This window comes from Staphylococcus sp. HMSC077D08 (genome assembly GCF_001837945.1).
Lineage (GTDB): Bacteria > Bacillota > Bacilli > Staphylococcales > Staphylococcaceae > Staphylococcus > Staphylococcus epidermidis.
The window spans coordinates 2,244-59,914 of the sequence record NZ_KV834828.1; the positions used below are offsets into that span (position 1 = coordinate 2,244).

Annotated in this window: 49 protein-coding genes and 1 pseudogene (1 of these 50 only partly in view); 36 read left to right on the plus strand and 14 right to left on the minus strand. The window is 33.3% G+C overall.

Annotated features, from left to right (window positions below; all coding sequences use genetic code 11):
* The first annotated feature begins 787 nt into the window (after positions 1–787).
* The 4 genes from bioD to HMPREF2663_RS11215 are packed head-to-tail and all read left to right on the plus strand — an operon-like array spanning position 788 to position 4,630.
* The gene (bioD, locus tag HMPREF2663_RS11200) at positions 788–1,459 is read left to right on the plus strand and encodes a dethiobiotin synthase (protein WP_002496554.1); all 672 of its coding nucleotides are present in this window, start codon (positions 788–790) and stop codon (positions 1,457–1,459) included.
* Positions 1,452–2,807, plus strand: coding sequence for an adenosylmethionine--8-amino-7-oxononanoate transaminase (gene bioA / locus HMPREF2663_RS11205; RefSeq protein ID WP_002496555.1), 1,356 nt, complete (start codon positions 1,452–1,454; stop codon positions 2,805–2,807). The genes bioD and bioA overlap by 8 nt, the downstream gene beginning before the upstream one ends.
* A 10-nt stretch (positions 2,808–2,817) precedes the next feature.
* Positions 2,818–3,951 (plus strand): aminotransferase class I/II-fold pyridoxal phosphate-dependent enzyme, encoded by a 1,134-nt coding sequence (locus HMPREF2663_RS11210; protein WP_070846447.1) that lies wholly within the window; start codon positions 2,818–2,820, stop codon positions 3,949–3,951.
* A complete protein-coding gene (locus HMPREF2663_RS11215) occupies positions 3,944–4,630 on the plus strand; it encodes a 6-carboxyhexanoate--CoA ligase (RefSeq protein WP_070846449.1) in 687 nt (228 codons plus the stop codon). Before HMPREF2663_RS11210 ends, HMPREF2663_RS11215 begins: the two co-directional genes overlap by 8 nt.
* Positions 4,631–4,739: 109 nt before the next feature.
* Here HMPREF2663_RS11215 and HMPREF2663_RS11220 read toward each other — a convergent pair whose 3' ends face one another.
* Together HMPREF2663_RS11220 and HMPREF2663_RS11225 are read right to left on the minus strand one after the other, a co-directional pair.
* A complete protein-coding gene (locus HMPREF2663_RS11220; protein ID WP_002475884.1) occupies positions 4,740–5,057 on the minus strand; it encodes a staphostatin A in 318 nt (105 codons plus the stop codon).
* Between the two features lie 17 nt (positions 5,058–5,074).
* Entirely contained in the window at positions 5,075–6,262 is a 1,188-nt protein-coding gene (locus tag HMPREF2663_RS11225) for a cysteine protease staphopain (RefSeq protein ID WP_070846451.1), read from the minus strand.
* Between the two features lie 490 nt (positions 6,263–6,752).
* Between HMPREF2663_RS11225 and gehD the strand changes: the two genes are divergently transcribed.
* Together gehD and HMPREF2663_RS11235 are read left to right on the plus strand one after the other, a co-directional pair.
* Complete coding sequence (gene gehD, locus HMPREF2663_RS11230) at positions 6,753–8,684, plus strand: YSIRK domain-containing triacylglycerol lipase GehD (RefSeq protein ID WP_070846555.1); 1,932 nt, start codon at positions 6,753–6,755, stop codon at positions 8,682–8,684.
* Positions 8,685–8,900: 216 nt separating this feature from the next.
* Positions 8,901–9,692, plus strand: a pseudogene (locus tag HMPREF2663_RS11235) (tandem-type lipoprotein).
* 146 nt (positions 9,693–9,838) lie between these two features.
* On the opposite strand, the gene HMPREF2663_RS11240 reads toward HMPREF2663_RS11235, so the two are convergent.
* From HMPREF2663_RS11240 to HMPREF2663_RS11250, 3 genes are read right to left on the minus strand one after another with little or no spacing between them, the layout of a single operon-like run.
* On the minus strand, positions 9,839–10,720 hold the full coding sequence (locus HMPREF2663_RS11240; RefSeq protein ID WP_002491294.1) for a CobW family GTP-binding protein: 882 nt from the start codon (positions 10,718–10,720) through the stop codon (positions 9,839–9,841).
* Entirely contained in the window at positions 10,690–12,072 is a 1,383-nt protein-coding gene (locus HMPREF2663_RS12930; RefSeq protein WP_070846455.1) for a nucleoside recognition domain-containing protein, read from the minus strand. Before HMPREF2663_RS12930 ends, HMPREF2663_RS11240 begins: the two co-directional genes overlap by 31 nt.
* Complete coding sequence (locus tag HMPREF2663_RS11250; RefSeq protein WP_070846457.1) at positions 12,066–13,172, minus strand: NAD(P)/FAD-dependent oxidoreductase; 1,107 nt, start codon at positions 13,170–13,172, stop codon at positions 12,066–12,068. The genes HMPREF2663_RS12930 and HMPREF2663_RS11250 overlap by 7 nt, the downstream gene beginning before the upstream one ends.
* 258 nt (positions 13,173–13,430) lie before the next feature.
* Here HMPREF2663_RS11250 and HMPREF2663_RS11255 point away from each other — a divergent pair, with 258 nt between their 5' ends.
* The 5 genes from HMPREF2663_RS11255 to HMPREF2663_RS11275 all read left to right on the plus strand — a co-directional run bounded on the left by HMPREF2663_RS11255 (position 13,431) and on the right by HMPREF2663_RS11275 (position 21,192).
* On the plus strand, positions 13,431–14,426 hold the full coding sequence (locus HMPREF2663_RS11255) for a metal ABC transporter solute-binding protein, Zn/Mn family (RefSeq protein ID WP_002446838.1): 996 nt from the start codon (positions 13,431–13,433) through the stop codon (positions 14,424–14,426).
* A 413-nt stretch (positions 14,427–14,839) separates the two neighbouring features.
* Positions 14,840–15,745: an FAD:protein FMN transferase gene (locus HMPREF2663_RS11260; RefSeq protein WP_070846557.1), complete on the plus strand. Its 906-nt coding sequence runs from the start codon at positions 14,840–14,842 to the stop codon at positions 15,743–15,745.
* An 82-nt stretch (positions 15,746–15,827) separates the two neighbouring features.
* Entirely contained in the window at positions 15,828–18,845 is a 3,018-nt protein-coding gene (locus tag HMPREF2663_RS11265; protein ID WP_070846460.1) for an NADH-dependent flavin oxidoreductase, read from the plus strand.
* A 28-nt stretch (positions 18,846–18,873) separates the two neighbouring features.
* Entirely contained in the window at positions 18,874–20,250 is a 1,377-nt protein-coding gene (locus HMPREF2663_RS11270) for an MFS transporter (protein ID WP_002446841.1), read from the plus strand.
* A gap of 168 nt (positions 20,251–20,418) precedes the next feature.
* Positions 20,419–21,192, plus strand: coding sequence for an acetoin reductase (locus tag HMPREF2663_RS11275; protein ID WP_002446842.1), 774 nt, complete (start codon positions 20,419–20,421; stop codon positions 21,190–21,192).
* Positions 21,193–21,319: 127 nt separating this feature from the next.
* Here HMPREF2663_RS11275 and HMPREF2663_RS11280 read toward each other — a convergent pair whose 3' ends face one another.
* The 5 genes from HMPREF2663_RS11280 to HMPREF2663_RS11300 all read right to left on the minus strand — a co-directional run bounded on the left by HMPREF2663_RS11280 (position 21,320) and on the right by HMPREF2663_RS11300 (position 26,367).
* Complete coding sequence (locus HMPREF2663_RS11280; RefSeq protein WP_002487502.1) at positions 21,320–22,009, minus strand: ABC transporter ATP-binding protein; 690 nt, start codon at positions 22,007–22,009, stop codon at positions 21,320–21,322.
* A gap of 14 nt (positions 22,010–22,023) precedes the next feature.
* On the minus strand, positions 22,024–22,944 hold the full coding sequence (locus tag HMPREF2663_RS12825) for an ABC transporter permease (RefSeq protein WP_070846462.1): 921 nt from the start codon (positions 22,942–22,944) through the stop codon (positions 22,024–22,026).
* Positions 22,941–24,107 (minus strand): ABC transporter permease, encoded by a 1,167-nt coding sequence (locus HMPREF2663_RS11290; RefSeq protein WP_002446845.1) that lies wholly within the window; start codon positions 24,105–24,107, stop codon positions 22,941–22,943. The genes HMPREF2663_RS12825 and HMPREF2663_RS11290 overlap by 4 nt, the downstream gene beginning before the upstream one ends.
* 158 nt (positions 24,108–24,265) lie before the next feature.
* On the minus strand, positions 24,266–25,750 hold the full coding sequence (locus tag HMPREF2663_RS11295; protein WP_002496568.1) for a DUF6583 family protein: 1,485 nt from the start codon (positions 25,748–25,750) through the stop codon (positions 24,266–24,268).
* Positions 25,751–25,794: 44 nt separating this feature from the next.
* Complete coding sequence (locus HMPREF2663_RS11300) at positions 25,795–26,367, minus strand: DUF5067 domain-containing protein (protein WP_002475437.1); 573 nt, start codon at positions 26,365–26,367, stop codon at positions 25,795–25,797.
* 577 nt (positions 26,368–26,944) lie between these two features.
* Here HMPREF2663_RS11300 and cntK point away from each other — a divergent pair.
* From cntK to pflA, 11 genes are all read left to right on the plus strand, one after another.
* The gene (cntK, locus tag HMPREF2663_RS11305; RefSeq protein ID WP_070846463.1) at positions 26,945–27,784 is read left to right on the plus strand and encodes a histidine racemase CntK; all 840 of its coding nucleotides are present in this window, start codon (positions 26,945–26,947) and stop codon (positions 27,782–27,784) included.
* Positions 27,781–28,596 carry a staphylopine biosynthesis enzyme CntL gene (gene cntL, locus HMPREF2663_RS11310; protein ID WP_070846465.1) on the plus strand — a complete coding sequence of 272 codons (816 nt, stop codon included), beginning with the start codon at positions 27,781–27,783 and terminating at the stop codon, positions 28,594–28,596. The genes cntK and cntL overlap by 4 nt, the downstream gene beginning before the upstream one ends.
* A complete protein-coding gene (gene cntM, locus HMPREF2663_RS11315; RefSeq protein ID WP_070846467.1) occupies positions 28,589–29,881 on the plus strand; it encodes a staphylopine biosynthesis dehydrogenase in 1,293 nt (430 codons plus the stop codon). The genes cntL and cntM overlap by 8 nt, the downstream gene beginning before the upstream one ends.
* Positions 29,882–29,931: 50 nt before the next feature.
* Positions 29,932–31,530: a staphylopine-dependent metal ABC transporter substrate-binding lipoprotein CntA gene (cntA, locus tag HMPREF2663_RS11320; RefSeq protein WP_070846469.1), complete on the plus strand. Its 1,599-nt coding sequence runs from the start codon at positions 29,932–29,934 to the stop codon at positions 31,528–31,530.
* 12 nt (positions 31,531–31,542) lie between these two features.
* Positions 31,543–32,478 carry a nickel/cobalt ABC transporter permease gene (opp1B, locus tag HMPREF2663_RS11325; protein WP_070846471.1) on the plus strand — a complete coding sequence of 312 codons (936 nt, stop codon included), beginning with the start codon at positions 31,543–31,545 and terminating at the stop codon, positions 32,476–32,478.
* Positions 32,475–33,353, plus strand: coding sequence for a staphylopine uptake ABC transporter permease subunit CntC (gene opp1C / locus HMPREF2663_RS11330; protein WP_002446855.1), 879 nt, complete (start codon positions 32,475–32,477; stop codon positions 33,351–33,353). The genes opp1B and opp1C overlap by 4 nt, the downstream gene beginning before the upstream one ends.
* Positions 33,340–34,155, plus strand: a complete 816-nt coding sequence (locus HMPREF2663_RS11335) for a staphylopine uptake ABC transporter ATP-binding protein CntD (RefSeq protein WP_070846473.1) — start codon at positions 33,340–33,342, stop codon at positions 34,153–34,155. Before opp1C ends, HMPREF2663_RS11335 begins: the two co-directional genes overlap by 14 nt.
* A complete protein-coding gene (locus HMPREF2663_RS11340) occupies positions 34,148–34,897 on the plus strand; it encodes an ABC transporter ATP-binding protein (protein WP_070846475.1) in 750 nt (249 codons plus the stop codon). Before HMPREF2663_RS11335 ends, HMPREF2663_RS11340 begins: the two co-directional genes overlap by 8 nt.
* A gap of 11 nt (positions 34,898–34,908) precedes the next feature.
* Positions 34,909–36,099 carry a staphylopine family metallophore export MFS transporter CntE gene (locus HMPREF2663_RS11345; RefSeq protein ID WP_070846477.1) on the plus strand — a complete coding sequence of 397 codons (1,191 nt, stop codon included), beginning with the start codon at positions 34,909–34,911 and terminating at the stop codon, positions 36,097–36,099.
* A 744-nt stretch (positions 36,100–36,843) separates the two neighbouring features.
* Entirely contained in the window at positions 36,844–39,090 is a 2,247-nt protein-coding gene (pflB, locus tag HMPREF2663_RS11350; RefSeq protein ID WP_001830559.1) for a formate C-acetyltransferase, read from the plus strand.
* A gap of 21 nt (positions 39,091–39,111) precedes the next feature.
* A complete protein-coding gene (gene pflA / locus HMPREF2663_RS11355) occupies positions 39,112–39,867 on the plus strand; it encodes a pyruvate formate-lyase-activating protein (RefSeq protein ID WP_070846479.1) in 756 nt (251 codons plus the stop codon).
* Between the two features lie 141 nt (positions 39,868–40,008).
* Here pflA and HMPREF2663_RS11360 read toward each other — a convergent pair whose 3' ends face one another.
* The gene (locus tag HMPREF2663_RS11360; RefSeq protein ID WP_002491273.1) at positions 40,009–41,226 is read right to left on the minus strand and encodes an ArgE/DapE family deacylase; all 1,218 of its coding nucleotides are present in this window, start codon (positions 41,224–41,226) and stop codon (positions 40,009–40,011) included.
* A 347-nt stretch (positions 41,227–41,573) separates the two neighbouring features.
* Between HMPREF2663_RS11360 and brnQ the strand changes: the two genes are divergently transcribed.
* The 10 genes from brnQ (at position 41,574) to HMPREF2663_RS11410 (ending at position 50,812) form a co-directional block, all read left to right on the plus strand.
* On the plus strand, positions 41,574–42,935 hold the full coding sequence (gene brnQ, locus HMPREF2663_RS11365) for a branched-chain amino acid transport system II carrier protein (RefSeq protein ID WP_070846481.1): 1,362 nt from the start codon (positions 41,574–41,576) through the stop codon (positions 42,933–42,935).
* Positions 42,936–43,401: 466 nt separating this feature from the next.
* Positions 43,402–43,941, plus strand: coding sequence for a TetR/AcrR family transcriptional regulator (locus HMPREF2663_RS11370; protein ID WP_002446863.1), 540 nt, complete (start codon positions 43,402–43,404; stop codon positions 43,939–43,941).
* Between the two features lie 137 nt (positions 43,942–44,078).
* Positions 44,079–44,972: a beta-keto acid cleavage family enzyme gene (locus tag HMPREF2663_RS11375; RefSeq protein WP_032602688.1), complete on the plus strand. Its 894-nt coding sequence runs from the start codon at positions 44,079–44,081 to the stop codon at positions 44,970–44,972.
* On the plus strand, positions 44,972–45,934 hold the full coding sequence (locus HMPREF2663_RS11380) for a 3-hydroxyacyl-CoA dehydrogenase NAD-binding domain-containing protein (RefSeq protein WP_002446865.1): 963 nt from the start codon (positions 44,972–44,974) through the stop codon (positions 45,932–45,934). The genes HMPREF2663_RS11375 and HMPREF2663_RS11380 overlap by 1 nt, the downstream gene beginning before the upstream one ends.
* Positions 45,934–46,422 (plus strand): thioesterase family protein, encoded by a 489-nt coding sequence (locus tag HMPREF2663_RS11385; protein WP_002487520.1) that lies wholly within the window; start codon positions 45,934–45,936, stop codon positions 46,420–46,422. Before HMPREF2663_RS11380 ends, HMPREF2663_RS11385 begins: the two co-directional genes overlap by 1 nt.
* 134 nt (positions 46,423–46,556) lie before the next feature.
* Entirely contained in the window at positions 46,557–47,744 is a 1,188-nt protein-coding gene (locus tag HMPREF2663_RS11390) for a betaine/proline/choline family ABC transporter ATP-binding protein (RefSeq protein ID WP_002446867.1), read from the plus strand.
* Positions 47,741–48,376: an ABC transporter permease gene (locus HMPREF2663_RS11395; protein ID WP_002456313.1), complete on the plus strand. Its 636-nt coding sequence runs from the start codon at positions 47,741–47,743 to the stop codon at positions 48,374–48,376. Before HMPREF2663_RS11390 ends, HMPREF2663_RS11395 begins: the two co-directional genes overlap by 4 nt.
* 18 nt (positions 48,377–48,394) lie before the next feature.
* On the plus strand, positions 48,395–49,354 hold the full coding sequence (locus HMPREF2663_RS11400) for an osmoprotectant ABC transporter substrate-binding protein (RefSeq protein WP_001830497.1): 960 nt from the start codon (positions 48,395–48,397) through the stop codon (positions 49,352–49,354).
* Between the two features lie 2 nt (positions 49,355–49,356).
* On the plus strand, positions 49,357–50,004 hold the full coding sequence (locus tag HMPREF2663_RS11405) for an ABC transporter permease (protein ID WP_001830555.1): 648 nt from the start codon (positions 49,357–49,359) through the stop codon (positions 50,002–50,004).
* A 40-nt stretch (positions 50,005–50,044) separates the two neighbouring features.
* Positions 50,045–50,812: an alpha/beta hydrolase gene (locus HMPREF2663_RS11410; protein WP_002484664.1), complete on the plus strand. Its 768-nt coding sequence runs from the start codon at positions 50,045–50,047 to the stop codon at positions 50,810–50,812.
* A gap of 270 nt (positions 50,813–51,082) precedes the next feature.
* Here HMPREF2663_RS11410 and HMPREF2663_RS11415 read toward each other — a convergent pair whose 3' ends face one another.
* The 3 genes from HMPREF2663_RS11415 to argF all read right to left on the minus strand — a co-directional run bounded on the left by HMPREF2663_RS11415 (position 51,083) and on the right by argF (position 54,769).
* On the minus strand, positions 51,083–52,648 hold the full coding sequence (locus HMPREF2663_RS11415; RefSeq protein WP_080033780.1) for a YfcC family protein: 1,566 nt from the start codon (positions 52,646–52,648) through the stop codon (positions 51,083–51,085).
* A 164-nt stretch (positions 52,649–52,812) separates the two neighbouring features.
* Entirely contained in the window at positions 52,813–53,745 is a 933-nt protein-coding gene (arcC, locus tag HMPREF2663_RS11420) for a carbamate kinase (RefSeq protein WP_002491274.1), read from the minus strand.
* A gap of 22 nt (positions 53,746–53,767) precedes the next feature.
* A complete protein-coding gene (gene argF, locus HMPREF2663_RS11425; protein ID WP_070846484.1) occupies positions 53,768–54,769 on the minus strand; it encodes an ornithine carbamoyltransferase in 1,002 nt (333 codons plus the stop codon).
* Between the two features lie 483 nt (positions 54,770–55,252).
* Here argF and HMPREF2663_RS11430 point away from each other — a divergent pair, with 483 nt between their 5' ends.
* The 4 genes from HMPREF2663_RS11430 to bioB all read left to right on the plus strand — a co-directional run.
* Positions 55,253–55,477, plus strand: a complete 225-nt coding sequence (locus tag HMPREF2663_RS11430; RefSeq protein WP_002446874.1) for a hypothetical protein — start codon at positions 55,253–55,255, stop codon at positions 55,475–55,477.
* A gap of 102 nt (positions 55,478–55,579) precedes the next feature.
* Entirely contained in the window at positions 55,580–56,008 is a 429-nt protein-coding gene (locus HMPREF2663_RS11435) for a FosB family fosfomycin resistance bacillithiol transferase (RefSeq protein WP_049382857.1), read from the plus strand.
* A 109-nt stretch (positions 56,009–56,117) separates the two neighbouring features.
* The gene (locus tag HMPREF2663_RS11440; protein WP_070846486.1) at positions 56,118–56,993 is read left to right on the plus strand and encodes a 5'-nucleotidase, lipoprotein e(P4) family; all 876 of its coding nucleotides are present in this window, start codon (positions 56,118–56,120) and stop codon (positions 56,991–56,993) included.
* A 287-nt stretch (positions 56,994–57,280) separates the two neighbouring features.
* On the plus strand, positions 57,281–57,671 hold the 5' end (the start) of the coding sequence (bioB, locus tag HMPREF2663_RS11445; RefSeq protein ID WP_070846488.1) for a biotin synthase BioB. It continues 575 nt past the right edge of the window; the window shows 391 of its 966 coding nt (coding positions 1–391); it begins with the start codon at positions 57,281–57,283; its stop codon lies beyond the right edge, outside the window.

A 57,671-nucleotide genomic window follows, 5' to 3' on the forward strand; every position in this document is an offset into this window, starting at 1 on the left:
TATAAGTATATTTCAAGTTTATTATAGTAATTTAACACATCACTATAAGTAAATAAATTTACTAGTTTACTAATGACTATTGCAATTTTAATAGAATTATTGATTTTATACTTACTTTTCAATAATACTTTTTAACACCTTTTAAAGTCTAATATGCTTTTCCTTGATCCTATATACTCTTAAATTTGCGTCGTTTCATTTAACAGCTTTCCTAATAATTTTCGCTTTGAACATTAGAAAATTGATTATGATTTATGTTTTCTTTAACTTTAATTTATAGGAGAAAAATCATGATTCTGTTAATTTATGAAATCTTATTATTTTTAATAATTTCATTCTCGTATTTTTTATTCAAACTATTTTTATGGAGATTCATTTTGGAATCTTAGCTTTAATATTCGGAATGTTTACAGCAACTTTGTTTATATATTACATGCTTCTATATAAAAGTCCAGAATACAATGACAAGAAAATAGACTGACCCCAATTAGTGGAAATGATATAAAAACACTTTCGTTGAATTCATATTAAAATGAATCATACGGAGGTGTTTTTTCTATGAAAAGAGTTTCTTATTCAGTAGAAACAAAGTATAAACCAGTTGAAATGAAATCAGCAGGATTTTCCATCTAAAATTTACAGCACATACCATTTCTCGAAATTCTTTTTCTTTCCTCATTTAATCATGCACTTCACCCATTTATTGTTATCACTTGCAACCTGCATACTCTAAATGTAAACTTTAAAATGTAATTAGTTTACATTAAAGATAGGTGACATGATAAACATGAACATATTTATAACTGGAACGAATACAGACATTGGTAAAACGTATGTCACTAAATATCTCTACAAGGCGTTAAGAACGCGGGGATATAGTGTATGTATTTTCAAACCTTTTCAAACTGAAGAAATCGGTGGAGGTAGATACCCGGATTTAGAGATTTATAAAAACGAATGCGGTTTAGACTATGACATCACGTCACTTTACACATTCAAAGACCCAGTTTCACCACATTTAGCATTCAAAATTGAAAGGCATCAGCAATTGAACCATCAAACAATGATGGACAAACTCGAATCACTAGAAGCACAATTCGATATAATTCTCATTGAAGGTGCGGGTGGTATTGCAGTGCCTATCTATGAATACAGTGACCATTTTTATATGACAACAGATTTAATTAAAGACACATCGGATTTCATTGTGAGTGTCTTACCTTCAAAATTAGGTGCGATTAATGATGCCATCGTTCATCAGAAATATATTGATCATCATGAACTCCCCCCGAATGTGTTAATCATGAATAACTATACTGATAGCGCTATTGAACAGGATAATTTACATACCATTGAAAAATTAACACATAAGCCTGTTTATACGTTAGGTCATCAAGCGACTCAAGAAAGCTTTTCCGAAGCATTTATACAACGAATGATAGGAGGATCCAATGGCTAATACACGAGAGTTAAATCATAAAGATGCACAGTATGTATGGCACCCATTCACACAGATGGGAGTCTATGCTAAAAATGACAATATTATTATTGAAAAAGGTCGCGGAAGTTATTTATACGATACTGAAGGCAATAAATATTTAGATGGTTATGCGTCATTGTGGGTCAATGTGCACGGGCATCAACATAAAAAGTTAAATCAAGCCATTCATAAACAACTTGATAAGATTGCCCATTCTACGCTATTAGGTTCGTCTAATATTCCATCGATTGAACTTGCCGAACAGTTAGTCAAATTAACACCAGATAGATTACAAAAAGTGTTTTATTCCGATACGGGGAGTGCGTCGGTAGAGATTGCTATTAAGATGGCTTATCAATATTGGAAGAATATCGATGCTAAACGATATGCGAAGAAGAATAAATTTCTTACATTACATCATGGATATCATGGAGATACTATAGGTTCTGTTAGCGTTGGTGGTATCGATAGTTTCCACAACATTTTTAAAGATCTTATTTTTGAAAATATACAGATAGAAACACCGTGTTTATATAAAAGTAAGTACCGCAATGAAGCGGAAATGCTTAATTCAATACTGAATCAAATTGAAGATATATTATCTGAGAAAAATGATGAAATAGTAGGATTAATTTTAGAGCCACTTATACAAGGTGCAACAGGTTTATTTGTTCATCCACATGGATTTTTGAAAGCTGTAGAACAGTTATGTAGAAAATACGATGTGTTACTGATTTGTGATGAAGTAGCTGTTGGTTTCGGGCGTACGGGAGAAATGTTTGCCTGTAACCATGAAGATGTACAACCAGATATTATGTGTCTGGGTAAGGCAATTACAGGCGGTTATTTACCGTTAGCGGCAACTTTAACATCTCAAAAGATATATGATGCTTTTTTAAGTCAGAGTCACGGTAAGAATACGTTTTTCCACGGTCATACATATACAGGTAATCAGTTAGTTTGTTCCGTAGCACTTGAGAATATTAATCTTTTTAAAAAGAAGCATCTGATTGGGCACATTCAAAAGACATCTCAAACATTAAAGCAACGCCTAGAGGCACTTCAACCTCATAAAAATATTGGAGATATTAGAGGGCGGGGATTAATGTATGGTGTGGAATTAGTTGAAAACAAATCAACGCAGACACCACTCGATATTCCTACTGTAGAACTGATTATACGTCGATGTAAAGAGAATGGATTGATGATTCGGAATTTGGAAAATGTCATCACTTTTGTACCTATTTTAAGTATGTCTAATAAAGAAATTAAAAAAATGGTTAAAATTTTCGACAAAGCCTTACATCAAACATTAAGTAAGAAGTAAGAGGGTATTTATGGACATTAAAGCACAGTTAAAACAGATACAAGATAAAGGTTTATATAGAGCGCTTCAACCGATTCAGTCCGTAGAAAAACAATATATTTATATCAATGACCAATCTTATATTAATTTTACTTCGAACGATTATCTCGGTATAGGACAACTTGAATATCAACCTCAAAATTTCTTAGATTTTATAAAGACATATAGTATCCATCTATCAAGTTCTAGATTAGTGAGTGGCAATTCAGTTGTTTATCAGCAATTAGAACAGGCAATCAGCGAGTATTTTAATTTTGAAGACGCCTTAATTTTTAATAGTGGTTACGATGCGAATTTAGCGGTATTTAATATTTTTAAAAATAATAATGTTGTTATCTTTTCGGATCAACAGAATCACGCCAGTATAATAGACGGTATTAAACTAAGTGGTCTATCAAAAGTGATTTATCAACATTTAAACTATGATGACTTGGAAAGTCATTTAGCGCGGGACTCGCATCCAGAAGTTCAAAAAGTGATTGTCTCTGATAGTGTGTTTTCTACTAACGGCGCTAAAGCAGATATTAATAGGCTAGTTAATCTCAAGCAACGTTACAATGCGATTTTAATTATTGACGCATCTCATAGTTTAGGATTAAATCTCTTTGAGTGTCATGCAGACATTGACATAGTTACCTCAAGTTTATCTAAAGCGTGGGGAGCCCATGGTGGCTTAATACTAAGTTCAAAAGATGTAAAAGATTTAATTATTAATAAAGGTCGTTCGCTTATCTACTCGAGTAGTTTACCTAGCTATCATTTGTATTTTATTCAAGTGAGCTTACAACATGTGATTGAAGATACATACAGACGAGAGAAGTTGAATGCACTTAGTGAATATTTTAATCACCAATTTATGGAATTATTTCCCAATCAACCATTATCTAATACACCCATCAAAAATATCGTTTGTGATAGTTTGGTTTCAGCACAAGCACAATACGACATGTTATTTGAACATGGTATATTTGTCAGTTATTTAAGGTATCCAACAGTGTCACAGCCAACATTAAGAATTTCATTATCCTATTTTCATGACACAGATGATATTGATCGACTTTTCAATGTAATGAAACAATACGATGAAGGTGATAGCTATGTATAGTATAAAAATGCGTGCAAGCCACGAAGATATTCATATTAGCGGTGCTGAAACAATGTGTGAATTTAAAGATTTAGAAAATTATTTGAAAAAATATTTTAATAAAGCCTTTAATCATGAAAATGGAAATATAGATTTCTTAAATTTGAAAATTGAAAAGGTTAAGGCACCCATTCAAACAATACCAGCATTACCAGTGGTTGAAAATTTAAACGATACATTAACACAATTAGCGAAACAAACAAATGTTTCTGAATATGCGCTAAACAAAGGGTTAGAATATATAAAGAATGATATTACTTATACTGGAGCCATTATTCTATCTGCACAAACCGGACAACGACTTGATAGCACTGAACAACGAGGTATCAGGGTAACTCATTTAGCATTTAAAACATGCAAACGTAATGGAGAAATATCAGAAAGAGTAAAAGATGCACGTGCACTTGCAACTTGTATCAATGCATTTGAAGGTGTAAAGGCAGAACTATGTGTATCAGACGATTTGCATTACACGACTGGATATTATGCGTCGCCTAAGTTAGGATATCGTAGAATCTTTAATATTAAAGAAAAAGGTACGCGTCACGGAGGAAGAATTATCTTCGTAGACGAAGGGATAAATTTAAATGCATATGTTTCCTTTTTAGAAACAGTACCTAAAGAAATCATAGAAAAATAAGGAATAATATAAACACTCCCAGTAAAGAAAGCATTTAAAATGTGACCTTTACTGGGAGCTTTTTGGTTATATCATATTGTTTTTTAATGAAAGAGTTACAGGGTATAAATTATTTTGTAAACGTGATTTTAGGCGAAGTACCTAAGCCTTCTTTACTTATAGCATTAAAAACCAATTTTTTTGAATTAATAAGAATCATTTCAATAATGATATTCGGATTGTCTACATTACTTAAAATTATTTTTCTGGAATCTTCATTTATTAACGTACAAACGTAATTAGGTGTTATCTCTTTATTAAATGTAATATTTAATGGTGAAGTTTCTACTTCTACAGGGTGCCAAATACCTTCTAATGTATGGAACCAACAAATTTCTTGATATTTTAAATCATCACTTACGATGTTAATGTTGTTGTAATTATGCATAAGCACACCTTTCTATATTAATAACCATAAATTGATGCATACCATTCATAGTGATCGCCATTTGATACTGGAATGATATTACTATGTGCATCTTGAGTCATGAAACCATTGTCCCATGGGTTCCAAATTAAAATGACTTCTTGTCCGTTGTTAACTTTAGCATTACCAGCCACAGCCATGGCATGTCCAGCGTGAATACCATCGCTTGATTCAACACGCTTACCTAATACAGCTATACCTTGATTATTAGTTGTTAATTGGTCTACTTCATTATATGAAGTCATTCTATTAAGATATTGAGTATTTCTTCCTTGTGATCTACCAAAACGAAGCATCTCGTTAGATGTTAGTCCTGTAAATTGGAAGTCGTGACCTCTTAAATTAGGATGTAAATATCTCATTACTGATTCTGCATTATATCGATTTGTGTTATATGTGGCATTGAGTAGTGCTGACATAGTATAGCCGGCACACCAACTATTATACCCTTGTGTTTCGCGTATTCTGAAATTCTTTAATTGATTTACATATTCTGCGTGAATTTCATTTCGTGTACTTTGATATTCTAAAGTTGGTTTTGTTACTGATGCAGTTTGTTTAAAATCATTTAAATCTTTAGGTTTAGTGGATTTAGTGGCATTTTCATATGTTTTTTCATTATTACGTGGCGTTTTAAGCACAAGTGTCACTTTACCATCTTCAGTAAGTGCAAAATATCCTTTTGTATTAGTCAAAATTGTTATCTTTTGATTTTTATATTGATTTAATATTTTAGAAAGAAATGGAGAAACATTAATGGAATAATTGTTTTGCTGTTTTGAAGCTTTAAAATTTGAAGGATTAGGAGAAATTGTTACTACATAAACGACATCTCCTTTTTTATTGAGCACTGGATAATAATAATTGCCGTCACTTTCCTTATTAAATTTATAAATTTTAAAAGGTTCACCAAGTGTATACGATGTTGCTTTGTGGTTGGAAGCTTTATCTAATAAAGCTACACGAGATAAATATTGTTCTTCAGCAAGTTTGCGAACTGCATTTGGAACGTCTTTATTACTGACAGTGACTTTAGTTGTTTTTTGGTTTGCACCATCCTTTTGTGGTAACGAGTCGGCGTGAGCACTATTGAAAAATAGGCCAAGTGCTAAACTTAGCGTAAAAGCAAGCATAATGGTAATCATATAACTTAATTTTTTCTTCATAAAAAAGTACTCCTTTACTAAAGTTTTTTGCAACTCTTTCAAACTGAATATAACATTTATTTTAAAATATAATTCATTTATTTCCTAAACGTTAAGTTATAATACTTATACGTTAAATATATAAATTGAACAAAATTAAATTGATATAAATTATAATAAAATAATGGATGGATTTAGTGACATGATGTCTATACTTTTAACACGACTATGAAGCAAATGTTTATAATTATCACTTCTAATTATTATCAAGTGTTCATGTTTCTTCATCATGTGTAATGAAAGACATTTTCAATATATGTTATTAATCAATTTTAATGTTGTGTATACACATAATAATTATATGTAAGTATTGATTATTTTTAATAATTTAAAATGTAAAGTTTTCAAAGTTTTAATAAATAATTGGAAGTAATTTATATTTTTATGTTAATCTATACATAACAGTTATATTTTCATATTTTATAGGGGGGGACTTATAGAGGTGAATTTTTTGAAAAATAATAATGAAACAAGAAGATTTAGGATTAGGAAGTACACGGTGGGAGTCGTGTCAATCATTACTGGGATTACAATATTTGTCAGTGGTCAGCATGCTCAAGCTGCTGAAATGACACAATTATCATCAGATTCTAACGAACAGTCACAGCAAACAGAACAAGTTGAACAAAAAGAAGATACAACTCATTTATCTTACGAATTGAATCAAGAGGGTGAGACAGCGAACCAATCAAAGACTAATCAAGAGAATCAATCTGATGGCAATGTACAAAAAAAGGATAATCAAATACAACAAGATTCAACACAAACGTCACCATTAAATGACCAAAAACAAGCTTCAATGGAACAACAATCAAAAGACAATCATGTTTCCCCAAATTCACGTCAGGATACATATCCAAAAGGCCAAAATCAAGATGATAAAGGCAAACAACAGTTTAAAGATAATCAACACTCACAAACAGAACATCAACCTAATACTCAAAACCAAAATAATGATCAAGATTCATCAGATAAAAAGCAACACCCATCTGATCAAACTCAAGTCTCATCTTCAAAAGGAACACAACCTAAACAATCACAGTCTATAGAAGATAGAGATAAAACAGTAAAACAACCATCTTCTAAAGTACACAAAATAGGTAATACAAAAACTGATAAAACAGTTAAAACAAATCAAAAAAAGCAAACATCATTAACTTCACCACGCGTTGTGAAATCAAAACAAACTAAACATATCAATCAACTTACTGCGCAAGCTCAATATAAAAATCAATATCCAGTCGTGTTTGTACATGGATTTGTAGGTTTAGTCGGTGAAGATGCATTCAGCATGTACCCAAATTATTGGGGTGGTACTAAATATAACGTGAAACAAGAACTTACAAAATTAGGTTACCGCGTTCACGAAGCCAATGTAGGGGCATTTAGCAGCAATTATGATCGTGCTGTTGAACTGTATTATTATATTAAAGGTGGACGAGTAGATTATGGTGCAGCACATGCTGCAAAATATGGTCACAAACGCTATGGCAGAACATATGAAGGCATCATGCCTGATTGGGAACCAGGTAAAAAGATACATCTTGTTGGACATAGTATGGGAGGCCAAACGATACGTTTGATGGAACATTTTTTAAGAAATGGAAATCAAGAAGAAATAGACTACCAACGTCAATATGGTGGTACGGTATCTGATTTGTTTAAGGGTGGACAAGATAACATGGTGTCTACGATTACTACATTAGGAACACCTCATAATGGCACACCTGCTGCAGATAAACTAGGGTCGACTAAATTTATTAAAGATACAATTAATAGAATTGGAAAAATTGGTGGAACTAAAGCGCTCGATTTAGAACTAGGTTTTTCTCAATGGGGCTTCAAACAGCAACCTAATGAATCATATGCTGAATATGCAAAACGTATAGCGAATAGTAAAGTTTGGGAAACTGAAGATCAGGCTGTAAATGATTTAACAACTGCTGGAGCAGAAAAGTTAAACCAAATGACGACATTGAATCCTAATATCGTCTATACATCATATACAGGTGCTGCAACACATACTGGACCATTAGGCAATGAAGTGCCGAATATTAGACAATTCCCACTATTCGATTTAACAAGTCGTGTGATAGGTGGAGATGATAATAAAAATGTCAGAGTAAATGATGGCATAGTACCTGTGTCTTCTTCACTACATCCAAGTGATGAAGCATTTAAGAAGGTAGGTATGATGAACCTAGCAACTGACAAGGGTATTTGGCAAGTGAGACCCGTACAATATGATTGGGATCATCTAGATTTAGTCGGCTTAGATACTACTGATTATAAGCGAACTGGTGAAGAATTAGGTCAATTCTATATGAGTATGATAAATAATATGTTGAAAGTCGAAGAGTTAGATGGTATCACACGTAAGTAGCGATTAAAAGAACGATAATATCCTCATTAGATGTATGATTGCGGTACATTTAATGAGGTTTTTTGATTGTTTCGCCGAAAAAAATATATAAATAAATTAAATTGAATGTGTATGAATGATTTGATAATATAAAAGTGAAATTTTTTATAAAAATATATTTATATGAATACACCATATTTTTAATGAATGAATAAAATAATAGAGAGATGTGAAAAGATGAAATATTATGGGAAGTTCCTTTGTGGCATTAGCTTTTTAATATTAACGTGTTTTATTGGCGGATGTGGATTTATGAATAAAGAAAATAATAAAGAAGCGGAAATTAAAGAAAGTTTCCACAAAACATTAAGTATGTATCCAATTAAAAATTTAGAAGACTTATACGATAAAGAAGGATATCGTGATGAAGAATTTGAAAAGAGAGACAAAGGGACATGAATTATTAATTCAGAAATGAATATTCAGAAAAAAGGTCAAGCGATGAAATCTAGAGGTATGGTTTTGTATATGAATAGAAATACTAGAAAGACGACTGGTCATTTTTATACTAGTATTACCACAGAAGATAAAAAAGGGAGAGTACACAGTAAAGATAAAGAATATCCGGTTCGCCTTAAAAACAATAAAATTGAACCGACTAAACCTATCGCCGATGAAACATTAAAAAATGAAATTAAAAACTTTCAGTTTTTCTCTCAATATGGGAATTTTAAAAATTTAAAAGACTACAAGAATGGAAATGTGTCTTATAACCCAAACGTACCAAGTTATTCGACAGAGTACCAATTAAATAATGAAGATGACAATGTGAAACAGTTAAGAAAGAAATATGATATCCCTACAAAAAAGGCACCAAAATTAATATTAAAAGGTGACGGAGATCTTAAAGGTTCATCTATAGGACATAAACATGTTGAGTTATCTTTTGTCAGAAACAAAGAAGAAAGCATCTACTTTGCGGATAGTTTGGAATTGAATCCAAGTGATTTAAATAATGAGTGGAAGTAAGTATAGAATCAGATCAAAAACGCAAACGTTAATAAAAAACGAACAATAAAAATATTGAAATAAGTACAACAAACCTCTAAATGAACAAAAGTCATTTAGAGGTTTGTTTATGTATAAAGTTTAACTGATGATTGAGAGATGTGCTTTTATAAATCAAGTTGTATTTGTTTTAAATGTTTGCCTATAACAATAAGATACAAGGGGACATCAGCTTTAAGTTGAATGGGAGATAATTCTATATTTCCTTGTGCATACTGTACTAAATAAACGTGTTGCTGATCTGAAAAACGAACAAACCCTTTGACACGGTAAACATCTTGAGGCAAGTTATCTAACGCACTAATCATTTCTTCTTTTGTTTGTAGCCTAGGATTTTCAATGAATTGATGATTTATATTACTATGCAAAGTGCCACATGCATTTGAATTTATATGTGTTGGCTCTAGTAATGATTTTAAATTTAATTCTCCAAATTGACCAACTTGAATATTGGCATCGCTATTGATGCGTTCGAGATGACGTAGCAAGCGGGCGGTTTCTTCTACCTCTACTTTATCTACTTTATTAATAAATAAAGTTGAACAATGACGCAGTTGTTCATAAAATAAAGCGACAATGTCACGTGGATAAGATTTAATTTGTGCATACATGCTTGCATCTATCATTCCGACCATACTCCTTAAAGTGATAAAAGGTGCAAGTACGGGTGTGAAGCATGCATCGACGACAGCTAGTGGTTCAGCTACACCACTACATTCAATAAAGATGATATCAGGTTGATATTTTAAGTATAGTTCATGTAGTTGTTGTGATACGTCTGATTTCATCGCACAACAAATGCATCCTTCAGTGATTTCACTCATAGGTACTTTAGGATGATTTATAAGTTGGCCATCTACACTTAATTTTCCAAATTCATTCATGATAACGGCGGTATTTAAATTGTTTTCAAGTGCATCAGCGATTAAATGATTGAGTGTTGAGGTCTTGCCACTTCCTAAAAAGCCACTGACAATAATGATTTCCATAACATCACTCCTAAGTCTGAAATTTTAGCTATGCTTAACATTGCTATGACTAGTACGATGACGCAAAGGGTGGACGATACCATTTGTTTCATTATCATTTTAATTCCTAGAATTGAACCGAGCCGTCGTATGAGCATCGTCATTGTTACTGAACATGCTGTAAATGTTGAACTAAAGAAGACTAGCAACAATAATTGGAAAGCCGAAAGTCGTTGAATTAAAGCACTGTCATTCATATTAAACAACAACATTCCATCCTTACGTATCATTGAAAACAGAATACCTGGTGCAAGCTGTGTAGGTACATCTAGTAGCCATAATAAAGGTATGAATGCATTTGCTATAAAAGTCAAAATAGGCGTAAGAGATAATAAACTTACAGTAAGGCAAATGATTATAAAGATAGGTAAGGCTTGTACAATAAACATTGCAATACTTCTCCAAGCTGCTTTCATGAGTAGCTTTGGTTTGGGCCAACGTACAGGTTGTCGTTGAAAAACAGACTGTGTTGTCATATGTGTTTGATGACTATACCATAATTTGTTATGTATGATTCCACCTATGAATATCATGCATAAATATGGCAAAAATAACCAAAATTTTTGGCTTGCGTTGAATATCGATAATGTTGCCCCAATTTGGTAACTGCAGGCAGTCCCAAAACTTACCAAGCTCATGCATTGTACTTTGGTACATTGATGACATTGATGAGTAGCTTGAGTAATAGCAGCAGCATTACAACCAAAGCCTTCTAATAAGGGGATGATATCTGCCCCATGAAGACCTAGTCGTAACATCGTAGGTTCGATAGACCAAACGAGATGATGTTTTAAATGACTGATATCAACAAGCGCTGTGGATAAACTAATCATAAAAACAACTGGTAACGCCCAGATAAACGAATATGTGCCTAAGGAGATGACACCATAATGACCGAATAAAATATGTTGCAATTTATCCTCTTGAAATAATGATATTTGAGATAGTTTTGATAACCAGGGTGCCACATATTGTTGTAATCCGTCTGAAATGTGATAAGACAAGTAGATGGGTAAAGCAAACATGAGTATGATAAAGCACCACCCATAAATAATATTGTGAAAACGAGGATGATATACTTTGCTCTCCTTAACAAAAGTACGCAATGTTTTAATGATATTTAAACTATGAAGTGGCGATGAAGGGACACCGTGTTGTAATGAAATATCTAATTGGTGTTTGATAATGTAACGTTTTAACAAAACTTGTTGGCTAGAGGTTAATTTGTCATAACCTTCAATGATCAACTCATGTGCATCATCTGGAATGTCAGTAAACGTCCCATCACGTAAATTAAAGGTTACTGTTAACATGTGCAATTCACATCACAACAATGATAATCGTCTAGAAACATATTTTTTTGACGATACGACTGAATTAACGACGTATCTTCAGGTAAGCCTTCGCGTAGGCTTACTATGCGTGCTAATACTGCAAAACGTGCTCTGAATTTATATATATAACAAAGAATGGCATTTTGATGACGTACAGTCGCCCCAATTAAAAATACATTAGGAAACTTTGTAGACTCGTCCAATTCTGTTAACTGAATTTCTGATTGTCGTATTTGAAATAGTTGCTCTATTAAAGGATTTTGGGTGACATCAAATCCAGTTGCGATAATCGGTTCAGTATGAGAGTGAACAATATGCCCATTATCAAAGTGTATCTTATAAGAATGATCTTGATATGTTACTTTGTGTGCTCGGTAGCCCACATGCATTTCAATTAATGCACCCTCTTGTATAGCGTTCTGTAATCGCTGTTGAGTATATGGTGATAATCTTATACTTGGGTCTGCATCTTCCTTTTTAAGTCCAGTTTTAGATGTATATATTGATATTCTTGCGCCTGTTTGACTAAGGTTTATGGCAGCATCAAAAGCACTCTCATTACCACCAATGATTGTAAAAGCATCACCTTTTAATTGAGTGAATGTTTGAATTTCACTGTAATGACGTCCATATGAAAAAGGATGATATGGGAATGAATAGTCTCCAGTTGCTATAAATATATAATCTGCGGTATAAACACCATAGTCCGTTGATACATGATATACACCATCTATGTATGTTACACGTGAAACATTGGTGTTTGTTTTGACATTTAGATTGTAATGCTTAGCTACTAGTGAGAGGTATTCAGCATAACGTTTTCCAGATAAATGTTCTTCATTGAAAGTGAAGGCAGGTGATGTATCTTTAGCTATTGCATTCATATCTGGCATGCCAAAACCATTAGTTGTAAATGATGGTGTGATGGTCTTTGTTGATAGAGGCCAATGTTTAAATGAATGACCGATGGTTCCCTTTTCAATAATTAGAACATCTTTAATATTGAATTCTTGTAAAGTGATTGCCATACCCAGGCCAGCGGCTCCTGCGCCGATGATGATGATGCGATGATGAGACATGGTAACACATCCTTTCTCATTTTTATTTCTACAAAACGTAATTATTACGATTTAAAAGTATAGCGATAATTAAGTCACTTTTCAAATGAAAAAGAAACAGTAGGTTTATGGATTTTCTTGAACATATTGTGCATGAATCTATCAAATTGAAAAAATTTGTTTTTTTCAGACTTTTTTGAGATTAAATATTGCCGTTGACAATAATAAAAAATAATGTAAATATTAAAGCGTAACAATTTCGATTTAGGAGATGTACACATGTATAAAAAAGGTTTAATTATATTTTTTGTAGCAGTTTTAGCATTATCACTAGCTGCTTGTGGTAAAGATGGTCATCAGCAATCATCTGATCATAAAGGAAAGTTAGATGTAAAGACGACAGTGTATCCACTTAAATCATTTGCACAGCAAATCGGTGGAAAATATGTAAATGTTGAATCGGTTTATCCTAAAGGCGTAGATCCACATACATATGATCCAAGTCAAAAGCAAATGGTAGATATTGGGAAATCTGACTTATTCTTATATACTGGTGATAACTTAGATCCCGTAGCTAAGAAAATCGCTAAAGCTATAAATGATAAAGATAAGACATTATCACTAGAATCAGCTTTAGATAAAAATAAGGATTTATTAAAAGGCGAAGAACATGAGCATGAGCACGGAGAAGGTCACGAACATGGCGAAGCACATGAAGATGAACACGAACATGAACATCATCACCATGGAAAATACGACCCACACATTTGGTTGGATCCTGTAGTAAGTCAAAAATTTGCTAAAGCAATTAAAGATGAATTGGTAGAAAAAGATAGCAAACATAAATCTTATTATGAAAAGAATTACAACCAACTCGTTAAAGAGTTAAAAGACTTAGATAAAGATATGAAACACGCTGTGAAAGGTAATGAAGATAAAACGGTTTATATTTCACATGACTCTATTGGTTATTTAGCAGAGCGTTATCATTTTGAACAAGAAGGCATTGAAAATATGAATGCTGAAGAACCAAGTCAAAAAGATTTAACAAATATTGTTAAACAAATTAAAGAGGATAAAGTGAAAAATATTTTAATAGAAGAAAATGTATCTCATAAAGTAGCAGATACGGTAAGAAAAGAGACAAATGCTAAAACAATTAAATTTTACAATATGGGATCACACACAAAACAACAAGATGATGACAACAATACTTACCAATCATTTATGAAAAAAAATATTAAAGCCATTGAAAAAGCGCTAAAAAACGAATAAATCAATCAAAATTATAGAAAAGACGACACCAAAGAAACATTGACAGAAATGATTTGTTCAGATGTGGAAGTATTTTCGATTGATTGAGTTGATTACTTATGAAGGTAAAAGGCTGTCAACTCTAGTTAGTTTTGTGAGAGTGGAATAAAGAATTCTGTATGGATTCTGTTCCACTCTTTTTTTATTAAAAAGATTCAAAGAAGTATAATTTAAAAGAGTAAAATTTATTCTTTGATTAATATTTGATATAATTGTGAACATTTAAATAAGCAAAAACCAAATATTTGAAATTATGTTAATGTAAATATAGAAACTAAAGTAATCATTTTTATTTAAAAGTAGATTTTAATTTTTATATACATATTAGCGTTGTGGGATAGGTGGAAAGGGGGGAGTCAAAGGTGAAAACGCTAATGATTAAAGCAATGGGGACGGTGATACGTTTATCGATTGAGCATCAACATCCGGATACATTACTTCAAGAAGCTGAAATAAAAATTCGTGCTTGGGAATCACAATTTAGTGCTAATGATCCGAAATCAGATTTGATGAATGTGAATCAGCATGCAGGTATCGCACCAGTCAAGGTTAGTTCTGAGATATTTAACATGATACGTTATGGTTATGAAACTACATTATCTTCTAATTTTAAGATGAACATTTTGATAGGGCCACTAGTCAAATTATGGAAAATCGGTTTTAAAGATGCATTGAAACCTAAAGAAGAGGATATACAACGTGCTTTATTGTGTATGAATCCTGAAAATCTTGTTCTAAATTCAAAAACACATGAAGTATTTCTTACACAATCAGGAATGGAGATTGATTTAGGAGCTATAGTTAAAGGCTATTTTGCTGATCAATTACAGCAATACTTTTTATCTCATGGTGTATCTTCTGCCATTATCGATTTAGGTGGTAATGTTTTAACAATTGGTAGACAACACGAAACATTAGAAAAATGGCATGTAGGTGTACGTAATCCATTTCATAAGGATGCACTACCACTCGTTACATTAAACGTAGAGCATCAATCAGTTGTCACATCAGGTATCTACGAACGTTACTTCATACAGGAAAATCAATTATTTCATCATATATTGGATTCAACAACAGGTTATCCTGTAGATAATGATATCGCTAGCGTGACAATCATATCTGATCATGGGATTGATGGCGAGGTATGGAGTACAATTTGTAGTTTTGGTCAATCACAAAAAAATATTGAATTATTAAATATCATTGACGGTATTGAAGGCATTATTGTGACAAGAGATGGAAGCGTTTTAATGACTTCGAAAATGCAAAAGTATTTATAAAAATTTAAAGAATACTCATGAAGAGTATTTTATTTTTAAACAATAATGTGAAAATATTCACAAATAACTAGGAGGATTTGCTATGAGTAAGGAAATATTCGATACTTTTAAATTTAAAAGTGGTGCCGAATTAAAAAATAGAGTATTAATGGCGCCTATGACTATCCAAGCTGGGTATTTTGATGGAAGTGTTACATCAGAAATGATTGATTATTATCAATTTAGAGCTGGTGATGCTTCAGCAATCATTGTTGAAAGTTGTTTTGTTGAAAATCACGGACGAGGATTTCCGGGAGCTATAGGTATTGATAATGATGATAAAATACCTGGACTCAAACGTTTAGCAGAAGCAATTCAAGCTAAGGGATCAAAAGCGATTTTGCAACTTTATCATGCCGGAAGAATGGCAAATCCTAAATTTAATGAAGGAGAGCAGCCGATATCTGCAAGCCCCATTGCAGCATTAAGACCCGATGCAGTTCCACCTAGAGAAATGACACATGCCCAAATCAATCAGATGATTGATGACTTTGGAGAGGCTACACGTCGCGCTATAGAAGCGGGGTTTGATGGTGTCGAAATTCATGGTGCCAACACATACTTATTACAACAATTTTTCTCTCCACATTCTAATCGGAGACAAGATTCATGGGGAGGCAGTCGTGAAAAACGTACGCGATTTCCAATCGAAGTTTTAACAAAGGTTCAACATGTCGTTGCTGAAAAAGAGGCTTCTCATTTTATTATAGGGTATCGATTCTCACCTGAAGAAATTGAAGAACCAGGCATACGTTTTGAAGATACTATGTTTTTACTAAATACATTAGCAGAATATGAACCTGATTACTTCCATATATCAGCAAACAGTTATCAACGTACATCTATTGTGAATCAAGAAGATACAGAACCTTTAATTAATAAGTACATCAAAATGCAAAGTGCACAGTTGGCAAAAATCCCATTAATTGGTGTAGGTAGTATTGCCCAACGACAAGATGCGGAACATGCCCTTGAACTAGGATATGATCTTTTAAGTGTTGGGAAAGCCTATTTAGTGGAACCACAATGGACAGATAAAATTTCACAAAACGAAGAAGTAGAACAATTTGTCGATATACATGATCAGAAAGTACTTCACATACCATCCCCTTTATGGAAAGTAATGGACTTCATGATTTTAGATAAAGAAGAAGAGCATCGTAAATATGAAAGATTAAAAGCACTTCAAAATAAAAAAGTTAAATTTAACAAAGGTACGTATCATGTCTATGCAAAAGGTCATAATGGCAACCTACCTATGAAAGTTCAATTATCAGAAGATAAGATTGTAAGTATCGAGGTAGATGATAGCGGAGAATCTGAAGGTATAGCGAATCCAGTGTTTGAACGTTTACCTCAAGATATTATCAATGGGCAAACACTGAATGTAGATGTCATTTCAGGTGCGACAGTAACAAGTGAAGGCATCGTGCAAGGTATTGCAGATGCAATTGAACAAGCAGGAGAAGATCCAGATATTTTACGGGCGCGTCCTAAACCAGTCGTTCAGTGGTCTGATGAGGTCGTTGAAGAGACGACTGACGTCGTTGTGATTGGTACAGGAGGTGCTGGACTCAGTGCAGCTGCTACGGTATTAGATGAAGGAAAAGAAGTCATCATGCTTGAGAAATTTGCGGCTATAGGTGGCAATACTATCCGTACAGGTGGTCAAGTCAACGCTGCTGAGCCTAAATGGCAAAATGCATTTCCGGCACTTGCTGGTGAAAAAGAGACACTCATACAGTTATTAAATCATGATGAAAATGATATAGATGAAGCTTACATTGAAGATTTCAATACTTTAAAACGTCAAATTAAAGACTATCTTGAAAATAGCAGTAATGAAGATGAATATCTTTTTGATTCTGTTGAATTACATCGTATTCAAACATATTTAGGTGGTAAACGTAAAGATCGTAATAATGTTGAAATTTCAGGTGATTATGATTTAGTTAAAACACTCACAGATAACGTTTTGGAATCAGTATATTGGTTGAAAGACAAAGGTGTTCATTTTGATCGTTCGTTTGTGGATATGCCTGTGGGTGCTTTATGGCGTCGTGGTCATAAACCAATGAAAGCACAAGGCTTAGAGTACATTGAAAATTTAGGAGACTACGTTAAACGTAATCATGGTCGTATTTTTACAGAAACTACTGCAGAAAAGTTAATCAAAGAAGGTAATCAAGTCGTTGGTATTGAAGCACGTAAAGCAAATGGTGCTAAAGTTAAGATTCATACACGTCATGGTGTAGTGTTGGCTACAGGTGGCTTTGGAGCGAATACAAAAATGCTACAACAATATAATACGTATTGGGATAATATTCCTGATGACATTAAGACAACGAATTCTCCTGCAATTACAGGTGATGGTATACGTTTAGGTGTGCAGGCAGGCGCTGACATCGTAGGTATGGGATTCTCTCAAATGATGCCAATTTCTGATCCGAAGACAGGTGCATTGTTTACTGGATTAATCGTAACACCTTCAAACTTTGTCTTCATTAATAAGGAAGGACAACGTTTTGTTAACGAATTTGAAAGTAGAGATGTATTATCTAAGGCAGCATTAGAACAAAAAGACGGTATCTTCTATATTATTGCAGATGCAAATATTAAAGCACTAGCTATGAATACAACTGAGGACAAAATTAATCAAGAATTAGAAGATGGCACCTTAGTAAAAGCAGATACCTTAGAAGCATTAGCCCAAAAATTAAACATTGATACAACTACTTTTGTGAACACGATTGAAAGATATAATACCTTCGTAGAACAAGGACAAGATGAAGATTTCAATAAAAATGCATTTGATTTAAAAATTGAAAAAGCACCATTCTACGCGACACCACGTAAACCTGCAATACATCATACTATGGGTGGTTTAAAAATAAACACGCATGCACAAGTTATAGATGTTGAAGGTCATATCATTGAAGGTTTATATGCGGCTGGTGAAGTTGCCGGTGGTATTCATGCTGGTAACCGTTTAGGCGGAAATGCACTGGCAGATATTTTTACTTTTGGTCGCATTGCCGGTCAAAGTGCTGTAACGAAATAAATGACGGAAGAGTAGGAGGCCACTTACGATGAGCGAACAGTTTAATAAAGGGAAACAACTAATTGTAGCGATTATCTTAGGGATTCTCACATACTGGTTATTTGCACAGTCTTTTTTGAATATCGCACCACATGTTCAACGTTTTTATCATGTAGATATGAGTATTGTTAATATTGCGGTCAGTCTCACATCACTCTTAACAGGTGTATTTATAGTCGTAGCAGGGGGATTATCTGATAAAATAGGTCGAGTTAAAATCACAAATGCAGGTCTAATATTAAGTATACTTGGCTCTATTGCATTGATCATCTCTCATGCACCAATTTTATTATTATTAGGGCGTGTTTTACAGGGTTTATCTGCGGCATGCTTACTTCCAGCAACTATCGCGTTAATTAATTCTTTCTTCCAAGGTGAAGAAAGACAAAAGGTACTTAGTTATTGGTCATTCGGATCCTATGGTGGAACAGGGTTAGCATCACTATTTGCTGGAATTATAGCTACATTTATTGGATGGCGATGGATTTTCGTGTTGTCAATCATCTTCTCAATTATTGCTTTAATATTGCTTAGAGGTATACCAGAATCTAAAGATGAGTCTGCATATAATAAAAAATTTGATATCGTTGGAATCATTATTTTTGTTGTCATGATGTTAAGTATTAACGTAGTGATTACGCAAGGAGATAGAATTGGATGGTTAAATCCTCTTATATTGATATTAATTGCTATATTCATTGTGACATTAATTGCATTTTATATATTTGAAAAACGTCAAGATGAACCTTTTATAGATTTAAGTTTATTTTCAAATAATGTTTATATCGGAACAACATTAGCCAACTTGATGGTGAACATGGATATTGGTTCATTAGCATTATTTAATATTTATGTTCAAGACGATAAGCATCTAACAGCTGCACAAGCTGGTTTAATTACGATTCCATATATGCTGTGTAGTTTGTTAATGATTCGTGTTGGTGAACGTTTTATGCAAAAAAGGGGACCGCAATTGCCATTGATGTTAGGTCCGATATCAATTACTGCTGGTATTATACTTTTAGCATTCACTTCTTTGCCTAATATGATTTATTATATTGTGGCATGTATTGGCTTTATCTTTATAGGTCTAGGATTAGGATTTTTTGCTACTCCCGCGCTATCTACTGCTGTATCTAATGTTCCGGCTGAAAAAGCAGGTACTGCATCAGGAATTATCAAAATGACTTCTACACTAGGTGCAGCATTTGGAATCGCTGTTGTGACAACAATATATACGGCATTATCTGTAAATCACCCTGCATATTTAGCAGCTACTATCGCATTTATCGTGGGTGCAGGTTTAGTATTTATCGCATTTATTGCGGCGTATTGTTTAATTCCTAAAAAGAATGTAGATATTTAAAAGGTATATTGTTGGAGTTAAAAGCAGTGTTAGTAATTGTAAGTTGCATTTAATAATGAATAAAAACAACAACTTTTCGACAAATATATTAACAACATTTGACATTTCCCAATCTTATTACTACCACCATGTTTAAAGGGTAGATGATAAATAAGGAGGAAGATAGATATGAGTAAAACAGCAATTATAACAGGTTCAGCAGGTGGATTAGGTAAAGGTATTGCAGAACGTCTTGCTAACGATGGGTTTAATGTAGTACTACAAGATATTAATGAAGCACTTCTATTAGAAACTGAGAAAGAATTCAAAGAAAAAGGTTATCAAGCTGTCGCATTCAAGAGTGATGTATCTAAAAAGAAAGAACAGGAAGAATTAGTTCAGTTCGCGGTTACAGAATTTGGTCAATTAGATGTTATGGTAAATAACGCAGGTGTTGATGCAGTGACGCCAATTTTAGAAATTGATGAAGATGAATTATCTAAGTTATTTAATATTAACGTATTTGGTACATTGTTTGGAATTCAAGCAGCTGCTAACCAATTTATTAAACAAAAAAGTAAAGGTAAAATCATCAACGCATGTAGTATTGCAGGACATGAATCTTATGAAGTACTCGGCACTTACTCAGCAACAAAACACTCAGTACGTTCCTTTACTCAAACAGCTGCTAAAGAATTAGCAGACAAAGGCATTACCGTAAACGCTTATTGCCCAGGAGTTGCCAAAACTGAAATGTGGGATCGTATTGATGAAGAAATGGTGAAACTTGATGATAGTCTAGAAATAGGAGACGCATTTGAAGCATTTTCTTCAGAAATCAAACTTGGAAGATATCAAGAGCCATCAGATGTTGCGAACTTAGTATCATTCTTAGCTTCAAATGATTCTGATTATATTACAGGTCAATCCATTTTAACTGATGGTGGATTAGTGTATAGATAAGTTAGACATGGTAAATAAATGTGTATAAAATTTATTAAGGCTTGCCTTTTCAATCGAGAAATATACGACGAAAGGGCAAGCCTTTTTGATGTTAAATATTGATGAAATGATAGAGTGAAAGTACAACTTAAGATTTTGTATTATCAGCTAAGGCATTTGCATATTTTTTAAAAGACCAACCTTTATTTTCTAAAATATCAGGATAAAAAGGATTTTGACCTATAACTTTAATATCATCTGCTAGTGCTTCAACTTCGTCTAAATGATGTGTCGTCATGATGATTAAACATTGATCGGTCATTTGTTGTAATAAGTTGTGAATATCATATCTTGATTCTAGATCGATGCCTTCTGTTGGCTCATCTAGAATAAGTATTTTAGGCCGACTAAGTAGACCTATCATAATATTGACTTTACGTTTATTTCCACCAGAAAGGTTAGATACTTTCACTTTTGTATCAGTAAAGTTTAATTGTGATAAATAAGAATGAAGTGTTTCATCTGAAATAGGATTTTCACAAAGTGACTTGAAAAACTCAATGTTTTCCATGACAGTCATATGCTCGAATAATGCGATGTCTTGAGGGACATAGCCTACAATATGACGTATTCGACGTCTTGATATATATTGATTGAAGTATTGAATACGTCCTTCATCTGCATTCTCAATACCTGCAATTAAACGCAATAATGTAGATTTTCCAGCACCATTTTCACCTAATAAAATAGTAATTTTATGAGGTTGAAATTGCATATCTAGGGAATCGAAAATATGCTTCTTTTTATAGCTTTTTGAAACATTTTGAATATCTATCATTGAATATGACTCCTTTACAATTGAATCCATAAATATATGATACCTATCGCTACTGTATAAATAATAGCCATAAATATACGATGACTAAGGACATTAATTTTAAAAAGTAATAAAGCAATACCTGCCTCATAAAATAAAACTATAATTAGTGTTTTTAAGTAGAAAAGAATGCTTAATGGTTGATGCATAAAAAGACTGATTATCAATAGCATGAGCATCAGTATGACCACATGTACACTGATATAAGTCAAGTATAGTTTAAGTTGACTATAAGGTACCAAATATAATCTTCCGAGAGGTGCGTTCTGTTTAAGACGTTGATGTAATAGGATTTGGATAACACTTACAAAGATGACGACAACAAATACAATGCCAATTGAAATGGATTGATGAGCATGTTTATTGATAGCTACACTTTTTATTTTAGATTGAGGTGTATGAGAATAATAAGATTGTTTCACTTTATCTAAGGATTGTGGTTGTTTCATATCATCAAGATGTTCATGAATAATATTAGGGATTTGTTGTTCGTATAATGATCGACTGATTATTTCCATAGCAATATGTCCTATAAAATCATCTCTGCTATATAATGGAAGAGTCTTATTTAAATCATTATCTTTAAGGTGTTTTGAGAAATCCTTAGGTATTTCAAGGCTTGCAATGACTTCTTTCTTTTTTACCAAATCATCAATATAAAAATCATCATGAGATAAATGTTTTACTGTTACATACTGATTTTGCTCTATATCTTTAATTAATTTTTTCGAAGCGGAACTATGGTCCATATCTTGAATGGCGATAGGTATTTTAAAATTTTGCTGAGCCAATTTTTGTCCTAACCATAGAGTTCCTAAAGCGATTAGTATCGTGCTAATAAGAAACACATATTGTAACCATTGTTTCTTAATGACGAGTTGAATGTATGGTTTCATCGGCGATACCTCCATACTAAAACAATGATGAATAGTATCAATAGTGTAATAAAACTTAAATAAAATGCTGGATGTGTGTCTAAAATATAGTTATTGAGTGTTATTTCTAACATTTGATTAGTAACCAAACTAAATGGTTGTGTAATGATTACATCATTAAGCATGTGTTTAAAGAAGATAGTAGGGATAATTATCCCAGAAAAAATAACGATAACAAAGCTAAGTAATAATTTGAGTAGAAAGTTTACCCATGAACGAGTAATTAAGTCTATAAGTAATAAGCATAGGACGAGTAGCGTAACGTAATAAGTGAGTTGTAAAGCTACCGTTGGCCAATTGTATTTTTCAAATGGAGCATTTAGAGCATGAGTAATCCAGATAAAGCCAATAAATGCCCATATGAGTGAATAAAACCATGCAATGATACCTCGAACTATCGTGAGCTTTTCAAAGGAAAAATGAAACATTTGCAAGCGTTCTTTGAGTGCAGTTTCTTGATTCATTTTTAGTACTGTATAAAGTGATAAACACAATATAAAGATAGACAAAAGAAATCCAGTGACTACATAATAACTACTGGTGTCATAAATATGTATGGGTTCAAAATTAAATGAACCTGAACGATTTAAACCGGTAAATAACATATCAATCAATGTCATTGCTACGTCTTCATTTGAAGGATCTTTAGCTAATTGGTTAAAGCTTAGCACACCGCCCATTGATAACATTAAACGGTCATAAACTGAGCGTGTTAATTGATTAACCACGACACTGTTACTTGATTGTTCATCATATGTATAAACAGTTATAGGAAGGCTACCATCTTTATAAAAAGTATCGGTCATACCACGGTCGAAGACAAAGTATCCTTGTAATTGATTCTGTTTAAGCAGATGTTGCGCTTGATTCTCATTATAAGTTTTGAGAGCAGCATTTTTGCCAAGATTGTTGCCTTTACCCACAGTGTTTAAAATTAGTTTTGTTTCTTTAGAATGATCTTTATCAACGATACCAATATTAAATTTTGAATCATTTTGATTAATGTGCTGGATAGTTGTTAAAGTTACGATGAGCGTCAATAATATCAATATTAAATATAAAAATAGATACCACTTTTTAAGTAAAAATGAGTGGTATATATGAAACAATTTGAAAGATTTCAAGTGACCACTCCTAGCGAATTCAAGATAAAAGGGGTGAGACTATCATTCGTAAAGTTTTAATTGAATGTGAGTCCCACCCCGTGAGATTAACCAGTATATGACCTACCCTTTATAGGTGGTGAAAGTCATTGTCGTTCAATCGCTTAGTATTCTATGAATTAATCATCTAGCTTTTTAAAGACTGATTTGACAATGTCTTTTTGTTTATCCTTAATTTCATCTGATAATTTATCTTTATCTTTCTTAGATAATGAATTAAAGTCCGTTGCATTATCGGTATTAAAATCAATGCGCTCTTTAAGTTTTGAATTAGCATTGATAACAATATTAATAGGCTCTTCGTCTAGTTTAAATCCAATATTTAATGTTTGTTTTTGAAGATTATTTTTAGCGTCTGTTTCTAAATTGTCTTCATAATTTACTTTATAATGATCGATAGCATTATCGATAGTAATAGTTCCAGTATCTTTACGTTTTGAATCTTTTACGCTCTCTTTATTATTTAAATGAACATTTAGACGTTCATAGTCTACGTCACCACTATATTTATAGTCATCTTTATAATGCTTTCCGTCTTTCTTAGAAGATCCTTTAATGTTATGTGTGTTTCCATCACTAGTTACTTTATAATCGACTTCGATATTGTCATCTATCACATTCGTGCCTTTGATAGTAGTTTTTTCACCGTCGCTATCAGTAATTGTGATGTTACGTTTTAGTATTTGATGCTTTTGTTGGTAGATAGTTGATTTAATTTTTGGAAATTCTTTAGTTTGTTTATCTTGAGCATCTTCAAGTTGCTCTTCGATTTCTTTTTTATACTCTTTTTCATTAATGCTTGATAAACGTTGTAATTCTTTATCGTTTTTAGCTTTTTTTAATGCTGCGACAGTGATTTTTTTAGCTTTATCACGACTTATATTTAAAGTGATAGGTTTTAAATTTTTTGTTTCACCGTCAATTTTAACTTTTTCTTTTTTACCTTTTTCAAAGTCATCATCTTCTAATTGATCGATGACTAAATCTGTATATCGCTTAATCAGTTTTTCAACATCTTCTTGCTGAGAATGAACAATACCCAATTTATTATTCAGGTCAAAGTTTGCATTTGAAAGCCCCTCATCTTTATAGTCAGAAGGATCTTCATCAAAGATTTCAGCAGCTGTTGCTAATAGTTCTGAGTTCTTGACGCTATACTTTTTCTTAAATAAAGGTGATTCGAAGAATTGAGTTGAATCATTTGCTGTCCATTGGAACTTACCAATATCTTTATCTAATATTTTAGGTGATACGCTCATGATTCCTTTATTTGATTTTGGATCATGACCGATAGTTCCAGTTATTTTAGAACTATCTAAAATAGTTTTAGGTAAACCAAGATCTTTTAGATATTCCTTAGATGCATTAGCATGTAGATCATACGTATTAACATATGAATTATCTTTTAATTTTTTTTGGAATTTCTTTTCGTTACTAAAACGATGATCAACATAAGATTTTACATTTTTAGCGGTCTTTTTTTCGCTCAGTAAATATGCGTTTTTAGGTGTATTTGTTACAAAGGCATATACACCCCAAGCAATCCCCAAAAGAATGATTAATCCAAGTACGATAGGCACTATAACTTTAATTTTTTTAGACATTAAATATCCTCCCAAATTGTGTCTATGTCTACATATCTATATTTTTAATTTTCTTTAATTTTAAATTCTTTAGTACCCACTTTTTCGTCATTGCCATGATTTGGATCTTTAGCTTCAAGTGTTACTGGTGTTTTAGTGTCTTTCAATTTAAAGAACATAACACCTTTTACTTTTCCATCTTTGTTAATTTTGTTATCCATATCTTCTTCATATTTTTCCTTTAAATCAGTATCAAATCCACCGCCAATTTCTAATCTTCTCTTAACATCTTTAGAATTTTGATAAATATCAAATGATTTGATAAATGCTGAAGATGCTGTTAAATCTTTGTCTTTTTTATTTTTAACACCATAGATGATAGCGATACTTGGTTTCTTGTCATCATCGTACTCAGATGCTTTGACAGTTTTGGCTTCTAAAATTTCAATATCAAAATTGTCTGTTGTTAATTTATCATTTTTGAATTTCGCTGTTGTTTTATCTTCATTGTCATTTTTGTCTACAGAAACGCTATCTGTAGAATTAGATGAAGAATCATTTTTAGATTCGTCATTTTTGTCACCACATGCTCCTAAAATGAGTGTTGACGCAAATAATAGTGCTAATACTTTTTTCATTATTAATATCCTCCCGTAAATAAGAAATAAAATAAATATGTAAATGTAAAATATCCTAATAATAATAATTTCAATATAATAATATAATGGATATTTTCGCTATTAAGTATATCATTTGTATTGCTTAATAGTAATACTTTTATTTAAATATTCTATGAAATCTATAGCATTGCCAACATAGAAGATAATTAAAATATTGTTAGTATTTATATATTTGTTTTTATAATTTTGTGTCATTTAATTTAGTTAAACTTTTTCTGCTTATATTCTTTAATAAAAACACTTCAGATGATAATTGAATTTAAATTCATTTAAAGCGTATCAACCAAGTTTTTAAATATAGACATATGTACTTTTTATCGTAGATATTTATAAGAATATTCATTTCACTTTATTCTCTTAATTGAAAATAATTATCATTTATATTGACAACTGTATGTGCCTCGTTTAATATAATTCTCAAATCGTAACAATTACGATTTGTTTTATGCAATTATTCTAAGTTATTGATTTTTATGAGGTTAATCATTTTTATTAACAATTTAATTTAAAAATTTACAATAAAAAGGAGTGTTTTATGCAACGTCAAGTGGTCGAATTTTCAAAATATAATCCATCTGGAAATATGACAATTCTTGTTCATTCAAAGCATCAACCGAGCGAATACGCAGCGATTGCACATCAGTTGATGGCGACAACACATGTGTGTTGTGAACAAGTAGGGTTCATTGAATCAGTAAACTATGAAAATGGGGATAATTATCACTTGGTAATGAGTGGAAATGAATTTTGTGGTAATGCGACTATGTCTTACATTCACTATTTAAAAGAACGTTTATTGATACAGCATCAACAATTTCAATTAAGAGTTTCGGGATGTTCTCATCCTGTAGAGTGTAAAGTTCATTCGCAACATTATGAAGTGACTATGCCAAAAGTACATCAAGTTAAGGAAAGATTTGTGAAATTAGGGGACCAACAGTTTAAAGCATTTGAAATTAGCTATGATACATACATTCATTACGTGTTGATGTGTGATGGTGTAGATTTAGCAATGAAACAGCGCGTGGAAGATTTTGTCAGTGCGCAAACATGGCATCAACAATTTAAAACGATTGGCGTCATGCTTTTTCAACAAGCTAAACAATTCATATATCCATTGATACATATACCTAAAATAGATAGCTTAATCTGGGAAAATAGCTGTGGTTCAGGAGCGGCTTCTATCGGTGTGTTAGTTAATTATCTAACAGATCATGATATTCAAGATTACCTAGTTAACCAACCCGGAGGCAGCATTATTGTCTCATCCAGAAAGTCTGGACAAAATGAATACCAAACAACGATTAAGGGTCAAGTTTCAACTGTCGCAACAGGACAAGCATATATAGAACAGGAGACAATGACGCAAATATGAATGATCATACAAAAATAGAGAACCAATTACAATATTATTTAGAACAATTTACGTACTTACATCAACTCGTTTTGGAAGATAGTCGGCATATTATTGATTTAGAAAATTTGATTGATGAATACAGTCAATGGATACTTCAACCTTTGGCAGAGCATCACTATTTAACATGGAACGATTTAGAAACAAAAATGAGCTTAACCAAGAAGCTTCAAGAGGTATCAGCAAAATGTGTGAAACAAGTAGAAGTCATTCGCGCACAACGTTTGTTGAATGGTAGGGCGACCACGTCAGGTTATTTCGAAAATATAGAGCATTGCATTAATGAAGAATTCGGAAGATGGCAAATTGGAAAAAATGACAAATTATTACTGATTGGTTCGGGTGCATATCCTATGACATTGATTCAAGTTGCTAAAGAAACTGGCGCTGCGGTCATTGGTATAGATATAGATTTGGAAGCAGTTGATTTAGGGCAACGTGTCGTCAATGTACTAGCGCCAAATGAAGATATCGTTATTAGTAATCAAACAGTTGATCAATTAGAAGACATCCAATCTGTGACACATATTATATTCAGTTCGACGATACCTATCAAATATGACATTTTGAATGAACTTTACACATTGACGAATGATGAAGTTGTTGTAGCTATGCGATACGGTGATGATATAAAAGCATTGTTTAATTATCCATCTCAAGCAACTGACGAAACACAGTGGCGATGTGAAGAACTACAAACACGACCGAAGCAGATTTTTGATATTGCACTTTATCGTAAAGTGGCATCAAAAGTTGGTGTTGAACATGTCTAAAATATTAATGGTTGGTAGTGGACCGGTCGCTATTCAACTTGCTCGACTATGTCATTTACATGGAGAACATATAGTTGATATGGTGAGTCGCGTTCATGCATCAACCAAATCTAAGAGAGTCTTTGATGCGTATCAACGTGACGGCTTTTTTTCAGTAATGACTCAAAATGATGCACATCAGTGTTTTTCAGGTAAGTTTACGGTTAGACATTTTTTTAAAGATGTTAAAGATATTACGGAATATTATGACGTGGTGATTTTAGCATGTACTGCCGATGCGTATCGACCGATATTACAGCAATTATCTAAGTCCACATTAAAGCGTATTAAGCAAATCATCTTGGTCTCACCAACATTAGGATCACATATGCTTGTTAAGCAATTACTATCAGATGTTCAATGTGAAGGTGAAGTGATTTCATTTTCCACTTATCTAGGCGATACCCGAATATTTGATAAAGCACAACCACATTGTGTCCTAACCACACGAGTTAAATCAAAATTATTCGTAGGTTCGACTCAATCTCAGTCTATGATGTTGTGTAAGCTTAAGTCTTTATTTGACTATTTAAATATAGAATTAACAACGATGGACACACCACTACATGCGGAGATACATAATAGTTCACTTTATGTACACCCACCATTGTTTATGAATCAATTTTCATTAAAGGCGGTATTTGAAGGGACGAAAGTACCAGTATATGTATATAAGCTATTTCCAGAGGGACCAATCACAATGACCTTAATACACGAAATGCGATTAATGTGGCAAGAAATGATGATGATATTAAAAAAATTAAAGGTACCTTCGGTCAATCTTCTAAAGTTTATGGTGAAAGAAAACTACCCTATACGTTATGAGACCATGTGCGAAGTAGATATTGAAAACTTTGAAAATTTACCAGCTATTCATCAAGAGTATCTACTTTATGTGCGATATACAGCAATTTTAATCGATCCGTTTTCTAATCCGGACGATCAAGGTGCATATTTTGATTTTTCTGCCGTACCATACAAACATGTTGATACTGATGAACAAGGAGTCATACATATACCACGCATGCCGAGTGAAGATTATTATCGTACTTTGATAATTCAAGCGATTGGAAGAGCATTAAACGTTGCAACACCGATGATTGACACATTGTTATTACGTTATGAAAATACTGTTAAACAATACTGTGACACACATTTACATCAACAACTATCAAGGCAATTCGAATTACATCATTTTAAACAGGATTTAGCGTTAGTGACGAACTACTTAACTTTTTATAAATAAAAAACGTAATGATATAAGTTTACATATTTTCGAAAAGAAAGAGGAAAGCAATGAATAAACTCACAAAACTAAGTACAGTCATTTTTGTATCTGGAATTATTTTAGCCGGTTGTGGAAGTAACAAAGAACTAACAGAGAAAAAAGAGAATAAAGTATTATCATATACAACTGTCAAAGATATTGGAGATATGAATCCCCATGTTTATGGAGGTTCAATGTCAGCAGAGAGTATGATTTATGAGCCGTTAGTTCGCAATACCAAGGATGGTATTAAGCCATTATTAGCAAAAAAATGGGACATTTCACCTGATGGTAAGACATATACGTTTCATTTAAGGGATGATGTATCTTTTCATGATGGTACGAAATTTGATGCAGATGCAGTGAAGAAAAACATCGATGCAGTACAACAAAATAAGAAACTACATTCATGGTTAAGACTTTCAACACTGATTGATGATGTCAAAGTTAAGGATAAGTATACGATACAACTACATTTGAAGGAAGCTTATCAACCTGCGTTAGCAGAACTAGCTATGCCACGACCATACGTTTTTGTATCGCCTAAAGATTTTAAACACGGCACAACCAAAGATGGTGTGAAATCATTTGACGGTACAGGACCATTTAAAATGGGTGAACACAAAAAAGATATATCTGCAGAGTTTAATAAAAATAATCAATATTGGGGAGAAAAGGCAAAATTAAATAAAGTAGAAGCAAAAGTTAAACCTGCAGGAGAAACAGCATTTTTATCAATGAAAAAAGGAGAAACCAACTTTGCTTATACAGATGATAGAGGTACAGACAGCTTAGATAAAGATAGTTTAAAACAATTAAAAGAAACCGGAAGCTACCAAGTAAAACGTAGCCAGGCTATGAATACAAAAATGCTTGTTGTTAATTCTGGTAAGAAAGATAGTGCAGTCAGTGATAAAGCAGTCAGACAAGCATTAGGTCACATGGTAAATAGAGATAAAATAGCTCAAGATATTTTAGACAAACAAGAAAAGCCAGCCACACAACTATTTGCTAAAAATGTGACAGATATAAACTTTAATTTACCAACAAGAACATATGATAAGAAAAAAGCGCAAGCGTTATTAGACAAGGCTGGATGGGTGCTTTCAAAAGATCGACAAGTTCGTCAAAAAGAGGGCAAAGATTTGAATCTTAAGTTGTATTATGACAAAGGGTCTTCCAGTCAAAAAGAACAAGCTGAATTCTTAGAAGCAGAATTTAAGAAGTTAGGTGTACAACTAGATATAAACGGAGAAACGTCAGATAAAGTAGCTGAACGTCGTAGTTCTGGTGATTACGATTTAATGTTTAATCAAACATGGGGGCTATTATATGATCCTCAGAGTACATTAGCAGCACTTAAGACGAAAACGGGGTATGAAAGTGCAACATTAGGTATTAAGAATAAGACACAACTGTACAAAGATATTGATGAGGCGTTCAAAATTCAAGATGCAAAGGCACGTTCAAAAGCGTATCAGCAAATTTTAAAACAAGTTGACGATGAAGGTGTCTTTATTCCAATTACTCACGGCAGAATGACTGTTGTTGCACCTAAAGATTTACAAAAATTATCCTTTACACAATCACAATATGAGCTTCCATTTAATGAAATGCAATATAAATAAAGGAGCGTCGTCATGGTTAAATTTATTATGAAACGTCTTACGCTCATGATTCCATTATTAATTGTAGTGACTTTTATGACTTTCATGATGACCTATCTCACGAACGAAGATCCAGCCGTAACAATTTTACATGCCCAAGGAACACCTAATATAACACAAGATTTAATAGCTGAAACTAAAGAAAAATATGGATTAAATCAACCGATATTCACGCAATATAAAAATTGGCTTGTTGATGCATTGCAGTTTAAATTTGGAACGAGTTATATCACAGGGGATCCAGTATCTGAGCGTATGGGTCCAGCGTTTATGAATACATTAAAACTCACTTTGATTTCCAGTGTGGTGGTGATGATAACATCTGTTGTTCTAGGCATAGTGAGTGCTTTGACTAGTGGTCGATTTACAGATCGTGCTATACGTTCAATAGCTTTTCTACTAACAGCTCTGCCTTCATATTGGGTAGCTTCAATATTAGTTATTTATGTATCTGTAAAACTCAATTTATTACCAACCTCAGGACTCACAGGTCCAGAAAGTTATATTCTTCCAGTCTTTGTTATTACGATTACCTATGCAGGAATTTATTTTAGAAATGTCCGGCGATCTATGCTTGAACAATTAAATGAAGATTATGTTTGGTATTTAAAAGCTAGTGGTGTACCTCGTCTGACAATGTTGCTGCATGTATTACGTAATGCATTACAGGTAGCCGTATCTATTTTTTGTATGTCGATACCAATGATCATGGGAGGTTTAGTCGTTATTGAAAATGTATTTGCGTGGCCAGGTTTAGGACCATTAAGTGTTAAAGCGATTACTGAACATGATTTTCCAGTAATTCAAGCATACGTGCTCATTGTCGCGGTGTTGTTTATTCTTTTTAATACACTTGCAGATATCATTAATGCAATATTAAATCCGCGTTTAAGGGAGGCAATGAAATGATTGTGTTACGTCGTCTATTTCAAGATAGAGGTGCCATAGTTGCTATAGCTATTATTACAATCTACGTAGTGCTTGGAGTTTTAGCTCCTTTAATTACATTTTATGAACCGAATCACATTGATACAGCAAATAAATTTGCTGGTATAAGTTGGTCTCACTGGTTGGGGACAGACCATTTAGGCCGGGACGTATTAACACGGATAATATACGCCATAAGACCTAGTTTGTTATATGTATTTGTCGCATTGATTATTTCCGTTGTGATAGGAGCGATACTTGGGTTTATTTCAGGTTATTTCCCAGGTTATATCGATGCAATAATTATGCGTATATGCGATGTGATGTTAGCTTTTCCAAGTTATGTGGTGACATTGGCATTGATTACGTTGTTTGGCATGGGTGTAGAAAATATTATCATTGCGTTTATATTGACTCGATGGGCGTGGTTTTGTCGCGTGATTCGAACCAGTGTAATGCAATATATTGAAGCTGATCATGTAAAATTTGCCAAAGTAATTGGTATGAATGATTTAACAATCATTCGCAAACATATTTTGCCACTAACCTTTACTGACATAGCGATTATTGCTAGTAGTTCGATGTGCTCAATGATATTACAAATGTCAGGATTCTCGTTCCTTGGATTAGGTGTTAAGGCACCTACAGCCGAATGGGGGATGATGCTTAATGAAGCACGAAAAGTAATGTTCACACATCCTGGAATGATGATGACAACAGGTGTGGCTATCGTCATAATTGTAATGGCGTTTAACTTTTTATCAGATGCTTTACAAATGGCGATTGATCCTCGTATGTCCTCTAAAGAGAAACGACTGGCATTGAAGAAAGGTGTGAAAGCACATGACATTGCTTAAAGTAGCGCATTTAAGAATTAAGGACACATGGTCAGATGAGACACTCGTTGATAACGTGAATTTCACAGTTCAATGTGGTGAAACATTAGGTATTATTGGAGAAAGTGGAAGCGGAAAATCGATTACTTGTAAAGCATTAATAGGTTTAAATGCTCAACGTTTATCTGTAAGCGGAGATATCTTTTTTGAACATCAAAATTTAAATACAATAACTGAAAAGCAACTACGCAAAATTCGTGGTAAAGATATTGCTATGATTATGCAACAAGGAACACGAGCATTTGATCCTTCAACTAAAGTGGGGAAGCAAATGATTGAAACTTTGCGTGCACATACGACATTATCAAAGCAACAAATAAAACAAGAACTCATTCATTATATGACGTATATGAAGTTGAAAGATCCCCGTTCGTTATTAAAAGCATATCCCTACATGTTGTCAGGTGGGATGCTTCAACGTATGATGATTGCACTAGCATTGGCATTGAAACCTAAATTGATTATTGCTGATGAGCCGACCACAGCATTAGATATCATTACACAATATGAAGTTATCAATGCTTTTAAAGATATAAAACAACATTTTGATTGCGCCATGATTTTTATATCTCATGACCTCACAGTGATTAATAAAATTGCAGATCGTGTTGTAGTTATGAAAGAAGGTCGCGTGATAGAAGAAGGTCGAACAAATATGGTATTACAACAACCTCGTCATCACTATACAGCTTATTTATTATCTACTAAAAAGACAATTCATGATTATTTTCAGTTAGTGCTGAGGGGTGATTTCAATGCTTAAGGTTCAAAATGTTATTAAATTTTATGGAAAAAAATCAATATTTCGTGATAAACGTATTCCTGTAGTTAAAGGCGTGTCATTTGATTGCCCCACTGGTGCATCAATAGCAATTATTGGAGAAAGTGGAAGTGGAAAGTCTACGTTGAGTCGTATGATTTTAGGACTAGAAAAACCAGATCAAGGACAAGTGACGTTGGACGGTCAGCCTGTTCATTTAAAAAAAGTGAGACGTCATCGAATTGCTGCGGTTTTTCAAGACTATACTTCTTCTTTGCATCCTTTTCATACTGTCAAAGATATTTTGTTTGAAGTAATGAATCAGTGTCGATGTACATCAAAGGAGAATATGGAAGAGTATGTAACAGCGTTACTACGTGAAGTAGGGTTAAAATCTGATTGTTTGTATTGTTATCCACATATGCTTTCAGGTGGAGAAGGACAGCGTGTAGCTATTGCACGTGTGATATGTATGCAACCAGATTATATATTATTTGATGAGGCGATTAGTTCATTAGATATGTCTATGCAAACACAAATATTAGATTTATTGAAAAGGTTACGTCACTCACATCAGCTGAGTTATATTTTTATTACTCATGATATACAAGCTGCCACGTATATATGTGATGACTTGCTTATTTTTAAAAATGGCTGTATCGAAGCTAGGACATCTATAAGTGAATTGCATAGGCAACAAAATGGTTATACAAGAGAACTGATTGATAAACAACTATCAATCTAAGGAGTGACAATATGAAAGGTGCCATGTCTTGGCCATTTTTAAGATTATATATTTTAACATTGATGTTTTTTAGTGCGAATGCCATACTCAATGTTTTCATACCTCTAAGAGGACATGACTTGGAGGCGACGAATACCGTAATTGGAATTGTAATGGGAGCTTACATGCTAACGGCAATGCTATTTCGCCCTTGGGCTGGTCAAATTATTGCACGTGTAGGACCGATTAAAGTATTGCGTATTATATTATTGATTAATGCTATGGCACTGGTATTATATGGGTTTACAGGAGTTGAAGGTTATTTGGTTGCACGTATCATGCAAGGTGTGTGTACGGCATTCTTCTCAATGTCTTTACAATTGGGTATTATAGATGCTTTACCTGAGAAATATCGTTCAGAAGGTGTATCTCTCTATTCATTATTTTCAACAATTCCCAATTTATTAGGACCATTAATTGCAGTTGGGATTTGGCACGTGGAAAATATGTCCATATTTGCTATTGTTATGATTTTTATTGCAGTAACAACAACCTTATTTGGTTATAGAACTACTTTTGCAAATACACAAAAAGAGGTAGCACCAAAAGAAGAAGTCTTACCTTTTAATGCAATGACTGTATATGTTCAATTTTTTAAAAATAAAGCACTCTTCTGCAGTGGTATGATTATGATTTTGTCATCTATCGTGTTTGGTGCGATGAGTACTTTTATACCATTATATACAGTTAGGGAAGGTTTCGCGAATGCAGGTATTTTCCTTACAATTCAAGCCATTACAGTAGTGATAGCTAGATTTTATTTACGTAAGTATGTACCATCTGATGGTTTATGGCATCACCGGTTTATGATGATTGTCTTAACGTTACTGATGATTGCTTCAATCATTGTAGCTTTTGGACCACAAATATTGAGTATATTTGTATATATAAGTGCAATCTTTATTGGAATAACACAAGCGCTCGTTTATCCTACATTGACAACGTATTTAAGTTTTGTCTTACCAAAGATAGGACGTAATATGTTATTAGGATTGTTTATAGCATGTGCAGATTTAGGGATTTCACTAGGAGGTGTGCTCATGGGGCCAATATCAGATACGATAGGATTTAAATGGATGTATATTTTATGCGCTTTATTGGTTACTATTGCAATGATACTAAGTAAAATTAGACAAGGACAAAGTGTTTCTAAAGCCTCATAGCAGCACTACATAAAAATAATGATAAATTTAAAGGGAGCCTCCAGTTTGTCTGAGGTTACACTTCCGCACATGTAAAAATAATCGATTTATTTACTTTGTTAAATCGAAAGAAACGAAATTATATCAAACTTTTATTGCATTAGAATATTCACGCTTTTTGATTACAATAGAAGAAATTTTTACATTCATATCTTTTTAATTCTAGTTTTATGGATTTTTAAAAAGAAAGAAGCTAAATCAATAATAATAAAGAGGTAAATTAAGAGTATGAAAAATGAGGTAGAGTAGAATTTATTTTGAGTACAATCCTCATATAGCTTATGAGCTCTAAGTTGAACTGTCTATAAAATTTATGTGTTAGGACACTCAAACGCACATCTGTAATATCTATGATATGTTTTTCAATTTAGCCTTATTAGTAACAGAGATAAAAAGACTAAGCCAGTTTCTAATTTAATGATAGATAAACAAAACCTGAGACAATTGTTGTCTCAGGTTTTGTTTTACTTTTCGTTATAAGATAGTGAATTTTTCTTGCTATGAGGTTTCATTATAGAAGGAATTTTTCAGAAAACTGTTATGTAACAGGATAATTTATTCACAAACTGTTATAACTTCTGTCACAGGTTCGTAATTTATACAAACTTTAGTAGAAAATATGCCACAAATTATGTGAAATTAATCACATGTTTCATGGTATACTGCCGTTGAAAACGTTAACAATACGAAATGGAGGCGGAGAGTATGTTAGAAACAAATAATCATACTAATGCTTGGCAAGGATTTAAAACAGGTCGTTGGAATAAAAATATAGACGTGAGAGAATTCATACAATTGAACTATTCATTATATGAAGGTGACGATGAATTTTTAGAAGGTCCTACAAAAGCAACTGAAACTTTATGGGATCAAGTAATGCAATTATCAAAAGAAGAACGTGAGCGCGGTGGCATGTGGGACATGGATACTAAAGTGGCATCGACAATCACTTCTCATGACGCTGGTTACTTAGACAAAGATTTAGAAAAAGTTGTTGGTGTTCAAACTGAAAAACCATTCAAACGTTCTATGCAACCATTCGGTGGTATTCGTATGGCAAAAGCAGCATGTGAAGCGTATGGTTACGAATTAGATCCAGAAACAGAAAAAATCTTCACTGAATATCGTAAAACACACAACCAAGGTGTATTCGATGCATATTCAAGAGAAATGTTAAACTGTCGTAAAGCTGGTATTATTACTGGTTTGCCAGATGCTTACGGACGTGGACGTATTATCGGAGACTATCGTCGTGTTGCTTTATACGGTGTAGATTTCTTAATGGAACAAAAACTTAAAGACTTTAACACAATGTCTACTGAAATGTCTGAAGATGTAATTCGTTTACGTGAAGAATTATCAGAGCAATATCGTTCACTTCAAGATTTAAAAGAATTAGGTCAAAAATATGGATTTGATATTAGCCGTCCTGCTACTAACTTCAAAGAAGCTGTGCAATGGTTATACTTAGCATATTTAGCTGCTATCAAAGAACAAAATGGTGCAGCAATGAGTTTAGGACGTACTTCAACATTCTTAGATATTTATGCTGAACGTGATTTACAAAATGGTGACATCACTGAACAAGAAGTTCAAGAAATCATTGACCACTTCATTATGAAATTACGTATCGTTAAATTCGCGCGTACGCCTGAATATAATGAATTATTCTCTGGAGATCCAACTTGGGTAACTGAATCTATCGGTGGTGTAGGTATTGACGGACGTCCAATGGTAACTAAAAACTCATTCCGTTTCTTACACTCATTAGATAATTTAGGTCCAGCACCAGAACCAAACTTAACAGTATTATGGTCTACTCGCTTACCTGAAAACTTCAAAATCTATTGTGCTAAAATGAGTATTAAAACGAGCTCAATCCAATATGAAAATGATGACTTAATGCGTGAAAGCTATGGCGATGATTATGGTATCGCTTGCTGTGTATCTGCCATGAAGATTGGTAAACAAATGCAATTCTTCGGTGCACGTGCTAACTTAGCTAAAGCATTACTTTACGCTATCAATGGTGGTAAAGATGAAAAATCTGGTAAACAAGTTGGGCCTAGTTATGAAGGTATTAAATCAGACGTACTAGATTATGATGAAGTCTTCGAAAGATATGAAAAAATGATGGACTGGTTAGCTGGCGTATACATCAACTCATTAAATATCATTCACTATATGCATGATAAATATAGCTATGAACGTCTTGAAATGGCTTTACATGATACAGAAATTATTCGCACAATGGCAACTGGTATCGCTGGATTGTCTGTAGCAGCTGACTCTTTATCAGCGATTAAATATGCACAAGTTAAACCTATCCGTAACGAAGAAGGTCTTGTAACTGACTTTGAAATCGAAGGCGACTTCCCTAAATATGGTAATAATGACAGTCGTGTTGATGAAATTGCAGTAGATTTAGTTGAACGTTTCATGACTAAATTACGTAGCCATAAAACATACCGTAATTCTGAACACACAATGAGTGTATTAACAATTACTTCAAACGTTGTTTATGGTAAGAAAACTGGTAACACACCAGATGGACGTAAAGCTGGCGAACCATTTGCACCTGGCGCAAACCCAATGCATGGTCGTGACCAAAAAGGTGCATTATCTTCACTAAGTTCAGTAGCTAAAATACCATACGATTGCTGTAAAGATGGTATCTCAAATACATTTAGTATCGTACCGAAATCACTAGGTAAAGAAGAAGCAGATCAAAATAAAAACTTAACTAGTATGTTAGATGGTTATGCAATGCAACATGGTCATCACCTCAACATTAACGTATTTAATAGAGAAACATTAATTGATGCAATGGAACACCCAGAAGAGTATCCACAATTAACGATTCGTGTATCTGGATACGCTGTAAACTTCATTAAATTAACACGTGAACAACAATTAGATGTTATTTCACGTACATTCCACGAATCTATGTAATAAATTTAAGGTGGGAGCAAAATGCTTAAAGGACACTTACACTCCGTTGAAAGTATGGGCACTGTCGACGGGCCAGGACTTAGATATATATTATTTACTCAAGGTTGTTTGTTAAGATGTTTATATTGTCATAATCCAGACACTTGGAAGATTAACGAACCATCAAGAGAAGTGACGGTTGATGAAATGGTAAATGAAATCTTACCGTACAAACCTTACTTTGAAGCTTCAGGTGGTGGGGTAACAGTCAGTGGTGGCGAACCATTACTACAAATGCCTTTCTTGGAGCAATTATTCAAGGAATTAAAAGCGAATGGTGTTCACACATGCATTGATACTTCTGCGGGATGTGTGAATGATACACCAGCATTTAATCGTCATTTTGATAAATTGCAAAAGCATACAGATTTAATCTTATTAGATATTAAACATATTGATAATGATAAGCACATCAAATTAACAGGCAAACCTAACACACATATTTTAAAGTTTGCACGTAAATTATCTGATATGAAACAACCTGTTTGGATTAGACATGTTTTAGTACCTGGTATTTCGGATGATAAAGAAGATTTGATAAAACTAGGAGAATTTATTAATTCTTTAGATAACGTTGAAAAGTTTGAAATCTTACCATATCATCAACTCGGTGTGCATAAGTGGAAAAATTTAGGCATTCCTTATCAACTCGAAAATGTTGAACCGCCTGACGATGAAGCGGTTAAAGAAGCTTATCGTTATGTTAACTTTAATGGCAAAATACCTGTAACATTATAGAAAGATAAATATATATAGTAATAGCCTGAGACATCAATCGTTGTCTCAGGCTTCTTTACGTTTAATCAGTCGATAAACTGAGTTTAAAATATATCTCAATTAACTTTATTTAATAAAAATATGATCATAAGTTTAAATAGTTTACTTTTCTAGATATGCTTTAAATACATCTTTATAAACATCAATGTAACTTAAATACATATCTTTTCTAATAAATTCATCAACTTGATGCGCCATAATAGATTCTCCAGGTCCAAAGACAGCAAAATCCACGTTATTTTCATTTGTTCCTAGGAAACTAGATGCATCAGTTGTACCAATCAATGCACTCACAACAATGTCTTCATGTACATAATTCGGTGCAATACGTGTAATATTTTGAATAAGAGGATTATCACGATCACTTGCCACTGGATCGTGACTGCTAGGTATATCTACAGTTAAATAATCTTCACCCACATGACGAATGACTTTTTCAAATAAATCCTTCACGAAAGTGCTGTCATATTCTGGAACAGTTCTTACATTATATTTAGCTGTCGCTTTATGAGGAACAGAATTAACTTGTTTACCACCATTGAATACAGAGTTTAACATTACAAATCCAGAGTAGATATGTGATTCTTCTTCACCAATTTTTCTGTGGAGATGTTTCTCAATCATTGGAACAGCGTCTAACTCGTGTACTTTATCATGTTCTTTAATATTTTTATATTCTTGTTTCATTTCATTTACAAAATCAACTAAAATATCAACAGCATTTGTACCTAGGTGTGGCATAGAACTATGTGCAGCCTTACCTTTCGCTGTGACTACACAACTCATAGAACCTTTATGAGCATAGTAAGCGATATTACTAGTTGGTTCGCCAATAATTAAACCACTCACATCATCTAAGTAACCTTCATCAGCTAGTAATTGTGCACCATATTGTTCCGTCTCTTCTCCTGTAGTAGCTAATAAACGTATCGTACCTTGCTTTAATGCGTTTGATTGTTTTAATTCAATCATCGCGATGACCATCGCCATAAGACCACCTTTCATGTCAGTGGTACCTCTGCCGAATAACTTGCCATCTTTATCTGTGAGTTCAAATGGAGGAAAAGTCCAATCATCATGGTCACCAGCATCTACAACATCCATGTGTCCACTGATTGCTAAGACTGGAGCGCCACTACCAATTTCAGCAACTAAATTAGCGCGTGAATCATTAACTTTAACAATCTTAGAATCAATATCATATTGACTTAACAGGTCTTTTAAGTACTCACATACTTTAATTTCATGATCATTCTCAGTTTGAATCTTGACGATATCAGCTAATAATCTTATTTTGTCTTGCTCACTCAATACAGTCATTTCACAGTCCTCCTCATTTTTAGTAATGATTTTCACTTTTTAATAAAAAATAAAAATCCTTGTACACTTAATATTATCAAAAACTTTTATTAATTAAAAATTATATGCTAAAATAAATGGATTTTTAATAAAAAATAAATATTGACTTAACATTTCTTATAAAAAAACAACAATGTATAGAAATATTAAAAATTTTTCATTATTTATAGTTTGAATCGTGTTATAAAATGAAAAGCGATGAGATTAAGGTGTAATAATACACACATATATAAATATAACTTCGTGCCACGCAGACGGTTAAAATCATGTATAATAGCTAATAATACATATTAGGAGATACATAATTAATGATGAAAAATAAATTAACATTAAAAGAGAATCTATTTATCGGCTCAATGCTGTTTGGTCTATTTTTTGGTGCTGGAAATCTCATTTTTCCAATTCACTTAGGTCAAACTGCGGGGGCAAATGTATGGACCGCCAATTTAGGATTTCTTATCACGGCTATCGGACTACCTTTTTTAGGAATTATAGCGATAGGTGTATCTAAAACAAACGGGGTCTTTGAAATTTCCTCAAGGATAAGTAAAATATATGGTTATTTGTTCACAATTGGCTTGTATCTTGTTATAGGTCCGTTTTTTGCGTTGCCAAGACTTGCGACGACGTCATTTGAAATAGCATTTTCACCATTTATTTCATCTGGTACGGCCCAAGCGTTGTTGCCTATTTTTAGTATTTTATTCTTCGGAGTAGCGTGGTTATTTTCGCGTAAACCTTCTAAAATATTAGACTATATTGGAAAATTCTTAAATCCGGTCTTTCTCATCTTGCTTGGAATTGTTGTTGTGCTTGCATTTATCCGTCCTATGGGTGGAATTAGTCATGCGCCAGTAAGTGCTGATTATAGCAATAGCGTGTTACTCAAAGGGTTTATCGATGGATATAATACATTAGACGCTTTGGCATCATTAGCATTTGGTATTATCATTGTTACTACAATTAAAAAGTTGGGGATTACTAATCCGAATACAATCGCTAAAGAAACTTTAAAATCAGGTACGATTAGTATTATAGCTATGGGCGTTATTTATACTTTATTAGCTTTAATGGGTACGATGAGTTTAGGTCGTTTTAAAGTAAGTGAAAATGGTGGTATTGCGCTTGCTCAGATTGCACAACATTATTTAGGGGATTACGGAATTATTATTTTGTCACTAATCATCATTGTGGCATGTCTGAAAACAGCAATAGGATTGATCACAGCCTTTTCGGAAACATTTACAGAGTTATTCCCTAAATCTAACTATCTTTGGTTAGCTACTGGGGTGAGTATATTAGCTTGTATATTTGCTAATGTAGGTTTAACAAAAATTATTATGTATTCAACACCAGTGTTGATGTTCATTTATCCTTTAGCGATTACTTTAATTTTATTAGCATTACTTAGTCCATTATTTAAACATTCTAAAATTGTCTATCGATTTACAACATTATTTACAATGGTGGCGGCATTTGTAGATGGTGTGAAAGCAAGTCCAGAGTTCTTTGTTAATACAAAATTTGCACAAACAATCATTGGATTTGGTGAAAATTATCTCCCATTCTTTAACATTGGTATGGGATGGATTGTTCCAGCACTTATTGGTTTCATTATTGGTATTATTGTATACTTTATGACTGCTAAAAAATCGTACCACGTACAATAAGGCTGAGTTAATAAATGATATAACTGCGAATTTCTTAATAATTATATTTCAAGATTATTATAATTTTTAAATACATCATTTTATTAATAAGTATATTAATTGTTAGTGAGATAAAATTTAATAGTACTACTACACAAAAAAGAGAGGGCGAAATCGCTCTCTCTTTTCTTGGATTTTTATAAGTGAATAAAAAAGTATTAAGCAACGGAATGGAGCTACTTAATATTTTTTCATAATTAACCGACGTTGACAGAGGAACATATATTATATGATAAGTTTACTTTTTATATGTTTGTGACATATAGTAATAAGTAAATCGTTATTAATAAATACAATTCATGTTAATAAAGTTGAATTTAAGAAAAGTTGTTTATAAAATAAATACACTCGATAAGTATGGGTGTTGAAAAAGTGTTAAATAATTACAATTATATATTATTTAGAATTCGATAAAGAAGGTGACGAAATGCCTAGAACTTCCAAAAGACAATTAATATTAGAATCGGCCGCAGCTATTATTAATGAAAAAGGTGCTGATTATCTCACGTTGGATGCTGTAGCTCAAAGGGCTGGAATAAGTAAAGGTGGTTTATTTTATCATTTTAAAAGTAAAGATGAACTCATCAAAGAGCTGGTTAACTATGCCAATAATTTGTACAGAGATAACGTGAACCAACATATCGATAATGAAAAGAACAAAAAAGGGCAATGGCTCAACGCATTTATAGAAGCGACAAGAGCACATCGTACGGATAATGCGCCTATTACTTCTGGAATGTTAGCGGCGCAAGGGACTAATAGAAGTTTATTATCACCATTAAAGACCTCATATCAAGAATGGCAATATCAAATTACACACGACGGGTTAGATGAGGTAGATGCTACCATTATTCGCTTAGCTGTCGATGGTTTATGGTTGTCGGAAATATTCGGAATTAGTGCTATAGATGAAGAAATGAGAGAGAAAGTTATTGAACGTTTAAAGATGCAAATAGAAAAAAATTAAATAAGCTATATCCATAGAGCAGGGTGATGTCTCGTACATCGCGCTGTTCTTTTTTGTGTAAAGTCAGTTGAAACTAAACCGACTAGTTGGTATAGTAATCAATGTCATAAAAAATAAAACTTTTAGAGGTGTTAATGATGCAAAAAGTTGTTTTAACAGCAGCTATTACTGGCGCTGGAGATACAATACAAAAAAATGAGAACGTACCAGTTACACCACAAGAACTTGCAGATTCAGCAATTAAATGTGCACGAGCAGGAGCAACTGTCGCACATATTCATGTAAGAGATCCTGAAACTGGAGGAGTAAGTCATGATCCAGAACTGTATGCTGAAACAGTTAGATTAATCAGAGAAGCTGATGAAGATATCGTCATTAATGTGACATCTGGTGGCGGTGGAGACTTCATTCCAAGTCTAGAACATCCAGAGACAGGTGGAGAAGGAACTTGGATTCAAACACCAGAAGAACGTTTTAAACCTATTGGTGACTTATTACCAGAAATGTGTACATTAGATTGTGGCAGTGTCAATATGGGAGATGCAATATACTTAAGCCCTGCATCGTGGTTACGTAAACAAGCACAAATGGTTAAAGATGCGGGAGTCAAGCCTGAGCTTGAATGTTTTGATACAGGTCATGTGAGTTTTGCCAAACAAATGATAGAAGAAGGATTAATTGATGGAGACCCTATGTTCCAATTTTGTTTAGGTATTCCTTGGGGTGCAGAAAATGATCCTGAAACAATAGAATATCTTAAATCACGTATACCAGAAAATGCACATTGGTCAGCATTTGGCATTGGTAAGATGCAACTCCCAACTGTAAGAGAAGTTGCGCAACGTGGAGGAAATGTTCGTGTTGGATTAGAAGATAATATTTATTTAAGAAAAGGTGTAAAAGCAACGAATGAAGCATTGGTAGAAGAGGCAAAAAGAATTTTAGCAGGGCTCGACATTGAGCCACTTACACCTGCTGAAGCAAGAGAAAAATTTAATCTTAGAAATCCTCATGGTAAAGGAGACAAATAATGAAATTCGCAGTTGTTGGAACAGGTGTAATTGGTAGTGGATGGATTACTAGAATGCTTGCGCATGGTCATGAAGTGATTGCTACTGATCCAAGTGAAGGTGCATATGAACGCATGTTGACACAAGTTAAACAAAATTGGCCTTACGCAGAGCAAATGGGCCTTGCTGAAAATGCATCAATTCAAAACCTAACATTTACACCACATTTAGAAGAAGCGGTCAAAGATGCGGATCATATTCAAGAAAATGTACCAGAAGTAGAAGAAATTAAAGATGCTGTATTAAAAGAGATTGATTTTTATGCGAAACCCGAAGCAACAATTGGTTCAAGTACATCAGGAATTATGCCTTCAGAATTACAAGCTAACTTATCACATCCTGAACGATTAGTTGTTGCCCATCCATTTCACCCGGTATATATTTTGCCATTAGTCGAAATTGTGCCAGGTAAACAAACATCTGAAGAAACCACAGTTAAAGCCGAACAGATTTATGAAAGTATTGGTATGGATGTTTTACATGTGCGTCATGAAATAGAAGGACATATTGCAGATCGTCTTATGGAAGCATTATGGCGTGAATCATTGCACATAGTTAATGATGGTATTGCAACAACAGAGGAAGTTGATAAGGCGTTTACTCATGCAGCAGGTTTACGTTATGCACAATATGGTCCATTTATGACGTTCCACTTGGCAGGTGGTGAAGGTGGTATGCGTCATATGTTAAAACAATTTGGGCCAGCTTTAAAAAAACCTTGGACAAAACTCATCGCGCCTGAACTGACAGATGACTTATATCATAAAGTAGTAAATGGTAGTGAAGCATCTTCTCAAGGATATACAATGTCTGAACTTGATCAAAAAAGAAACGAATTTCTAATTAAAGTGAAAGAATTAGCCGAACAATATTGGCCAAGTGATAGTAAAGCGATGAAAAAGTCTAACGGAGCGGAGTTATAATGATGAATCAACAGTATGTGTTTCACACAAAAGTGCATCGTGATTGGGTAGACCATAACGGGCACCTAAATGATGCAATGTATAACCGAATTTTCAGTGATACAACAGATGATTGGTTAGGTCATTTAGGATTAACTATTGATGCCATTCAATCTTATCAATATACCGTATTCACCTTAGAAAATCATGTCATGTTTCTTAATGAAATGAAAGAAAATGAAGATGTCATTGTTAAAGTACATCTTCACGATTATGATAGCAAACGATTACATGTCCTAATGGAAATGTTTAATGCAGATGATGATTTATGTGCAACATATGAAGTGATGCTGATGGGCATTGATACGACTTCAGGAAGACCTTCAGCATTTCCGAACGACATTTTGAATAACATCGAACGCTATTATAATATAGAAAATGTGGAGACGACATCTCAATATATAGGTCATCGTATCGGCATCAAGAAAAAGCCAAAAAGCAAAGAGTAATACAACTTAGAATTTAGATGAATATGATTTAAGGACTCTTTTGTGCCTTGTTCTTACTTAGTTTACTTTGTATAACATCACAATGAGTCCTTATTTTTTAACAAATTGAATTACCTATAGAAAGGAATGGACATATGTTAAGTATTAAAAACTTATCAAAGGTCTATGCAGGTGGTAAAAAAGCTGTAGATAATATGACCATAGACATTGAATCAGGAGACTTTATTGCATTTATTGGGACAAGCGGTAGCGGTAAAACAACTGCCCTTAGAATGATTAATCGTATGATTGAATCTACAGAGGGAGAAATTACCATTGACGGTAAAAATATCAAAGAGCTTAATCCGGTTGAGCTTCGTCGCAGTATCGGTTATGTCATACAACAAATCGGCTTAATGCCACATATGACAGTGAAAGAGAATATTGTTCTCGTACCAAAGTTATTAAAATGGTCACAAGAGAAAAAGGATGAGAAAGCGAAAGAACTTATACGCTTAGTAGATTTACCAGAAGAATATTTAGATCGATATCCTTCAGAATTATCAGGTGGTCAACAACAACGTATTGGTGTTGTAAGAGCACTCGCAGCTGAACAAGATATTATTTTAATGGATGAACCGTTTGGTGCACTCGATCCAATCACAAGAGATACATTACAAGACTTAGTCAAAAAATTACAACAACAATTAGGAAAGACATTCATTTTTGTTACACATGATATGGATGAAGCGATCAAACTTGCAGATAAAATATGTATTATGACAAATGGACAGGTGGTTCAATATGACACGCCAGATAATATTTTACGTAGTCCAGCGAATGATTTCGTTAGAGACTTTATTGGTCAGAATCGCTTAATTCAAGATAGACCTAATATCCGTACAGTTAAAGATGCGATGATTAAACCCGTGACAGTACATGTTGACCGTTCTCTTAATGATGCGGTGAATATTATGAGAGAGAAAAGAGTCGATACGATATTTGTTGTCGGCAATGATGAGCATTTATTGGGTTATTTAGATATTGAAGATATTAACGAAGGATTAAGACATCATAAAGAACTTATAGATACGATGCAACGAGATATTTATAGAGTACGTATTGATAGTAAGTTACAAGATTCTGTTCGTACAATTCTTAAACGTAATGTACGTAATGTACCCGTTGTTGACAGTGATAATAAAACATTATTAGGCCTTGTCACTCGAGCTAACCTTGTAGACATTGTTTATGACAGTATTTGGGGAGAGTTAGAATCGGATAACAATGATAATCATTCTGGGATTGTTGAACCCGAATCCACAGGAGTTGAGACACCATGATAAAGTTTATTTCGGAACATAGTGGTATGTTATTTGCAAAGACATTCGAACATTTGTACATATCGATAGTGGCATTGGTTATTGCAATAATCGTAGCGGTTCCTTTAGGCATTTTATTATCTAAAAAGGAAAAGCTTTCGAAAGTGTCATTGACGATAGCTGGCGTTTTACAAACGATACCTACATTAGCGGTATTAGCTTTAATGATTCCATTATTTGGTGTAGGAAAAACACCTGCAATTATAGCGTTATTTTTATATGTATTATTACCAATTTTAAATAATACGATTATAGGCATTCAAAATATAGATTCCAACCTTAGAGAAGCAGGACGTAGTATGGGAATGACTAATTTTCAATTGATGAAAGATGTGGAGTTGCCACTCGCATTACCATTAATACTTAGTGGAATTAGACTGTCTTCTGTCTACGTTATTAGTTGGGCAACATTGGCAAGTTATGTTGGTGCTGGTGGTTTAGGTGATTTTATCTTTAACGGATTAGCACTATTTGAACCGAGTATGATTATTACTGCAACTATTCTTGTCACTGCTATTGCACTTATTGTAGATTATGTTTTATCACTGATTGAAAAATGGGTTGTACCTAAAGGATTAAAAGTTTCCAGATAATCATTGAAGGAGGATAATATGAAGAATTATAAAAAATATCTAATTGTTTTAGTATTATGTCTAACAGTGTTATCTGGATGTAACTTACCCGGTTTAAAAAATAGTCATTCAGATGACGATGTTAGAATCACAAGTTTAGGAACAAGTGAATCACAAATTATATCGCACATGCTGAGATTACTTATTGAACATGATACAAAAGGTGAAATTAAACCTACCTTAATTAATAATTTAGGTTCAAGTACGATTCAACATAATGCTGTCACAAGTGGCCAAGCTAATATGTCAGGTACGCGTTATACAGGCACTGACTTAACAGGGGCGTTGAAAGAAGATCCGATTAAAGATCCTAAAAAGGCCATGAAAGCGACTCAAGAAGGGTTTAAAAAGAAATACAATCAAACCTTCTTCAATTCATATGGTTTTGAAAACACATATGCATTGATAGTAACAAAAGAGACAGCTAAGAAATATCATTTAGAAACTGTTTCAGACTTGGAAAAGCATGCTAAAGATTTAAGAGTAGGTATGGATAGTTCATGGATGGATCGTAAAGGTGACGGTTATCCAGCATTTAAAAAAGAATATGGCTATAGTTTCGGTACGGTAAGACCTATGCAAATTGGTCTTGTCTATGATGCACTGAGTTCTGGCAAATTAGACGTTGCCGTAGGTTATTCTACTGATGGGCGTATTTCAGCATACGATTTAAAAGTGTTGGAAGATGATCGTCGATTCTTCCCACCATACGATGCCAGTCCACTTGCATCAGATCAATTGTTAAAAGAGAAGCCAGAGCTCAAACCGATTGTTAAAAAATTAGAAGGTAAGATATCAACAGAACAAATGCAAGAATTAAATTATCAAGCTGATGGTAAAGGGAAAGAGCCTGCAACAGTTGCAGAGGACTTCTTGAAAAAACATCATTATTTTGAAGACGATGACAATAAAAAAGATAAACAGAAAGGTGGTCAATAAACATGGAAGGGAATTTAATACAACAACTCGTTCACTACTACCAAATGAACTTTGGCTACCTATGGGAATTGTTTGTTAATCATTTGTTAATGTCTGTTTACGGTGTTTTACTAGCATGTTTAGTGGGCATACCTCTTGGTATCATCATTGCACGATTTGGTAAATTATCAGGTGTCATTATCACTATTGCGAATATTATTCAAACTGTTCCGGTTATTGCTATGTTAGCGATATTAATGCTTAGTATGGGACTCGGTATGAATACAGTCATTTTTACTGTGTTCTTATATGCCTTGCTTCCTATTATTAAAAATACGTATACAGGAATTAATGAAGTTGATCCAAATATTAAAGATGCTGGAAAAGGGATGGGTATGACGCGTAATCAAGTATTAACTATGATTGAGTTACCTCTGTCACTTTCAGTTATTATAGGTGGTATTCGGATTGCCCTTGTTGTAGCTATTGGTGTCGTAGCTGTAGGTTCATTTATTGGTGCACCAACATTAGGTGATATTGTGATTAGAGGTACAAATGCAACTGATGGAACACTATTTATTCTAGCAGGTGCCATACCTATCGTTATCATTGTCATACTTATAGATGTTTTATTACGTTTATTAGAGAAAAAGCTAGATCCAGCTACGTAAGTAATTTAATTTTTTACACAGGGAGGAGTGATCCAACATTATGGCTCATATTACATTAAATTATTTATCTAAAACTTTAGGAATGCATCAAACGATTAATGTCATTCTTCCAGAAGATAAAAGTTACTTTGATACAAATGAAAATGCGAAACCATTAAAAACTATGTTATTGCTACATGGTTTATCAAGTGATACTTCCTCTTATATGAGATATACGAGTATAGAACGCTATGCGAATACCCACCAACTAGCAGTGGTGATGCCTAATGCTGATCATAGTTTCTATTCAAATATGGCTTATGGACATAGTTATTATGACTATATACTAGAAGTTTATGATTATGTTCATCAAATATTTCCATTGTCTAAAAAGAGAGAAGATAATTTTATAGCAGGTCACTCTATGGGAGGTTATGGTGCAATCAAATTTGCATTAACGCAAAGTTATCGTTTCTCAAAAGCCGCTATGCTTTCAGCGCCATATGATGTTTCTATGATTGGTCAATATCAATGGTATGATTTTACTCCAGAAGCGATTGTAGGTAATACGCAACATGTCGCGGGGACATCTTTTGATCCATACTATTTAGTTGAACAAGCAATAGACAATGGACAAACGTTACCACAACTATATATTACTTGTGGAACTGAAGATGAATTGTATCAAGGTAATATTGATTTTGTGAACTATTTAGATGAAAAAGGTATTTCATATCAATTTAAAAAAGCGCCAGGTCATCACGATTATGCATTTTGGGATAAAGCAATAGAAGATGTCATTGACCGTTTTACATCATCACATATTTAAAATGAATGTTAGAATATAGTTAAATCCATACGTCTTTTGTTAAGATTAATAAAGAAGTGGGAGAGCGTACGTATTGAATGAGTTAGATTATTTCAACAATGAAGCGTCCCATGCATGTAAAATTTGAATATAGAACTTTTTTATTTAAGCATCGACTGCTCATATGCTAAGAACGCCTAGGACGACTATTAATGTCCTAGGCGTTCTTTTTTTCGTCATTTCTAAAAGATATAACTATGAATAGGTAAATCTTTTTCCACTTTTAAAAGATTATGAGTATATTAAAACTTGTGTAATAAGTAAGCCTCCACCAAATATTAAAACAAACGCGACAACAGGCCATACGAAACGTAACCAGTGTGAGTAGCGCATGTTTAACATTTGAAGTGTTGCCATTACAAGTCCAGTAGGCGCTAAGAACAACATTGCATACTGACCGAATTGATATGTTGTAACAATAACAAATCTTGGTATACCTACTGTATCAGCTAATGGCGCAAAGATAGGCATAGATAGTACTGCTAATCCTGATGAGGACGGCACGATAAATCCTAAACAGAAAAAGATAAAGAGCAGAACAATGATAAATAAAGGCCCACTCATATGTTGCACGATAGATGATGAAAAGTGCAAGATTGTGTCAGAAATCATTCCTTTATTCAATACTAAGTTGATTCCTCGAGCTAAACCAATGATTAAAGATACACCTACTAAACTTGAAGCGCCATTAACGAATGCATCTACAGTGCCTTTTTCGCCTAAACCATATTGTCCTGTTCCAGCAATAAACATGATGACAATGGTAAAGATCAAGAATGCAGATGCCATGACTGGGAACCACCATCCTTGTGTCATGACGCCCCAAACCATAATAGGGAATGGTAGGACGAAAAGCGTAAGAATAATCTTTTTACGTAATGTAAACTCAGAAGAACCGTCATCATGGAGCACAGACCACTGTTTTTCAAATGCTGCTTTGTCTTCATAAGAATAAGAGGATTTAGGATCTTTTTTAATTTTTTTACAATACCAGAATAAATAACTAATAACAAATATGGCACCGATGATACAAGCGCCTATTCTCCAATAAAGACCATCAGTAAAAGTTGTTCCTGCTGCATTAGAAGCAATGACGACTGAGAATGGGTTGATTGTTGAGAATGTACTACCCACAGAGCTTGCTAAGAAAATTGCACCGACTGAGACAATAGAATCATATCCAAGCGCAATAAATATTGGAACGAGTACAGGATAGAACGCTACAGCTTCCTCTTCAATGCCACATAGTGTTCCACCCAGAATCATTAAAATTGCTACGAACATAATCAACATAAATTCGTGGCCTTTCGTTTTTTGAGTAAGTGCTAACAATCCTGATTCAAAGGACCCACTCGCTTGAACAACGCCAATCAATCCACCTAGAACAAGTATAAAGACCATAATATCGACGGCTTCGATGGTTCCTTTAACCATGCTACTGGTAATTTGATCAAGACCAGCTGGATGTTGTTTTAAACGTTCGTAAGTATTAGGAATTGAAACGGGTTTATTAATTGCACCAGATTTAAATTGTTCTATTTTGATTTTAACGCCTAATCGATCAAGCTCTTTTTGTGTTCCAGGAACTTTTTTTACCTGATGATGAGGATTAACAATTTTTAATTCTTGGGATGAAGGTTCATATGAAAGTTTTGAGTATGCACCCGCGGGGATTATCCAAGTTGCTATAACTGCGACAACTGTTAGGATAAAGAGAATCATAAATGCACCTGGCATTCTAAAGTTAAAACGTTTTTTCTTTTTATTATCATTGATCGCTTGTTCCAACGGTTTCATCTCCTTCGACAGTTAACCTAAAATAAAAGCCTATCAATTGAATTTGGTTAGTATTTTACATGATTGATTAAGGAAGTGCACCCTGCTTGAAATGGAGAGGAGTGGAATAACAGGATGCACTGTATGAATATGTTTAAATTCATTTCTACTTATGCGTTAAAATGCTATTTTGTAATGAGTGTGCCAATTTTACCTTCTAGTGCTGCATCTAATTGGCTTAATGATGTGATGAGCACGCTACCGTTAGGATTATTTTCAATAAAGGAGATGGCAGATTCAATTTTAGGTAGCATGCTGCCTTTGGCGAATTGTTCTTCTTCAATATATGTTTTAAGCGTATCTATATTTGTTGTTTTAAGTGCTTGCTGTTTGTCAGTATGATAGTTGATATAAACATAATCAATCGCTGTTAAAATAATGAGTTGATCACAATGAATATCAGCACCTAATAATGCACTTGTTTTGTCTTTATCAATGACGGCATCTATACCTTTAAAGCTATCGTGCTGCTCACGAATGACTGGTATACCACCTCCACCTGCAGCGATGACAAGTGTGTCATTTTCTATTAGAGTTTTAATACTTTTCAGTTCGATAATAGATATTGGTTGTGGTGATGGTACGACGCGACGGTAACCTCGACCAGCATCTTCTACAAATTGATAACCTTTTTCCTGTTGAATACGATGTGCTTCTTCTTTAGTGTAGAACAGACCGATGGGTTTACTAGGACTATTAAAAGCTGGGTCGCCTTCATCAACTTCTACTTGAGTAACTAGTGTGACAACTTGCTTATCTATGCCCATTGAATGAAGTTCATTTTGTAAACTTTCTTGAAGTTGATAGCCGATGTAGGCTTGACTCATAGCGCCACATTCAGCAAATGGAAAAGCAGGACCTTGATCGTGTTCAGCTGCATAATTCAGACCAAGGTTAATACTTCCTACTTGTGGTCCATTACCGTGACTGATCACAATTTCGTGACCTTTAGTAATTAATCCTACTAGGGATTTAGCTGTATTTTTTACTAATTCAAGTTGTTCTTGTGGTGATTTTCCTAAAGCGTTTCCACCTAAAGCTACTACAATTTTAGCCATTTCACTCACTTCCTTCTATAATTTAGAATTCTCCTAAAGTTGCTACCATGACTGCTTTAATTGTATGCATTCTATTCTCAGCTTCTTGGAATACTACAGAAGCTTTGCTTTCGAAGACATCATCAGTGACTTCCATTTCACTAATGCCATATTTTTCATAAATTTGTTGACCAATTTTAGTTTCAGCATTGTGGAAAGAAGGTAAACAATGTTCAAAAATAACATTTGGATTGCCTGTTTTTTCTAATAGTGCTTGGTTAACTTGATATGGTTTTAAAAGTTTAAGGCGTTCTTGCCATACTTCATCAGGTTCGCCCATTGATACCCAAACATCTGTATAAATAACATCAGAATCTTTCACGCCTTTATCAATATCATCTGTTATTAAAATGTTACCGCCATTTTCCGCCGCAATACGTTCGCAACGATTTAATAATTCCTCTGTCGGATTGAGTTCTTTAGGACAAACAAGATGGAAATTCATACCCATAATGGCAGCACCTTGCATTAATGCGTTAGCAACATTGTTACGTCCATCGCCAACATAAGTGAAGTTGATATCAGCATACTCTTTTTTCAATACCTCTTTAGCAGTTAAAAAGTCAGCAAGCACTTGTGTAGGGTGATCTTCATCGGTTAATCCATTCCATACCGGAACACCTGAATATTGTGCTAATGTTTCTACAGTACGTTGAGAGAACCCTCGGTACTCAATACCATCATACATACCACCAAGTACACGTGCTGTATCTTTAGCAGTCTCTTTTTTACCCATTTGAGAACCTGTAGGTCCAAGATAAGTGACGTGTGCACCTTGATCATGTGCGGCAACTTCGAATGCGCAACGTGTTCTAGTTGAATCTTTTTCAAAAAGAAGCGCGATATTTTTATTTTTTAGCATAGGCTTTTCAGTGCCGATATATTTGGCATGCTTCAAATCTTCGGAGAGTGTTAATAAAAATTCTACCTCTTGTCGTGAAAAGTCTAATAAAGTTAAAAAGCTTCTGTTACGCAAATTTTTCATCAATAACAACTCCTTGTGAATGAATTACAATTTTATTGTAAGCGTTTCCTTGAAGTTTTCAACTTATCTCAAAAATTGTAATTTTTTATTAATAAATCAATGAACTTTTTATTAACATTGGATTTGAATAGTGTAAAATTGGTCAAAAAGGTTTATGTTTAAGATAAAACCAACTTTAAAGAATTTAGAAAATTCAATTAAAGTGAATTTAACACATTTTAAATAATGAAGTTAGGTTAGCATCGAAATGTAAGTGGTATGTTAATTGAATAAACTGTAGTAATTTCTTTATATTATTAGTGAATTCTCAAAATAGTTGTAAAATTATATTGATTAATCACCTATTCTTTATTATATTTAGAAACATCTCTTACAATAAACCACAACTAACATGAAATATAAGCTATCAGTGGATTATTTTAGTTAAATTGAAGGTTATTCAAAGTAAAAAGGGCATATTAGTATAATAGGAGGAATAGTAAGATGAAAGTGTATAAGTTGAATTATCAACACCATAAAGATATTGTTGATAATAATGTATTAACGATGTTTGTAACAGCTGACAATCAAGATGAAGTTGAAGCGTTTGCGAAAAAACTACATTACAAGATTGAACATTTATCTCCATTAACTAAAAAGGAATTTGAAGAAGAGAAAGCGAAAGATTCACACTATAGACTTGAACACGTGGATCACTATTTAAATTAATTATTCAATCATATATCAACACATCCTGTAATCATTCGTTTGGTTACAGTTTTTTTACGCATGATATTAAATTTTAACTTCACTATTACAAGGAGTGTATAAATGGAAATAACAAGTGTTAATCATATTTGTTTTTCAGTAAGTGATTTAAATACCTCTATACAATTTTATAAAGATATTTTACAAGGTGACTTATTAGTATCAGGTAGAACGACAGCATATTTAACTATTGGTCATACTTGGATTGCACTGAATCAAGAAAAAAATATACCAAGGAATGAAATAAACCATTCCTATACGCACGTTGCTTTCTCCATATATGAAGAAGATTTTCAAAAGTGGATTCAATGGCTTAAAGAGAATCAAGTAAATATTTTAAAAGGGCGACCAAGAGACATTAAAGACAAAAAGTCGATATATTTTACAGATCCGGATGGGCATAAAATTGAATTACATACTGGGACACTAAAAGATAGAATGGAATATTATAAAAGTGAGAAGGCGCATATGCAATTTTACGATGAGTTTTGATATTTTAATTGATATGTAATTTTTTGTAAAAAATTTTATGATTCATTTTGTAATAAAATTACTATATACTAAAATTTGTAATTTTCAATTATTTTAATGAGGTGAATCAATGAATAAATTATCAAAGTACATTGCAATAGCTACACTAGCATCGACAGTTACAATTTCAGCACCAATTCATACATATGCATGTGAATCTCATACTAAAGATAACCATAATCATACGACACAACATCAAAATGACCCCAACCTTGGTGAACAAAATGTAATGGCTGTCTCATGGTATCAAAATTCTGCCGAAGCGAAGGCTCTTTATTTACAGGGATACAATACTGCGAAATATCAGTTAGATGAACATATTAAAAAGAATAAAAGTAAGAAAAAACTTGCTATAGCTTTAGACTTAGATGAAACAGTGCTTGATAATTCACCATATCAAGGATATGCTTCTATGCACGATACATCTTTTCCAGAAGGATGGCATGAATGGGTTGCAGCAGCGAAGGCAAAACCTGTTTATGGTGCCAAATCATTCTTAAAATATGCTGACAAAAAAGGTATCGATATTTACTATATTTCTGACCGTGATAAAGAAAAAGATTTTAAAGCTACAAAGGAAAATTTAAAAAATATTGGACTACCGCAAGCGAAAGATAATCATATTTTACTAAAAGGGAAAAACGATAAAAGTAAAACATCACGACGTCAACAAGTCGAAAAAAATCATAAGTTAGTGATGTTATTTGGTGACAATTTGTTAGATTTTACAGATCCTAAAAAGTCTACTGCTAAGGAACGTGAGAAACTCGTGCAGAAACATGAAAAAGATTTTGGCAAAAAGTATATTATATTCCCTAATCCAATGTATGGAAGTTGGGAATCTACACTTTATCATAACAATCACCAAATAAGTAAGAATGAAAAAGATACATTACGAAAGGCATCAATTAAACAATTTAATCCTAAAACGGGTGAAGTAAAATAATTCCTGACATTAAATACTAAATTTCTATTAGTAAAAAAAGTTTTGCACATAATGATTGTATTGTGTGCAGACATTTTAATAATTAATAAAGTTATATTTACATGGAGTACTTTAATTCCGTGTTATACCATTGCGAGGATGAAACAATGTACGCGTTGTTTCATCCTTTTTTTATAAATATTTTCAATCGTATCTAGATTAATGTAAACTTATAATATGTAAAAGTTTACAATTTGCAATCGGATGATTTGAAAATGCTAATTTTTAAGAAAAAGGAGTTAAAGATTATGACATTAAACCTAGCCCAACGTGTGTTAAATCAAGAATCATTATCAAAAGATGAAGCAATATCTATTTTCGAAAATGCTGAAATTGATACATTTGATTTATTAAATGAAGCCTATACAGTGAGAAAACATTACTACGGTAAAAAAGTTAAGCTTAATATGATATTAAATGCTAAAAGTGGTATCTGTGCAGAAGATTGTGGGTACTGTGGGCAATCTGTAAAAATGAAAGAAAAGCAACGATATGCACTTGTTGAACAGGACCAAATTAAAGAAGGTGCTCAAGTGGCAACTGAAAATCAAATCGGTACATATTGTATCGTTATGAGTGGTAGAGGACCTAGTAACAGAGAAGTCGATCATATTTGTGAAACAGTAGAAGATATTAAAA

Excerpts from the sequence above, each read along its gene's own strand:
- HMPREF2663_RS11440 (WP_070846486.1), top strand. The coding sequence starts at position 56,118 with ATGAATAAATTATCAAAGTACATTGCAATAGCTACACTAGCATCGACA.
- HMPREF2663_RS11415 (WP_080033780.1), bottom strand. The coding sequence starts at position 52,648 with ATGAAACCGTTGGAACAAGCGATCAATGATAATAAAAAGAAAAAACGT.
- HMPREF2663_RS11225 (WP_070846451.1), bottom strand. The coding sequence starts at position 6,262 with ATGAAGAAAAAATTAAGTTATATGATTACCATTATGCTTGCTTTTACG.
- HMPREF2663_RS11295 (WP_002496568.1), bottom strand. The coding sequence starts at position 25,750 with ATGTCTAAAAAAATTAAAGTTATAGTGCCTATCGTACTTGGATTAATC.
- cntA (WP_070846469.1), top strand. The coding sequence starts at position 29,932 with ATGAATAAACTCACAAAACTAAGTACAGTCATTTTTGTATCTGGAATT.
- opp1C (WP_002446855.1), top strand. The coding sequence starts at position 32,475 with ATGATTGTGTTACGTCGTCTATTTCAAGATAGAGGTGCCATAGTTGCT.
- HMPREF2663_RS11280 (WP_002487502.1), bottom strand. The coding sequence starts at position 22,009 with ATGATAGATATTCAAAATGTTTCAAAAAGCTATAAAAAGAAGCATATT.
- HMPREF2663_RS11375 (WP_032602688.1), top strand. The coding sequence starts at position 44,079 with ATGCAAAAAGTTGTTTTAACAGCAGCTATTACTGGCGCTGGAGATACA.
- HMPREF2663_RS11250 (WP_070846457.1), bottom strand. The coding sequence starts at position 13,172 with ATGTCTCATCATCGCATCATCATCATCGGCGCAGGAGCCGCTGGCCTG.
- HMPREF2663_RS12930 (WP_070846455.1), bottom strand. The coding sequence starts at position 12,072 with ATGTTAACAGTAACCTTTAATTTACGTGATGGGACGTTTACTGACATT.
- HMPREF2663_RS11270 (WP_002446841.1), top strand. The coding sequence starts at position 18,874 with ATGAGCGAACAGTTTAATAAAGGGAAACAACTAATTGTAGCGATTATC.
- HMPREF2663_RS11380 (WP_002446865.1), top strand. The coding sequence starts at position 44,972 with ATGAAATTCGCAGTTGTTGGAACAGGTGTAATTGGTAGTGGATGGATT.
- HMPREF2663_RS11210 (WP_070846447.1), top strand. The coding sequence starts at position 2,818 with ATGGACATTAAAGCACAGTTAAAACAGATACAAGATAAAGGTTTATAT.
- HMPREF2663_RS11335 (WP_070846473.1), top strand. The coding sequence starts at position 33,340 with ATGACATTGCTTAAAGTAGCGCATTTAAGAATTAAGGACACATGGTCA.
- HMPREF2663_RS11400 (WP_001830497.1), top strand. The coding sequence starts at position 48,395 with ATGAAGAATTATAAAAAATATCTAATTGTTTTAGTATTATGTCTAACA.
- HMPREF2663_RS11435 (WP_049382857.1), top strand. The coding sequence starts at position 55,580 with ATGGAAATAACAAGTGTTAATCATATTTGTTTTTCAGTAAGTGATTTA.
- cntL (WP_070846465.1), top strand. The coding sequence starts at position 27,781 with ATGAATGATCATACAAAAATAGAGAACCAATTACAATATTATTTAGAA.
- HMPREF2663_RS11240 (WP_002491294.1), bottom strand. The coding sequence starts at position 10,720 with ATGGAAATCATTATTGTCAGTGGCTTTTTAGGAAGTGGCAAGACCTCA.
- HMPREF2663_RS11370 (WP_002446863.1), top strand. The coding sequence starts at position 43,402 with ATGCCTAGAACTTCCAAAAGACAATTAATATTAGAATCGGCCGCAGCT.
- HMPREF2663_RS11265 (WP_070846460.1), top strand. The coding sequence starts at position 15,828 with ATGAGTAAGGAAATATTCGATACTTTTAAATTTAAAAGTGGTGCCGAA.
- HMPREF2663_RS11255 (WP_002446838.1), top strand. The coding sequence starts at position 13,431 with ATGTATAAAAAAGGTTTAATTATATTTTTTGTAGCAGTTTTAGCATTA.
- HMPREF2663_RS12825 (WP_070846462.1), bottom strand. The coding sequence starts at position 22,944 with ATGAAACCATACATTCAACTCGTCATTAAGAAACAATGGTTACAATAT.
- pflA (WP_070846479.1), top strand. The coding sequence starts at position 39,112 with ATGCTTAAAGGACACTTACACTCCGTTGAAAGTATGGGCACTGTCGAC.
- bioA (WP_002496555.1), top strand. The coding sequence starts at position 1,452 with ATGGCTAATACACGAGAGTTAAATCATAAAGATGCACAGTATGTATGG.
- HMPREF2663_RS11300 (WP_002475437.1), bottom strand. The coding sequence starts at position 26,367 with ATGAAAAAAGTATTAGCACTATTATTTGCGTCAACACTCATTTTAGGA.
- brnQ (WP_070846481.1), top strand. The coding sequence starts at position 41,574 with ATGATGAAAAATAAATTAACATTAAAAGAGAATCTATTTATCGGCTCA.
- HMPREF2663_RS11260 (WP_070846557.1), top strand. The coding sequence starts at position 14,840 with ATGATTAAAGCAATGGGGACGGTGATACGTTTATCGATTGAGCATCAA.
- HMPREF2663_RS11390 (WP_002446867.1), top strand. The coding sequence starts at position 46,557 with ATGTTAAGTATTAAAAACTTATCAAAGGTCTATGCAGGTGGTAAAAAA.
- cntM (WP_070846467.1), top strand. The coding sequence starts at position 28,589 with ATGTCTAAAATATTAATGGTTGGTAGTGGACCGGTCGCTATTCAACTT.
- HMPREF2663_RS11405 (WP_001830555.1), top strand. The coding sequence starts at position 49,357 with ATGGAAGGGAATTTAATACAACAACTCGTTCACTACTACCAAATGAAC.
- HMPREF2663_RS11340 (WP_070846475.1), top strand. The coding sequence starts at position 34,148 with ATGCTTAAGGTTCAAAATGTTATTAAATTTTATGGAAAAAAATCAATA.
- HMPREF2663_RS11385 (WP_002487520.1), top strand. The coding sequence starts at position 45,934 with ATGATGAATCAACAGTATGTGTTTCACACAAAAGTGCATCGTGATTGG.
- HMPREF2663_RS11410 (WP_002484664.1), top strand. The coding sequence starts at position 50,045 with ATGGCTCATATTACATTAAATTATTTATCTAAAACTTTAGGAATGCAT.
- HMPREF2663_RS11345 (WP_070846477.1), top strand. The coding sequence starts at position 34,909 with ATGAAAGGTGCCATGTCTTGGCCATTTTTAAGATTATATATTTTAACA.
- argF (WP_070846484.1), bottom strand. The coding sequence starts at position 54,769 with ATGAAAAATTTGCGTAACAGAAGCTTTTTAACTTTATTAGACTTTTCA.
- HMPREF2663_RS11275 (WP_002446842.1), top strand. The coding sequence starts at position 20,419 with ATGAGTAAAACAGCAATTATAACAGGTTCAGCAGGTGGATTAGGTAAA.
- HMPREF2663_RS11360 (WP_002491273.1), bottom strand. The coding sequence starts at position 41,226 with ATGACTGTATTGAGTGAGCAAGACAAAATAAGATTATTAGCTGATATC.
- cntK (WP_070846463.1), top strand. The coding sequence starts at position 26,945 with ATGCAACGTCAAGTGGTCGAATTTTCAAAATATAATCCATCTGGAAAT.
- arcC (WP_002491274.1), bottom strand. The coding sequence starts at position 53,745 with ATGGCTAAAATTGTAGTAGCTTTAGGTGGAAACGCTTTAGGAAAATCA.
- bioD (WP_002496554.1), top strand. The coding sequence starts at position 788 with ATGAACATATTTATAACTGGAACGAATACAGACATTGGTAAAACGTAT.
- HMPREF2663_RS11430 (WP_002446874.1), top strand. The coding sequence starts at position 55,253 with ATGAAAGTGTATAAGTTGAATTATCAACACCATAAAGATATTGTTGAT.
- HMPREF2663_RS11215 (WP_070846449.1), top strand. The coding sequence starts at position 3,944 with ATGTATAGTATAAAAATGCGTGCAAGCCACGAAGATATTCATATTAGC.
- HMPREF2663_RS11220 (WP_002475884.1), bottom strand. The coding sequence starts at position 5,057 with ATGCATAATTACAACAACATTAACATCGTAAGTGATGATTTAAAATAT.
- opp1B (WP_070846471.1), top strand. The coding sequence starts at position 31,543 with ATGGTTAAATTTATTATGAAACGTCTTACGCTCATGATTCCATTATTA.
- HMPREF2663_RS11395 (WP_002456313.1), top strand. The coding sequence starts at position 47,741 with ATGATAAAGTTTATTTCGGAACATAGTGGTATGTTATTTGCAAAGACA.
- pflB (WP_001830559.1), top strand. The coding sequence starts at position 36,844 with ATGTTAGAAACAAATAATCATACTAATGCTTGGCAAGGATTTAAAACA.